The 42,568-nt window shown below is 60.0% G+C and carries 41 protein-coding genes (1 of these 41 running past the window's edge); 26 read left to right on the forward strand and 15 right to left on the reverse strand.

What is annotated here, in order from left to right; all coding sequences use genetic code 11:
- The 5 genes from KHO33_RS15175 to KHO33_RS15195 form a co-directional block, all read left to right on the forward strand.
- A protein-coding gene (locus KHO33_RS15175) for a flavin-containing monooxygenase (protein WP_200564951.1) crosses the window boundary here: on the forward strand, positions 1 to 537 show its 3' end. 822 nt of this gene lie to the left of the window's left edge; only the last 537 of its 1,359 coding nucleotides appear in the window; its start codon lies beyond the left edge, outside the window; the stop codon is at positions 535 to 537.
- Positions 538 to 590: 53 nt separating this feature from the next.
- Positions 591 to 1,028, forward strand: a complete 438-nt coding sequence (locus tag KHO33_RS15180; protein ID WP_054041383.1) for a RidA family protein — start codon at positions 591 to 593, stop codon at positions 1,026 to 1,028.
- Between the two features lie 10 nt (positions 1,029 to 1,038).
- Entirely contained in the window at positions 1,039 to 1,716 is a 678-nt protein-coding gene (locus tag KHO33_RS15185) for a DUF1028 domain-containing protein (RefSeq protein ID WP_054041385.1), read from the forward strand.
- Positions 1,709 to 2,890, forward strand: coding sequence for an acetylornithine deacetylase (argE, locus tag KHO33_RS15190; RefSeq protein ID WP_200564952.1), 1,182 nt, complete (start codon positions 1,709 to 1,711; stop codon positions 2,888 to 2,890). Before KHO33_RS15185 ends, argE begins: the two co-directional genes overlap by 8 nt.
- Before the next feature lie 192 nt (positions 2,891 to 3,082).
- Positions 3,083 to 4,510, forward strand: a complete 1,428-nt coding sequence (locus tag KHO33_RS15195; RefSeq protein ID WP_200564953.1) for a purine-cytosine permease family protein — start codon at positions 3,083 to 3,085, stop codon at positions 4,508 to 4,510.
- 113 nt (positions 4,511 to 4,623) lie between these two features.
- Here KHO33_RS15195 and KHO33_RS15200 read toward each other — a convergent pair whose 3' ends face one another.
- Positions 4,624 to 5,385: an SDR family oxidoreductase gene (locus KHO33_RS15200; protein WP_054041387.1), complete on the reverse strand. Its 762-nt coding sequence runs from the start codon at positions 5,383 to 5,385 to the stop codon at positions 4,624 to 4,626.
- A 53-nt stretch (positions 5,386 to 5,438) separates the two neighbouring features.
- The gene (locus tag KHO33_RS15205; protein ID WP_054041389.1) at positions 5,439 to 6,281 is read right to left on the reverse strand and encodes a DMT family transporter; all 843 of its coding nucleotides are present in this window, start codon (positions 6,279 to 6,281) and stop codon (positions 5,439 to 5,441) included.
- A 99-nt stretch (positions 6,282 to 6,380) separates the two neighbouring features.
- Here KHO33_RS15205 and gcvA point away from each other — a divergent pair, with 99 nt between their 5' ends.
- Positions 6,381 to 7,289, forward strand: a complete 909-nt coding sequence (gene gcvA, locus KHO33_RS15210) for a transcriptional regulator GcvA (protein ID WP_200564954.1) — start codon at positions 6,381 to 6,383, stop codon at positions 7,287 to 7,289.
- A gap of 52 nt (positions 7,290 to 7,341) precedes the next feature.
- On the opposite strand, the gene KHO33_RS15215 is transcribed toward gcvA, so the two are convergent.
- On the reverse strand, positions 7,342 to 8,172 hold the full coding sequence (locus tag KHO33_RS15215; RefSeq protein ID WP_200564955.1) for an SDR family oxidoreductase: 831 nt from the start codon (positions 8,170 to 8,172) through the stop codon (positions 7,342 to 7,344).
- A gap of 115 nt (positions 8,173 to 8,287) precedes the next feature.
- Between KHO33_RS15215 and KHO33_RS15220 the strand changes: the two genes are divergently transcribed.
- On the forward strand, positions 8,288 to 9,181 hold the full coding sequence (locus KHO33_RS15220) for a LysR family transcriptional regulator (RefSeq protein ID WP_200564956.1): 894 nt from the start codon (positions 8,288 to 8,290) through the stop codon (positions 9,179 to 9,181).
- Positions 9,182 to 9,281: 100 nt separating this feature from the next.
- On the opposite strand, the gene KHO33_RS15225 is transcribed toward KHO33_RS15220, so the two are convergent.
- The gene (locus KHO33_RS15225; RefSeq protein ID WP_234480545.1) at positions 9,282 to 11,459 is read right to left on the reverse strand and encodes a carbohydrate-binding protein; all 2,178 of its coding nucleotides are present in this window, start codon (positions 11,457 to 11,459) and stop codon (positions 9,282 to 9,284) included.
- 357 nt (positions 11,460 to 11,816) lie between these two features.
- Here KHO33_RS15225 and KHO33_RS15230 point away from each other — a divergent pair, with 357 nt between their 5' ends.
- Positions 11,817 to 13,061 carry an MFS transporter gene (locus KHO33_RS15230; RefSeq protein ID WP_200564957.1) on the forward strand — a complete coding sequence of 415 codons (1,245 nt, stop codon included), beginning with the start codon at positions 11,817 to 11,819 and terminating at the stop codon, positions 13,059 to 13,061.
- A gap of 26 nt (positions 13,062 to 13,087) precedes the next feature.
- Here KHO33_RS15230 and KHO33_RS15235 read toward each other — a convergent pair whose 3' ends face one another.
- From KHO33_RS15235 to KHO33_RS15245, 3 genes are all read right to left on the reverse strand, one after another.
- A complete protein-coding gene (locus KHO33_RS15235) occupies positions 13,088 to 13,978 on the reverse strand; it encodes an MBL fold metallo-hydrolase (protein WP_128576736.1) in 891 nt (296 codons plus the stop codon).
- Positions 13,979 to 14,123: 145 nt separating this feature from the next.
- Positions 14,124 to 16,235, reverse strand: a complete 2,112-nt coding sequence (locus tag KHO33_RS15240; RefSeq protein ID WP_200564958.1) for an acetate--CoA ligase family protein — start codon at positions 16,233 to 16,235, stop codon at positions 14,124 to 14,126.
- Positions 16,236 to 16,252: 17 nt separating this feature from the next.
- Positions 16,253 to 17,035, reverse strand: a complete 783-nt coding sequence (locus KHO33_RS15245) for an enoyl-CoA hydratase/isomerase family protein (protein ID WP_054041450.1) — start codon at positions 17,033 to 17,035, stop codon at positions 16,253 to 16,255.
- Between the two features lie 247 nt (positions 17,036 to 17,282).
- Here KHO33_RS15245 and KHO33_RS15250 point away from each other — a divergent pair, with 247 nt between their 5' ends.
- Positions 17,283 to 18,617 (forward strand): MFS transporter, encoded by a 1,335-nt coding sequence (locus KHO33_RS15250; RefSeq protein ID WP_128576740.1) that lies wholly within the window; start codon positions 17,283 to 17,285, stop codon positions 18,615 to 18,617.
- Between the two features lie 18 nt (positions 18,618 to 18,635).
- Here KHO33_RS15250 and KHO33_RS15255 read toward each other — a convergent pair whose 3' ends face one another.
- Entirely contained in the window at positions 18,636 to 19,427 is a 792-nt protein-coding gene (locus tag KHO33_RS15255; RefSeq protein ID WP_200564992.1) for an IclR family transcriptional regulator, read from the reverse strand.
- Positions 19,428 to 19,962: 535 nt separating this feature from the next.
- On the opposite strand from KHO33_RS15255, the gene KHO33_RS15260 reads away from it, so the two are divergent.
- The 5 genes from KHO33_RS15260 (at position 19,963) to KHO33_RS15280 (ending at position 24,992) form a co-directional block, all read left to right on the forward strand.
- Positions 19,963 to 20,850 (forward strand): LysR substrate-binding domain-containing protein, encoded by an 888-nt coding sequence (locus KHO33_RS15260; protein ID WP_054041405.1) that lies wholly within the window; start codon positions 19,963 to 19,965, stop codon positions 20,848 to 20,850.
- Between the two features lie 96 nt (positions 20,851 to 20,946).
- Positions 20,947 to 21,696 carry an SDR family NAD(P)-dependent oxidoreductase gene (locus KHO33_RS15265; RefSeq protein ID WP_054041408.1) on the forward strand — a complete coding sequence of 250 codons (750 nt, stop codon included), beginning with the start codon at positions 20,947 to 20,949 and terminating at the stop codon, positions 21,694 to 21,696.
- 80 nt (positions 21,697 to 21,776) lie between these two features.
- Positions 21,777 to 23,105 carry an MFS transporter gene (locus KHO33_RS15270; RefSeq protein ID WP_200564959.1) on the forward strand — a complete coding sequence of 443 codons (1,329 nt, stop codon included), beginning with the start codon at positions 21,777 to 21,779 and terminating at the stop codon, positions 23,103 to 23,105.
- 43 nt (positions 23,106 to 23,148) lie between these two features.
- Positions 23,149 to 23,991 carry a transketolase gene (locus KHO33_RS15275; protein ID WP_054041410.1) on the forward strand — a complete coding sequence of 281 codons (843 nt, stop codon included), beginning with the start codon at positions 23,149 to 23,151 and terminating at the stop codon, positions 23,989 to 23,991.
- Positions 23,988 to 24,992 carry a transketolase family protein gene (locus tag KHO33_RS15280; RefSeq protein ID WP_200564960.1) on the forward strand — a complete coding sequence of 335 codons (1,005 nt, stop codon included), beginning with the start codon at positions 23,988 to 23,990 and terminating at the stop codon, positions 24,990 to 24,992. The genes KHO33_RS15275 and KHO33_RS15280 overlap by 4 nt, the downstream gene beginning before the upstream one ends.
- 280 nt (positions 24,993 to 25,272) lie before the next feature.
- On the opposite strand, the gene KHO33_RS15285 is transcribed toward KHO33_RS15280, so the two are convergent.
- Together KHO33_RS15285 and KHO33_RS15290 are read right to left on the reverse strand one after the other, a co-directional pair.
- A complete protein-coding gene (locus KHO33_RS15285) occupies positions 25,273 to 25,941 on the reverse strand; it encodes a glutathione S-transferase family protein (protein WP_236074677.1) in 669 nt (222 codons plus the stop codon).
- A gap of 223 nt (positions 25,942 to 26,164) precedes the next feature.
- Positions 26,165 to 26,656 (reverse strand): Lrp/AsnC family transcriptional regulator, encoded by a 492-nt coding sequence (locus tag KHO33_RS15290; protein WP_054041414.1) that lies wholly within the window; start codon positions 26,654 to 26,656, stop codon positions 26,165 to 26,167.
- A 157-nt stretch (positions 26,657 to 26,813) separates the two neighbouring features.
- On the opposite strand from KHO33_RS15290, the gene glmS reads away from it, so the two are divergent.
- The gene (glmS, locus tag KHO33_RS15295) at positions 26,814 to 28,643 is read left to right on the forward strand and encodes a glutamine--fructose-6-phosphate transaminase (isomerizing) (protein WP_200564961.1); all 1,830 of its coding nucleotides are present in this window, start codon (positions 26,814 to 26,816) and stop codon (positions 28,641 to 28,643) included.
- A gap of 109 nt (positions 28,644 to 28,752) precedes the next feature.
- Here the strand turns inward: glmS and KHO33_RS15300 are convergent, their stop codons facing one another.
- Complete coding sequence (locus KHO33_RS15300; RefSeq protein WP_128576737.1) at positions 28,753 to 29,391, reverse strand: nucleotidyltransferase domain-containing protein; 639 nt, start codon at positions 29,389 to 29,391, stop codon at positions 28,753 to 28,755.
- 376 nt (positions 29,392 to 29,767) lie between these two features.
- Between KHO33_RS15300 and KHO33_RS15305 the strand changes: the two genes are divergently transcribed.
- The 4 genes from KHO33_RS15305 to KHO33_RS15320 all read left to right on the forward strand — a co-directional run bounded on the left by KHO33_RS15305 (position 29,768) and on the right by KHO33_RS15320 (position 33,792).
- Entirely contained in the window at positions 29,768 to 31,663 is a 1,896-nt protein-coding gene (locus KHO33_RS15305; RefSeq protein ID WP_200564962.1) for a DUF3857 domain-containing protein, read from the forward strand.
- A gap of 77 nt (positions 31,664 to 31,740) precedes the next feature.
- Positions 31,741 to 32,787, forward strand: coding sequence for a dienelactone hydrolase family protein (locus tag KHO33_RS15310; protein ID WP_200564963.1), 1,047 nt, complete (start codon positions 31,741 to 31,743; stop codon positions 32,785 to 32,787).
- A 20-nt stretch (positions 32,788 to 32,807) separates the two neighbouring features.
- Positions 32,808 to 33,053 carry a hypothetical protein gene (locus tag KHO33_RS15315; RefSeq protein WP_200564964.1) on the forward strand — a complete coding sequence of 82 codons (246 nt, stop codon included), beginning with the start codon at positions 32,808 to 32,810 and terminating at the stop codon, positions 33,051 to 33,053.
- Positions 33,054 to 33,153: 100 nt separating this feature from the next.
- Positions 33,154 to 33,792, forward strand: a complete 639-nt coding sequence (locus tag KHO33_RS15320; RefSeq protein ID WP_200564965.1) for a dihydrofolate reductase family protein — start codon at positions 33,154 to 33,156, stop codon at positions 33,790 to 33,792.
- A 115-nt stretch (positions 33,793 to 33,907) separates the two neighbouring features.
- Here the strand turns inward: KHO33_RS15320 and KHO33_RS15325 are convergent, their stop codons facing one another.
- On the reverse strand, positions 33,908 to 34,432 hold the full coding sequence (locus KHO33_RS15325) for a winged helix-turn-helix transcriptional regulator (protein WP_267914873.1): 525 nt from the start codon (positions 34,430 to 34,432) through the stop codon (positions 33,908 to 33,910).
- A gap of 23 nt (positions 34,433 to 34,455) precedes the next feature.
- Here KHO33_RS15325 and KHO33_RS15330 point away from each other — a divergent pair, with 23 nt between their 5' ends.
- The 3 genes from KHO33_RS15330 to KHO33_RS15340 all read left to right on the forward strand — a co-directional run bounded on the left by KHO33_RS15330 (position 34,456) and on the right by KHO33_RS15340 (position 35,806).
- On the forward strand, positions 34,456 to 34,626 hold the full coding sequence (locus KHO33_RS15330; protein ID WP_200564967.1) for a hypothetical protein: 171 nt from the start codon (positions 34,456 to 34,458) through the stop codon (positions 34,624 to 34,626).
- Between the two features lie 64 nt (positions 34,627 to 34,690).
- Complete coding sequence (locus KHO33_RS15335) at positions 34,691 to 34,840, forward strand: hypothetical protein (protein ID WP_200564968.1); 150 nt, start codon at positions 34,691 to 34,693, stop codon at positions 34,838 to 34,840.
- Positions 34,841 to 34,888: 48 nt separating this feature from the next.
- Positions 34,889 to 35,806, forward strand: a complete 918-nt coding sequence (locus tag KHO33_RS15340) for a hypothetical protein (RefSeq protein ID WP_200564969.1) — start codon at positions 34,889 to 34,891, stop codon at positions 35,804 to 35,806.
- 187 nt (positions 35,807 to 35,993) lie between these two features.
- Here the strand turns inward: KHO33_RS15340 and argC are convergent, their stop codons facing one another.
- Positions 35,994 to 36,923, reverse strand: a complete 930-nt coding sequence (gene argC / locus KHO33_RS15345; protein WP_200564970.1) for an N-acetyl-gamma-glutamyl-phosphate reductase — start codon at positions 36,921 to 36,923, stop codon at positions 35,994 to 35,996.
- Between the two features lie 129 nt (positions 36,924 to 37,052).
- Between argC and KHO33_RS15350 the strand changes: the two genes are divergently transcribed.
- Entirely contained in the window at positions 37,053 to 37,937 is an 885-nt protein-coding gene (locus tag KHO33_RS15350; RefSeq protein ID WP_054041433.1) for a LysR family transcriptional regulator, read from the forward strand.
- Positions 37,938 to 38,275: 338 nt separating this feature from the next.
- Here the strand turns inward: KHO33_RS15350 and KHO33_RS15355 are convergent, their stop codons facing one another.
- Positions 38,276 to 39,337 carry a methyltransferase gene (locus tag KHO33_RS15355; RefSeq protein ID WP_200564971.1) on the reverse strand — a complete coding sequence of 354 codons (1,062 nt, stop codon included), beginning with the start codon at positions 39,335 to 39,337 and terminating at the stop codon, positions 38,276 to 38,278.
- A gap of 415 nt (positions 39,338 to 39,752) precedes the next feature.
- Here KHO33_RS15355 and KHO33_RS15360 point away from each other — a divergent pair, with 415 nt between their 5' ends.
- Both KHO33_RS15360 and KHO33_RS15365 read left to right on the forward strand, forming a co-directional pair.
- Positions 39,753 to 40,610: a DMT family transporter gene (locus tag KHO33_RS15360; protein WP_236062684.1), complete on the forward strand. Its 858-nt coding sequence runs from the start codon at positions 39,753 to 39,755 to the stop codon at positions 40,608 to 40,610.
- A gap of 121 nt (positions 40,611 to 40,731) precedes the next feature.
- Positions 40,732 to 41,802 (forward strand): DUF2059 domain-containing protein, encoded by a 1,071-nt coding sequence (locus KHO33_RS15365; RefSeq protein WP_211629217.1) that lies wholly within the window; start codon positions 40,732 to 40,734, stop codon positions 41,800 to 41,802.
- A 47-nt stretch (positions 41,803 to 41,849) separates the two neighbouring features.
- Here KHO33_RS15365 and KHO33_RS15370 read toward each other — a convergent pair whose 3' ends face one another.
- Complete coding sequence (locus KHO33_RS15370; RefSeq protein ID WP_236074678.1) at positions 41,850 to 42,176, reverse strand: LysR substrate-binding domain-containing protein; 327 nt, start codon at positions 42,174 to 42,176, stop codon at positions 41,850 to 41,852.
- Between KHO33_RS15370 and KHO33_RS15375 the strand changes: the two genes are divergently transcribed.
- Positions 42,166 to 42,495, forward strand: a complete 330-nt coding sequence (locus tag KHO33_RS15375; protein WP_234480547.1) for an SDR family NAD(P)-dependent oxidoreductase — start codon at positions 42,166 to 42,168, stop codon at positions 42,493 to 42,495. The genes KHO33_RS15370 and KHO33_RS15375 overlap by 11 nt on opposite strands.
- Positions 42,496 to 42,568 lie beyond the last annotated feature (73 nt).

The following is a 42,568-nucleotide window of genomic DNA, read 5'->3' on the forward strand; positions in this document are numbered from 1 at the left end:
GAAGCCGATCTCGCGGAGAACATCGCGCGCGGCGACGAAAACTATCTGTCGCTGCTGGACGCGGCCGACGCGTACGCCGAGCGTAACGGTCTCGATCTTCCCGAAGAGCCTGAAGCCCGCGTCATTCCCGCGGATCCGGAATGCGTGACGCACCCGTTGCACGATCTCGATCTGGCGAAAGCCGGCGTGACATCGATTGTCTGGGCGACCGGATACGCAGTCGATTTCAGCTGGTTGAACGTCAACGCCTTCGATGAAAAGGGTAAGCCGAAACATCAGCGCGGCGTATCGAAGGAGCGTGGCATCTATTTCATCGGCCTGCCCTGGCTATCGCGCCGAGGGTCCGCATTCATCTGGGGCGTGTGGCACGACGCGAAGCACATTGCCGATCACATCGTCACGCAGCGTAAATACCTGGCTTACTACGATGACTCGCAAGGCCAGACACCGAGCCGCGGCGAGGAAAGGGTTGAAAGCGTTGACAACACCTCCGCCGGTTCACCCATCCACAAAGTCAGCGAGATGGGAGTGAATTGATGCATACGCCTCTTTAATCCGCGATCCATTTCTTCCTACATTAAGGTGCATTGATGAGCCAACCTACGCATACCCGTATCCGCATGTTCAACACGAAGGATACGTATCCGAACCAGACGCTCGACAACGATCTTTGTCAGGCCGTGCGCGCCGGCAACACGGTCTATGTGCGTGGTCAGGTGGGCACGGACTTCGAAGGCCGCCTGATCGGCATCGGCGACCCGCGTGCCCAGGCCGAGCAGGCGATGAAGAACGTCAAGCAGTTGCTCGAAGAAGCCGGCAGCGACCTGTCTCACATCGTCAAAACCACAACGTTCCTGACTGACATCCGCTACCGCGAGCCGGTCTATCAGGAAGTCGGCAAGTGGTTAAAGGGCGTGTTTCCTATTTCGACCGGCCTGGTGGTGGTCGCGCTGGGTCAGCCGCAGTGGTTGATGGAAATCGACGTTATCGCGGTCATTCCGGATGGATGGACGCCGCCGACGGCCTAAGGAGCGGGACATGACATTCTCAATCGTCGGACGTTGTCCAGAATCCGGGCAGCTTGGCATCGCGATCAGTTCGTCCAGCATCGCGGTGGGCGCTCGATGTCCATGGTTGCGCGCAGGCGTGGGCGCCGTGGCGACGCAGAACGTCACGCTGCCCGCGCTCGGCCCGCAGATTCTCGATCTTCTGGAGAACGGGCAACTCGATCCCGCCGCCACGTTGGACCGTGTGCTCGGCGCGAGCGAGTGGAGCGAATACCGCCAGGTGACGGTGATCGATGGCCAGGGGCGAACGGCGTTCTTCAGCGGCAAGGAAGCGCTCGGCACGTATCACGCTGTCGCCGGCAAGCAGTGCGTAGCCGCAGGCAACATGCTCGCCGGCATCGAAGTAGTCGAGGCGATGCTTCCGGCGTTCGAGCAGGCATCCGGCACGCTGGCCGATCGCCTGCTCGCGGCCATGCATGCCGCGATGGCTGCCGGCGGCGAAGCGGGGCCCGTGCATTCGGCGGCGCTCAAGATCGTGGGCGACGTGAGTTGGCCGATCGTCGATTTGCGAGTCGATTGGATCGATGACGACCCCATCGGCCATCTCGACGGTCTATGGCAGGCGTATCGGCCGCAGATGCAGGACTACTTGACCCGGGCCTTGAATCCGACCGCCGCGCCCAGCTACGGAGTGCCCGGCAATGAATGACAGATCCAGCCGGGCGCTGCTCGAACGGCTGATCGGCTTCGCCACGGTCAGCCGAGACTCCAATCTGGACATGATCGAATTCATTCGGGCTTACCTGGAAGAACTCGGTGTCGAAAGCGAGCTGTTCTACAACGCCGAGCGCACCAAGGCGAATTTGTTCGCGACCATCGGTCCGCGTGAGCACGGCGGCATCGTGCTGTCCGGCCACACCGACGTGGTGCCTGTCGATGGCCAGGCGTGGACCGTCGATCCATTCCGTCTCACCGAACGCAACGGGCGGCTGTATGGCCGCGGCACGGCCGACATGAAGGGTTTCATCGCTTCGGTGCTGGCGGCGGTGCCCGGGTTTCTCGAGCGCGAGCTGAAGCAGCCGGTGCACCTCGCTTTTTCGTACGACGAAGAAGTCGGCTGCCTCGGCGTGCGGCCGATGCTGGCGGAACTGGAGCGGCGTGCGCACAAGCCGGCCCTGTGCCTGATCGGCGAGCCGACCGAGCTTAAGCCGGTGCTGGGCCACAAGGGCAAATTGGCGATGCGCTGTCAGGTGAAAGGCGCGCCTTGCCATTCCGCCTATGCGCCGTATGGCGTCAACGCCATTCAATACGCGGCGCGGATGATCGGCCGTCTGGAAGAGATTGGCGAACAGTTGGCGCAGCCCGAGCATCACGACGAGCGATTCGATCCGCCCTTCTCGACCGTGCAGACGGGTGTGATCAAAGGCGGCCGTGCGCTCAACATCGTGCCGGCCGAATGCGAATTCGACTTTGAAGTGCGCGCGTTGCCTGGCTTCGACGCAAACCAGGTAGCGGATGAGTTGCTGACCTACGCTGAGGCTGAACTGCTGCCGAAGATGCGCGCAGTGCAGTCAGATACCGACATCCGCCTTCAGCCGCTCTCCGCTTATCCGGGATTGGCCACCTCGCCTGACAGCGAAGCGGCGCGTCTTTTGGCGTTGCTCAGCGGTTCCACTAAGTTCGGTACGGTCGCATTCGGCACCGAAGGCGGGTTGTTCGATCAGGCGGGCATTCCGACGGTGGTCTGCGGACCCGGCAGCATGGACCAGGGGCATAAGCCAGACGAATTCGTCACGGTCGAGCAATTGCACCAGTGCGATGCGATGCTGGCTCGGTTGGGAGATTACATTTCGGCCGCGTCGCAAGACGTATGCGTCAAATAGCGAGGCCACTGTCTCGCGCCAAAGTTAGATGATCTGCAAGACCACGTAACTCAAATACTTTCGAATGCCAGGCATGGCGATTCGGTGGACCGAACACGCCTGATTACGCAAGGCGCAGAGCATGCGACAGGAGTAAGCGCTTTGCATGGGACCAGAGTAACGCGCTAACTCCTGTCGACACTGGAGACAAACTTGAATACTTCCGAACGCGACGCTTCGCCGTTGATCGAAAAACACACCATCGGCTACGTGCCGCCAGAAGATCGCCATGGCAAGGTGCGCGACCTGTTCACGCTATGGTTCGGCGGCAACATCGCGCCATTGCCCATCGTTACTGGCGCACTCGGCGTGCAGATATTCCACCTGAACTTGCTGTGGGGCATCGTAGCGATCATCGTCGGCCAGGCCGTCGGCGGCGTGCTGATGGCGTTGCACTCGGCGCAGGGCCCGCAGATGGGCATCCCGCAGATGATTCAAAGCCGTGCGCAGTTCGGTTCATGGGGCGCGCTGCTCGTCACCGTGATCGCAGGGGTGATGTACGTGGGCTTCTTCGCGTCCAATATCGTGCTTGCAGGGAAGTCTCTGCATGGCATCGAACATGGCATTCCGGTTCCTGTCGGCATCGTGATCGGCGCGGTGGGATCGGGGCTGATCGGGGTCATCGGTTACCGGCTCATTCATATTTTGAATCGCATCGGCACCTGGGTGCTCGGAATCGGGATTTTCATCGGGTTCGGCTATATCCTCACGCATATCTCTACAGGCGATTTCCTGACGCGCGGTGGATTCAACTTCGCCGGCTGGCTCGCGACCGTTTCGCTGTCGGCGCTCTGGCAAATTGCGTTCGCCCCGTACGTGTCCGACTATTCGCGCTATCTGCCGCAAAACGTGCGCGTCGCATCGACGTTCTGGGCGACCTATCTCGGCTGCACGATCGGCTCGACGCTCGCGTTTGTCTTCGGCGCGGTAGCCGTGCTCGCGGTGCCGCCCGGCGCCGACGCGATGGACGCCGTCAAGCAGGCCACCGGACCGCTCGGGCTGCCGATGCTCGTCCTCTTCCTGCTGAGCGTGATCAGCCATAACGCACTGAATCTCTACGGCGCGGTGCTCGCGGCCATCACGTCGCTGCAGACATTCGCCTATCGCTGGATTCCCACGGCGAAGGCGCGTGCCGTATTGTCGGCTGCGATTCTCCTCGCCTCCTGCTACGGAGCGATCGGCGCTTCGACGAATTTCGTCGGCAATCTGGTCGATCTCGTGCTCGCGCTGCTGGTCGTGCTAGTGCCGTGGACCGCGATCAACCTGATCGACTTCTATGTGATCCACAAGGGGAAATACGACATCCAGTCGATCTTCCAGGTGGACGGCGGCATCTACGGCCGCTTCAATCCGCAGGCACTGATTGCCTATGGGATCGGCATCGTCGTGCAGATTCCGTTCATGAGCACGCCGATGTATACGGGTCCCGTGCCGAAGTATCTCGACGGCGCGGATCTCTCGTGGGTGATCGGGTTGCTTCTGACATCGCCGCTGTATTACTGGCTCGCGTCGCGGGACACCGACTATCGGCGCAGACAGTCCGGCGCCTGTGTCACACAGGGTCCCGCGAGACAGTCATGAGCATATTGCGCATTCACGACGATCATGCCGATTTTCTCGCCGGAATCGATCTCATGCTTCGCGGGATCGAGTCAGCGGGCCGTCGCTGATCTGCCATAGCCGTACCCTGCTGCTCACTTGCCGCCAGTAACATCGAGGAACGTGCCGGTGATGAAGGAAGCCTCGGCGCCTGCTAGCCATAGGATCGCCCGTGCAACCTCTTCAGGTTGACCGCCTCTTCCCATGGGGATCGAGTCTTTAACGCGATCCACCCGTCCCGGCTCGCCGCCGCTAGCATGCATCTCAGTGTAAATGTGCCCAGGGCGAATGCAGTTGACGCGTATCCCATCCCGCGCGACTTCTTTGGCGAAGCCGATAGTGAATGTCTCAAGCGCACCCTTCGACGCCGCGTAGTCAACATATTCGTTCGGACTGCCAAGCCGGGCCGATGCCGATGAGATGTTGATCACGGCGCCGCCCCGCCCGTTGTGGCGATACGACATCCGCTTCACCGCCTGCTGCGCACAGAGGATAGGGCCTATCGAGTTGACCGCGAAGATACGCTGCATCCGCTCAAATTCAAGATCCTCCAGCCGGGACTGCTGCGCAATGATCGCGGCGTTGTTCACCAGCACGTCGATCCGGGCAAACTTCCGGTCGATCGCGGCGAATAGCTCAGCGACCTGCTCTGGATCTGCGCTGTCTGCGCGCACGGCTAAGGCCCGGCACCCGAGAGCTTCCACATCAGCCGCCACCGCAAGGGCGGCAGACTCGTTGGAGACGAAACTGATCGCTACATCGTAACCTTGTGCGGCGGCAAGCCGCGCAGTCGCCGCGCCTACGCCGCGACCTCCACCCGTTATCAGAATCAACGGGGCCTGCGAAACAGCATTCATTTAGTGATCCTCCGCGTGGTGGTGCCGATACAAAAGAGCGCAAACGCGCAATGTCAAAGCCCCAAACAAACCGCCCCACCCGCGACGATCACGCACGCGAGCCAGCGTTTTCCACTCACCGTTTCCCGCAGAAACCCACGCCCGATCAGCACCGCGAACACCACGCTGGTCTCGCGCAAGGCCGATACCGCACCCATCGCGCCCGACTGCAACGCCCATATCACGATGCCGTACGCCGCGATCGACACGAGGCCGCCGAAGAGCGATGAGCCAATTGCCATTGGCGCCGTCTTTACCGGTGCCCATAGCGCCACACTCCCACGCGTTACGACGAACAGAACCGGCATCAGCCAATAGAACAGGAACATCCACGCGGTGTAGGCGAGTGCCTCGCCACCGGATAAACGCACGCCGATGCCGTCGATCACGGTATAGATGGCGATCGTCACGCCGGTCGTCAGCGCGGCCAGCAAACCTGCACGCGACACGCGTCCCCTCTCCAGTGCGATTGCGACGATGCCACCCGATATCATCACGATCCCGAGCACATGCAACGGACCGATCGCCTCATGCGCAAAGAGCGCCGCGCCGAGCGTGACGAGCAGGGGCGAGGAGCCGCGCGCAATCGGATACGCCTGCGCCAGATCGTTGCTGCGATACGCCCGTACGAGCGTCACGTTGTAGACGACATGCACGAGTCCCGATGCGACGATGTATGGCCAGGCCGCATCGGACGGTAACGGCGTGAACAGAATCACGACCGTAGAGGCTGCCGCGATGGCGATGCTCATCCATGTCATGGACAGGAACCGGTCGTCGTTGCCGTGCAGCATCGCGTTCCAGCTCGCGTGAAGCAGAGCGGCGAGAAGAACGAAGCCGCCGGTATAACTGAGCATTCGAATTCCGGAAAGAGACGGTATTTAGAAGAATATCTATCTTGTGGCGGGCCATCAAACCAGATAAATTGTCCATTCGCGTTAGATAAACTATTTCGAATGAAACGGACGTTGCCTCCACTCAATGCATTGCGTGCCTTCGAGGCCGCAGGCCGACTCGGCAGCTTCAAGGAAGCCGCTGCGGAACTGCACGTCACTCACGGTGCGGTGAGTCAGCAGGTGCGGCTGCTCGAGGAGTGGCTCGGCGCAGCCTTATTCGAACGGCACAACCGGCGCGTGGTGCTGACCCCGGCGGCCGAGGCGTACCTGGCGGAAGTCGGTCCTTTGTTCGAGCAGCTCTCGCAGGCAACCGCCCGATATGGTTTGCTCGAAGCGGTCTCGCGAACACTGTCCGTGAACGCGCCCGCGACCTTCACGTTGCGCTGGCTGGTGCCGAGACTGGCGCAATTCCGCGCCGAGCATCCCGACGTGGACGTCAAGGTGGAGACGTCGAACGAGTCGCTGGAGAGCCTGGAAGAGATCTATGACGTCGTTGTCCGGGGTGGTCCGGACACGTTTTATGGCTACTCGATGCAGCTTTTCCTGTCCGAGGAGAGACTCCCGGTCTGCAGTCCGGCACTCTTGCAACGACTGCCGCTTCGGACGCCAGACGACCTACGTGAGCATACGTTGCTGCACACGTCGAGTCTGCCGCGACTCTGGCCGGACTGGCTGGCAAGGGCACAGATTTCCGCACTCCGCCCGGCTGCCACCCTCACCTTCGATCACTTCTACCTGACGTTGCAGGCTGCCATCGATGGCATAGGCATCGCGATGGGACCGACTGCGCTTGTCTCAGACGACCTTGCTACCGGCCGGCTTGTCGCGCCGTTCGCTGGCCCTCGTCTACCGTCGCGGAGCTATTGCACTTACGTTCCGGATGGGAGGTCTGCAGATGACGTGATCGTGCTGTTCCGCTCATGGCTCGAGCGCGAGGGGATGCGTTCACGAACGGAGACGGCCCCTTAGATGTGAACTCAGTGAGCGCTATCGGAGTGGAGCGATTGAAGCGCTCCGACGCTTAGCTTATCGAGTCGACTGAAAACGCGATGTCCTTCTGCGCTTCGAGCACCCTTAGACGCTCAGCCAATGCAGCCCTGATCGAATCGTAGGCACCGCCGCCAAGCGTCAGGCGTAACGGCGGATGTGCCGAGTCCGCCGCGACGATCATTGCGGTGACCGTCTTGCCGGCATCGCCCCGAATTGCAAAGCTGTTGGATGCGATTGCCCGCCTGACGTCGCCCGCCGGGGTATCGTCGTACTCGGGCATCGGCACCGCGTGATCGAGACCGGCACCGAACTGCGTGCTCGTCGGCCCCGGCTCCACGATCACGAAGTCGATACCGAATGGCCCCACCTCCTTTGCCACTGACTCGACGAAACCTTCGATGCCCCATTTCGTAGCGTGATAGAGGCTGAAATTCGGGTAAGCGATCTGTCCACCTTCGGATGAGACCTGAACGATCCGGCCGCCGCCCTGGCGGCGCAGGTGAGGCAGCGCCGCACGGATGACCTGAATCGATCCTGTGAGATTGGTGGCGATCTGCCGCTCAATCTGTTCATCAGTCACTTCCTCGGCCGCGCCGAATAACCCGTAGCCCGCGTTGTTCACGACCACATCGATGCGGCCCATCGCTTCGAATGCGGCGGAGATATTCGCGTGCACCTCGCGGGTGTCGGTAACATCGAGCGTCAGCACATGCAACCGGTCGTCGTACTGTTGTTTCAGCTCATCGAGCGCCCCCTCGTGCCGCAGCGTCGCGACGACCCGATCGCCGCGTTGCAGCAGGCGCTCGGCGAGTAGCCGTCCGAGGCCTGACGACGTGCCGGTGATAAACCAGGTCTTCATCATGGTGTGTCTCTCCATAGAGTGGATGGAATGGCATTGCCTGATCACCAGTCTAGGCACCCGTCATTGGTCAGAGAAGTCTCTATAGTACGTATGACCCCGTGAAAATTCGCCACCAATGACCAAGCCGACACTCGCCGATCTCACCGCGTTTTCCGCTGTCGCAACGCATCGGAGTTTCCGCCGTGCTGCCGATGCACTCGGCGTTTCGCGCTCCTCGCTAAGTCACGCCATGCTCGCCCTGGAGCGTGAACTGGGCGTACGCCTGCTCAACCGCACGACGCGCAGCGTGTCGCCGACAGAAGCCGGCGAAGCATTGCTCGCTCGACTTGCACCCGTGCTCCGCGATCTCGACGAGGCGCTGGATGCCGTCGCCGATGCGCGCGGCAATCCGAGCGGCACGCTCAGGATCAACGCCAATGAGGGTGCAGCGCGACTGTTATTGAAAACGGTGGTGCCGCGTTTTCTGAAGCGCTTTCCCGGCATGGCGCTCGATCTGGTTGCAGAGGGACGGCTCGTGGATATCGTCGAGCAAGGTTTCGATGCCGGCGTACGGCTTGGCGAGTCGATTCCGCGCGATATGGTGGCGGTGCGCATCAGCGATGATCTTCGCTTCGTTGTCGTTGCAGCACCTTCGTATCTCGCAGGTCGAACACCACTCATCACGCCCGACGACCTTCGTAGCCACGACTGCATTCGCCAACGTCTGCCGAGCGGCAAACGCTACCGCTGGGAGTTTCGCAAACACGCGCAGGAGGTGGCGATCGATGTTCCAGGCGTGCTTACGCTGGACCATAGCGGTCTGATGGTCGAGGCCGCGTCCGATGGTTTGGGCCTCGCGTATGTACCGGAGTCCACGGCCCGCGACTGGCTGGACGACGGCCGGCTGGTTACCGTGCTGGAAGACTGGTGCCCGTTCATCCCGGGGCTCTGCCTGTACTATCCCGGGCATCGCCACGTGCCTGCTGGTTTGCGGGCGTTCATAGACGTGCTGAGAGAGGTCAATCACTAGCGCATGTGGATGTCCGTTGTCGAGGAGCCTAGCCGACCGCCCAGGTCGCATGCCGTCTGCGCCGCCGCTGGAGACGGCGGCGCAGGTCCTTCAACTGAAGCTACTGCGCTGCCGGCGCGCTAACGCCATCGATGTCCGGCGCCCAACCCGATGGGTTCGAGAAAATCAGCGCGTTCGTGTTGCCCGCCTTGAACGTGCCCGTTACAGCGAGCGTCGAGACGGTGCCCCAGCCACCGCTCGGCGGAAACGACACCGTGACAGGCGTTGATCCGTTAAAGCTGATGTCCGCGGAGCGCGGCGCCGAGTCGCCGTTCGCATAACCCACCAGCACAGTGTAGGTACCGTCCGCGGGGACACTAATGTCGTTGATCGTCAACGTCCCGCCGTTGCCGATATAGCCGACGTCCGAGCCGCCCGAACAAGCGCTGCATGTCGAAATACGCGCGCCACCGGCGAGCACGCTGGTCGACGCTTCTGCCTCGTAAGCGGCCTTGAACGGCGGTAGCGTCACCGGGCCGGCGACGACAGTGACTGTGCCGATCTCGGGCGCAGGCGCAGTGCTGTCCGCGCTCGACAATGTCAGCGAGTTAGCCCCGCCGGCTTGCAACGGCACATAGACCGTGACCGTGCCAATGCGCCCTTCACCGCCGGTCGGCGGAAATGCCACGGTGGTCGCCTGGTCGCCGTCTGTCGAGAGTTGCGCGGTCAGCGTTTCGCGAGAGCGGTTCGCATAGGCAATCGCAACGTATCCGCCGGTACCGGTCGACGCGACGTTGCCGAAGGTTACCGTGCCAAGTCCCCGAACGATCTTGCCACCGTCGCAATCCGAGCAGTGCGTATACGATGCGCCACCGCCAAGTGAGGTCGGCTGGTAGGTCGTCGCGGCGACGTCCTGTCCGCTTACCAGGAGCATCACAGCGCCGCCCGCCGGTACCGTGGGGGCCGTATACGAAGTGACAAACGAACCGAGTTGCTTGCCGGCCCACAGATCACGCACACTCGCGCGCGCGTTCGGCACCAGGCCGAGTTGCTGCCACGTGACCGTCATCGGCGCGTCCGTCGCGCCGTTGTTGAACAACACTACAGCACGCTGTCCCTGGCCGGCCAGAAGCTTCGCCCACACCTGCTGTGCGCCGGACTGCGCTACCTTTACGCCTTGTGTGCCAAGCAGGTCCTGGTCGACCGCAATGACGCCGGTATTGGTCATCAACTGCGTGGCATCTGTGGTCAGCGGCTTCGACAGGTCGTTGCCAAGAATAAGCGGTGCGCCGGCGATCGCCCACAAGCTCATGTGCGCCTGATCGTGAACCGCCGTCATGCCCATGCCGACCACCATCATGTCGGGGTCGTTGTAGAAGCCGGTGTGCTGGGCCTCGGGGTGATAGTTGCCAAAAAAGTTGCCGGTCACGCTGCCGAAGTTCGGCGCGCCGCTGTTCGGCCCGTAGATGTCGCCCGTCGTTCTCCACATCCGACCCACCCCGGCGGCCCACGCCCACGGTCCCTCGTTGAAGTCGGGGTACGTGCTGTTATTGGCGATGGTGCCCCAGTCGCAGATGCTGAGCGTCACGCGGTGGCCGGTCTGCACGTACGCTTTGTCGATCGCATCGGCAATGGCCGTATAGGCTTGCTGCGGATCATAGCCGGCTGCGCTGCCCCCGCAGAAGTCGACCTTCACGAAGTCGAATCCCCACTGCGCGAATTGCAGGAAGTCGTGATCGTAATGCGCGAAGTCGCTACCGACGAAATGCGTGCCGTTGGTTCGCGTCCCGCAACCCTGCGGACCGGCGTCGATGTAGATGCCCGCTTTCAGTCCCTTGCTGTGGATATATTGCGCGATGGCCTGCATGCCGCCCGGCCATTGGGTGTTATCGATGACGAAGTTGCCGTTGGCATCCCTCGTCCCTGAGGTCCACCAGCCTTCATCGGTGTTCACGTACTCGTATTGCGCGCCGGATTTTATCTGCGCATTCAGTGCGGAAAGGCCATCGGCTTCGGCCTTGATCGTGTTGTAATTCACGTTCTCCGCAAGGCTGTTCCATGACGACCACCCCATAGGCGGCGGCACTACAGCAATTTGACGAGAGAGGCGGCGGCTTTGCTGCGCCGCGGATTCGCTTTGCGCGGCAGAGACCGCTACGGTCTGTTGGCTCTTCAACGAAGCGGCGGCGCCACTACCGTCCGACGCATCGCCGCCACAACCCGACAAACCCAGCGACACACTCACAGTTAATGCGGTTAACAGCGAAATGACACAACGTCTGTACACGAGCAGGTTCATGTCTGTCTCCTAGTTGAACGCTTGACTCTTGCGGCAGGGCTGTTTTGGGAGTGACTATATTCAGGTCTGCTCTGGAACTCCAAAAACTTTTTTGTCATCCCATCACGTGGGAATGTTTAGGGATACAGAGATTTATGCGTAAAAGATAAAATCGGCTGACCGCTATTGACGAGAACGCAGACTGCACAAGCGTTTGCAATTTCAAGCCTTAGCCCGTTGTTTCTGCAATGCGGAAAAAGTAACGAGTTCGGCCTGACCATAGCAATTGGGAAGCGGTCGCGATAATCTCCAGCATGCGCGCCGCACGGACCGTCGCTGCCAAAGAGGTTCAGAAACATAACCGGGAGACGTTTCACAATGTCTGACCAACGCGGTAGTCAAACTGTCACGATGTCTGACCGAACCGGTAGTCAATCTGCATTGCGTCAAGTTGCAGCTTCGAAGCTTTTTCTCGGCGCAACGATTGCGATGTTTCTGTCGGGTCTCGGCGCATCGGCGGCTGCGCCACAGATCGTGCTGTTCCTCGCGAAGGAACTCGGCGCCTCGCTGCCGTTAGCCGGATTCTATTATTTGACCAGCCTTGCAGCGCCAGTCGCGGGGTATTTCGTCGGCCGCTACTCCGATCGCACAGGGAATCGTCTCGGTCTTTTTCGCCTGTGCGCTGTGGCGGGTTTTGTGGGCTGGGCGGGGCTCGCCCTCTCTACTTCGGTCTGGATGCCCTTCGTCATCGCCATCGTCTTGCTGGCCGTTTCCGGTGCTACCGCCTCGCAAATTTTTGCGGCAGTGCATGATGAACTCAGCGACAAGCCCGGCGATACAAATGAAAGTGTCGTTGCCATCATCCGTATGGCGCTGACCGGCGGATGGATCATCGGGCCTGTGCTGGGAGCGTGGGTGGCGGCTGCCTATGGCCTGCGCCCCATGCTTTGGATGACCGCCATCTGCATGCTTTTACAGATCGCACCGCTCGGAACGCTGAACCCAACCGCCAGGATCAAGCCGGAGTCGCCGAGTGAGCCCGCGCATCACGCCAGCCTACGTGCCATGCTTCCACTGCTGACGTTCACAGGACTCTTCGTGCTGGTCTACGCAGGGGAGCCAGTGAAATACGGATTCCTACTGATCTACATGGAGGAACACTTAAAGCTGAGTCCGGCCGTACGGGGAGCGGTCATCGGGATACAGCCATTTATCGAGCTGCTCATCATGCCCTTCAGCATCGGCATGGGCCGCAAGCTTGGCAACGTGTGGTTGATGTGTATCGCGGCCGCCATGGGAGTGTGTGCCAATCTTTGCTTTGCGCTCTGGCCGTCCGCAGCGGGCATGTTCGCCGGACAGATCCTCATGGGTGGTGTCTGGGGCATATTTATGGTCCTGGGCATCATCGTCGCTCAACGCCTGCTTCCCAACGCGGTAGCGACGGCCTCGGCAATTTTCATGAGTTCGACGGCTCTCGCCTCGGCGCTAGGAGGCGTCGCGGGCGGTTTCGGAGTGGCATTCCTAGGCCTTCCCAATGTCTTTCTGCTGCCAGCGCTCTTCGCGGGTATAGCCGTTATTGGGCTGGCATTGATGGCACGCACGGAAAGGTTCAGGGTGTATTGATCCTGGCTCAACTTACCGGGAAAGTCTCAGTCCGCTTTTACCGAATCGAGAAACGCTCGCAGTTCGCGCTGCATAGTCGGTGCATCCAGAATGACACTTCCGCCATGTCCGGCGAACACGCCACTGAAGCTTTCGTGAACGAGTCGCTCGAGCGAGCGAAGTTGGGTGGACCAGTCGTACCAGCAGGCATCTCGAAAGGCATGCAGAGCGTGTCTGTGGAAATCCCAACACAGTGAGTCTCCAGAGAAAAGGGCGTGGTTGACGAGGAACATGACGCTTCCCCGTGTATGCCCCGCCACCGGAATGACCCGAACGCCCGGCAACATCTCATGCGCCAGATCACCCGTGATTACGTCAGTGACGAACGGCGCCCCATCGGCGTCGTTTGCATGAATCCAGACGCGGGCGCCAAAGCGCTTCGCATAGAGGCCCGCGTCCGCGACATCGTCGCGATGGGTCAGCAAGATATGATCCAATCCTCCGGTTTCCGCGATCCAGCGCTCGAGATGGCCGGACCAGCGCGGCCCGTCGATCATCAGACGCAGGCCGCCTGCAAGCGTGATGTAGCTGTGAGCGCCGTATGAAGAGCGGGCGTTATACCCGAGCCGCCACACACCGGGAGCCAAGGCTTGCGGGAACAGGCCTGTCGGCATCTTCAAACCTTTTGGCGGCCGAACGGCAGCCGCCGGACAGATAAGGACGCCTCGCCACGCATCTTCTGTTTCCTGTTCACCGGCAGGTTGGTGAGCAAACGCCGAAGCGCCGTTTCGCTCGATGAACAGATTGGGCGCGGCCGTTCGAACCGCGCCGCAGTTGAAGCAAGCTGCGCTTACGTGCCAATGATCGTCGACATCACCTTTGTCCTCCGCCATAGCGCGCTCCCGGTTGATGTTGGGCAGACGGTTCAAAGATAGCATCTTTGCGCGATTGAGAATTGAGCTGCGTTTAGTTGGCCTCGCGACGACCGCCGATGGGGACGCCCCGTCTCTCAGTGCGACCCCGTGGCCGTCGTTTTAGATGCGCGCTCGTGGCGAGTGAATGCGTCAACGACTGCCAGCATCGTCATTCTTCGTGAGGCTCCGATGCGAGTACAGCAACGCCGTCAGCCGCCCGTACGCCTTGGCCCGCAGGCAGCGCGAAGATCGGATTGATTTCTGCTTCGACAATACGCCCGCCAAGTTGCACCGCCATTCGCGCAAAGCCGACGATTGCGGTCACGAGGGCATCAATATCAGCGCGCGGCCGTCCACGATACCCGTCGAGCAGCGGCCACGTTTTCAGTTCATGAATCATCTCGAGTGCGTCATCGCGCGACAGCGGCGCTTCGCTGGAGAGGAGTCGCATCGTCGTGTCCTTGAACAATTCCGCGGTGACGCCGCCCATGCCGAGCAGCAATGCTGTGCCCAACGGGTCTCGATGAAGGCCGAGAATCAGTTCCGTTCCACCGGTCACCATTTCCTGAACGAGAAACTCATTCGCAGATACGCCAGTCGCGGTTTCAACGTCGTCCCGCATACGGTTCAGGCGAGCCCCGATGCTGTCAGCTGTGACCCCAACCGCTACGCCGCCGACATCGCTCTTGTGGGTGATCGTGTTCGACAGCAGTTTGAGCACGACCTTGTCACCCAGCTCGCGAGCGGCGCTTTCGGCTTCATTCGCGTTCGTGACGACACGCTCGCGTACCGCTGTCACACCAAAGCGGGCAAAAAAATCTTTCGCCTGCGCTTCGTTTAGCGATCCGGCGGGTAGATCGCTCACGTTGACTTCTGCTTCGGAGTGTTGTTCGTCCAAACTCACGGTGCGTTGCCTGTACTCGCCGTACTGCCACATCGCCGCAAGTGCGCTCGTCACGCTTTCGGGCGATGGGAATGCCGGCACTCCCTGTTCGTTAAGCAACCGCGTGATCTCCGGTGCGTGAGGGCTTACAAATGCCATCACGGGTTTGTCACTCCCGGGCAGCGAATCGTGGATCGCGCCGGCCATCAGGTCAGGCATCGCGAGGCCCGACGATCCAACGATAACCACGACCGCGTCGTAAGTCGGACTGTCGAGCAGCGTGCCGATCGCACTGCGCAGGAGAGCCGGCTGCAGACCCGCGAGCGTCACGTCGATCGGATTGCGGTCGAGCACTGCATGATCGCCGGTCTGGAGCGCACGCAGCTTTGCAGCAGTCGCTTCATCAGGAGGCGGGGTTTCAAAGTTCGCCACGCCGAGGCTATCGGCGACGAGCGTACCCGCGCCGCCGGTCGAGGTCAGAACCGCCACCCGTCGCCCGGAGAGCTTGCGGCGCGTAGCGAGCGCATGAGGAATGTCGAGCAAATCGGCAAACGTCTGGGCGCGAATCACGCCGACCTGGCTAAAAAGCGCGTCGTACATGCGGTCGGAGCCGGCCAGCGCGCCCGTATGCGAGACCGCCGAGCGTGCGCCGGATTCTGAGCGGCCGATCTTGAACACCACGACCGGCTTGCCCGCTGCCGCCGCCCGTAACGCCGCGCGCCGGAATCGGTCCGGATGACGCAGCCCTTCCATGTAGAGCGCGATAACGGAAGTCGAATCATCGTCCACCAGATAATCGACAAAGTCTGCCATGTCGAGATCTGCTTCATTGCTCGTCGACACCAGCTTTGACAGGCCAATACCGCGTGCTGCCGCCCGCGACAAGAGCGAGCCAAGAATTCCCCCGCTTTGTGACACCACGCCGATCCCACCCACTGTGAAAGCGTCGGTCTCCAGCGCACCGCTTGCTGACAGCGTGATGCGATCGGTGAGATTGACGAGCCCGATCGTATTCGGGCCGAGCAGGCGCATGGACCCTGCTGCCTCGATCAATTGCGCCTGACGTCTGGCACCTTCCTCGCCGATCTCTGCATAGCCACTCGCCAGCACGATTGCAGCACTCGTTCCGCGGCTCGCCAAATCCCGCACCGCAACGTGGGCGCGCTCGGCCCCAAGCAGCACGATGCCGACATCGGGCGCGTGCGGCAAGGACGCTACATCGGGATAACAGGGCAGGCCATCGATCGATTCGTAACGCGGGTTAACAGGGTAGATGTCGCCGCCGAAGCCATGCTTCCTGAGGTAAGCCACCGGGCGGCCTGAAGTCTTGGCTGCGTCCGCCGATGCGCCGATTACCGCTACGCTCGCCGGATGCATCAATTTTGAAATTGCGTTCATGTCGATCTCCTTCGTGCTCACCTGGTTTTGTTCAGGAATGCGAGCACCGAGTCACGATGTTCACGGCTTGTGTAGCAGACGGCCTGTGCCTGGCTGCCTTGTGCAAACACCTGATGCGCGGACAGTTCGTAGCTCTGGTTGAGAATGCTCTTGCCCAGCGCGAGCGCTGTGGCCGAACCCTGACTCAATTCAGCAGCCCAGGCGTGGGCGTCGGTGATGAGCGAATCCGGCTCGCTCAGGCGATCCGCGATGCCGATTTCCAGCGCTTCCTTTGCATCCACCTTGCGCCCGCTGAAAATCAGTTCCTTCGCCCGCGCGAGGCCGACCCGTCGCGGCAAAAAGTACATGCCACCGCCGTCGGGAATCAGCCCGCGTTTGATGTAGCTCCACGTGAAGCTCGCATCCTGCGACGCGAGGACAAAGTCGCAGGAGAGCGCCATATCAGCACCGAGGCCGGCCGCTGCGCCGTTGACTGCGGCGATGGTAGGTTTGGGCATCGAGTAAAGTAGATCGACTGTGTAGTGCACGAGTTGCTGACGGGACCAACCATTGAACGCAACCTCGCCGGCGGGCGCTTCCATACGTTGCGCCATGCCGCTTACATCACCCCCAGCGCAAAATCCCTTGCCGTTACCAGTCAACACCACGGCGCGTACGTCACGGTCGCGCGACACGGCCTCCAGCGCCGCGATCAGTTCGGCACGCATTTCGTTGGTGATGGCGTTACGCTTTTCAGGACGATTCAGCGCGATCGTGGCGACCTGTGAGTCGATGGTGACTTGAATGGTGGATGTGCTCATGCGCGTCTCGATGATTGAATTGGAGTCGACCGACTGATCAAACTGCCAATGCAGCTTAGCCCCACTGGCCACTCACGACACCCCATCAATTCCATTCTGTGGAACGGAGCGAGTTTTATCCCTAGGGTTGAGCAATTCCACTGGATGGAATTGACTGATTGTCATCGAGCTTTCGGCGCCGATAATGGATTCCAACGCAGGACACTTGCCATGACGATCCTGCGGTCCATACAAGCCCGGAGACATGATGCACGCAGCCCGTTCCAATCCGATCGACGTAAGCGCCGTCGCGCAACCGCAGACAGAGGCTGTCTACCGGAAAGTCACCTGGCGGCTGCTGCCGTTCCTCTTTATTTGTTACGTCTTCGCGTATCTGGATCGCGCCAATATCGGCTTTGCGCACCTGCAGTTCTCGCGTGACATTGGTCTTTCCGACGCCGCATTCGGTCTGGGCGTAGGGCTCTTCTACGTGGGTTACATGCTTTTCGAGGTGCCGAGCAACCTGTGGCTCGCGCGAGTCGGCGTGAGAAAAACGCTCATGCGGATCATGGCGCTATGGGGCATCGTTTCGGCGGGCACCGCATTCGTGCAGACGCCGACGCAGTTCTACATCGCGCGCGTATTGCTGGGCGCAGCGGAAGCAGGATTCTTCCCGGGCGTGATCCTCTATTTCACCTACTGGTTTCCGGCCGCGCGGCGGGCCCGAGTCACGTCAATCTTTATGACGGCGATCTGCGTATCCGGCATTATCAGTGGACCCGTTTCGGGATGGATTCTCAATAGCATGTCGGGCTTACTCGGCTACAACGGCTGGCAATGGCTGTTCCTTCTCGAAGGATTTCCGTCAGTGATCGCCGGTGTCTTTGCCTATGTCTATCTGACGGACCGCCCCGAGCAGGCGACCTGGCTCTCGGACGACGAGAAGGCCCTCCTGCTTGCGGAGCTCAACCGGGACGCGCAAACGAAGGCCGCACGCGCTCATGGTTCGATCTGGGTCGCATTGAAGGAGCCAAAGTTCTATTTCCTGACGTTCGCCTATTTCAGCGTGCCGTGGGCGAGCATTGTTGTGCACATCTGGGCACCGAGCGTGATCCAGAAAAGCGGCGTATCGAACTACTGGCACATTGGGCTTCTTTCCGCGATTCCGTATGTGGTTGGCGCAGTCGCGATGTATCTGCTCGGCCGGAACTCGGATCGTATGTTGGAGAGGCGGTGGCATTTCATGGCAAGCGCATTGATGGCCGCGCTGGGCGTCGCGCTTTTGCCGGCGGCGGCGAATCACGCAGGCATTCTTGTGGCACTGCTCTGCGTCGCGACGGCTGGTTATCTGGGCATGCTGTCGCTGTTCTGGACGATCCCACCCGCGTATCTGTCGAGCACCGCCGCAGCAAGCGGCATCGGCCTCATTAGCAGCCTCGGCCAGTTTGGCGGGATTTCGGCACCTTCGGTCATCGGCTATGCATCGACGCACTTCGGCAGCAGCGCCGTGGGCCTCTATGCGGTTGCGTTCGTCTCCATACTCGGCGGTCTTGCAGTGGTGCTAGGTATTCCAGCGCGCGCGATCAGTGAACGCCGGGAATGAAAGGGAAGCGTGCAGTCTTCAGCCTTCCAGGCGCGCGCACGCGGCTGTAATCTCGTCGCGAAGACGCAGCAAGGGCGCCGCGAGTTCGCTTACAACGCTGTCGTTTGACGCCGCCGTGCGGACGCTGAAGTTGAGGACCAGCAAACGATGTCCAGGAATGGCGAGGGGCGTCGCGAGTGCGATCACTTCCGGCTGCCAGCTTGCAACGCAGAAGCCACTTCGGCGCACATCGTCTACAGCTTCAGTGATTTCCCGCTCGAGACGCTCCCAGCCGCTCCGTTTGCGCCGCTTGAACGCGTCCATCAGGGCGGTGAATTCCGCCTGTGGCAGCGCTGCGAGATGCGCGCGCCCGAGAGAAGTCAGTTCCATCGGCACGCGTTGTCCCGAGACGATCGTACGTAGTGAGGCTCGCTGGTTATAACGAATGGACTCAAGGTAGACCATCTCTTCCCGGTCGGCGCCCGCGATTCCGACATTGATGCGCTTTGCCTGGGCAGTGTCGCGGATTAGCGGTCCTGCAGCATTCAGTACCGTGGATCCGCTGCGCAACGCCTGCGCCAGACTGAGCACGGGCAGGCCCAGTCTGTACGCCCTGCGTGCCGCATCGTGCTCGAGATAGCCCGCCTCCACGAGCGTTCGCGTAAGGCGGCTCACCGTCGCCTTCGGCAGGCCGGTGCGTTCCGCGAGTTCTCCATTGCCGAGAAGTGTTGCACCGGGACCGAACGCGCGCAGCAGTTCGAGCCCGCGTTCGAGCGATCGATTCGATGGGGTAGCGTTCGATTGCGGTTGTTGATTCGTGTGGTTCGCCATAGACAGTGGGGTTGCCGTGCTTAATGCGAAAAGGTCGATTATCGATGCCGTATCAGACCGCATCTTAGCGCCGCGGGCCAGTCCGCGGATCATCTATTGTCAAATGCAGTTCATGCCGCTGACGCGCAGCCTATGCGCATTAAGAATGGCGAAGCAATGGACGTCAGCTTCCCGAATTGCTCCTCGACCACATCAAGCTGGAGGTGTGCGATAGAAGCCCAAAAACATACTTTCCGTTGATATAAATTAGTACAACGAGTAACGCGAATACGTCTCTATCGGGAATTACAGGTGGCTGGCGAGCCGGTGCTCGGAGAGCAATGCGTGATCAGGGTACTTCCCGACTACCGAATGCGTTCGGTAGTCGGGCCCGCCCTCATATTCGCACAACGTCTCACGCCCCTCTGAGCCCATTGCGTATCGGCCAAACCCCGGCTTGCCTTTACCTCCCGGATACGCGACATTTCTGGAACCACCAGTAGCGAAGCAGAACGCCCGGATCCAGGACGGTTCGTCACTTCTGCCCCCAGGAACAATGCGCATCCCTCCACTAAAAGCCATCGTCGCGTTCGAGAGTGTCGCCCGGACAAAGAGCGTCAATCGGGCGGCTGATGAATTAGGGTTAACGCCATCGGCGGTCAGCCATCAAATTGCCAACCTCGAATCCATGGTGGGAAGGCCCTTGTTCACGAGACTAGGACGCGGACTGGTACTGACGCCGACGGGTCAGCAGTATCTGGCCGACGTCACCGGATCGCTCGCCGACCTGAGCCGTGCGACGGAGCGCGCATCGAGCCAGTCTGGTGTAGAGATTCTTCGCATTCACTCGAGTCCCAGCTTTGGGTTGATGTGGCTGCTGCCGCGGCTGGCTTTGTTCCAGGAAGCGAACGGCGACATTCAGTTGAATCTCGCGTGCTCGTATGAGGATGTGTCGTTCACCTCAGGCTTCTATGACGTCGACGTAAGGCATGGCTACGCTCATTGGACCGACGGCGAGATCAAAACGCTACGCAACGAGTTCATCGCGCCTCTTGCTTCGGAGGAATACCTGCGAAGACACCCGGTGCGTACCCCCGAGGATCTGCTCGAGCGGCGCCTGATCTTCTCGGAAACGCCTCTCGTGCAATGGAAGCAATGGTTCGGCAAATTCGGCGTCGCCGTGTCGCGCAAGGCATACGATTTCGCGTTCGACCGCTCGTACATGTCGCTCGAAGCCGCTGCATTGGGACACGGCATCGCGCTCGAAAGCACGATGCTCGCGTCGGTCCATCTCAAACGCGGTTCGCTCGTACCGGTCTTCGATCGCACGTATGCGGTTGAGGTCGGAGCCCATCACCTCGTTTACCCTTCCCAGAACGCGGAATTGCCGCGCGTGGCCAAGTTTTTGGCCTGGGTCGAACAAGAGATCAGCCGCGACACCTGAAAATTCTTCAGCAATAGTTGAGCCGGACTGCATTGATCGAGATGGTTGAAGCGCTGAAACTGCGTCTACCAACTAACGTGATCGATGGAGACAAATATGTTGCTCGACAGCAAAGTGGTAATCGTAACCGGCGCAGCCTCGCCGCGTGGCATTGGCCGTGCAACCGCAAAAGCGCTTGCTGCTCAAGGCGCGCGAGTGGTGATTCTGGATCTTCGCAAGGAAGACGCAGAGCGTGCCGCGCGTGACCTCGGCGAAGACCATCTCGGCCTCGCCTGCGATGTGACCGACAAGGCCGCATGCATGGCTGCCGCCAAGGCGGTCATCGAGAAGTACGGTCGTGTCGACGGATTGATCAACAACGCGGGTATCACCCAGCCGTTGAAGACGATGGACATCGGAGCCGACAACTTCGATGCGGTCATCGACGTGAACCTGCGCGGTACGCTCTACATGTCGCAGGCGGTCATTCCGCAAATGAGAGAGCAAAAGAGCGGCAGCATCGTCTGCATGTCATCCGTTTCCGCGCAACGCGGCGGCGGCATCTTCGGCGGTCCTCACTACAGCGCCGCAAAAGCGGGCGTACTCGGTCTCGCTCGCGCCATGGCGCGTGAACTCGGGGCGGACAACATCCGCGTCAACTCGATCACACCGGGCCTGATCCAGACGGATATCACGGGCGACAAGCTCACTCCCGAGATGCGCGTCGACATCATCAAGGGCATTCCACTCGGTCGACTCGGCGATGCGGCCGACGTCGCGAACGCCTGTCTGTTCCTCTCGAGCGACCTGTCGGCCTACCTCACCGGCATCACGCTCGACGTCAACGGCGGAATGTTGATCCACTAAATACGACATCCGTCGCGCTTGCGGCGGATGGCTCAATGCACCCGGCGGTAAAACCCGGGGCGATATGGCAGGAGACAACCATGAAAACGAAGGCCACTGCACCGTCAATGACGGGCGATGTCACATCGCTCGCCGATCCGGCGAGCTTCGAATCAAAAACGTATGCGAAGGTGGGACGGCGCTTGATACCGTTCCTGATGCTGTGCTATCTGGGCGCTTATCTCGATCGGGTCAACGTGGGCTTCGCGAAGCTGCAGATGCTCAACGACCTGCGATTCAGCGAAACCGTGTATGGCTTCGGCGCCGGTATTTTCTTCCTCGGTTATTTTCTCTTCGAGGTACCGAGTAATCTCATGTTACACAAAGTGGGCGCACGAAACTGGCTCGCTCGCATCATGCTGACGTGGGCCGTGATCTCGGCCTGCTTCGTCTTCGTCAAGTCGCCCACCACCTTCTATGTTCTCCGCTTTCTATTGGGCGTGGCCGAGGCAGGGTTCGCGCCGGGCGTCATCCTGTATCTGACTTACTGGTTTCCTTCTGCGCGGCGCGCCAAGGCGCTCTCCCTCTTCTTCATGGCGATTCCACTTGCCGGCATTGTCGGTGGGCCGCTGTCCGGTTACATCCTGCATGCGTTCCAGGGCGTACACGGTCTCGCCGGCTGGAAGTGGCTGTTCATCCTCGAAGCGCTGCCGTCGTTGCTCCTTGGCGTCGCCATCCTGCTCTACCTCGACAACGGTATCGCTGCCGCCAAATGGCTCACTGATCCGGAGAAGGCGCTCCTTGCACGCAACGTGGCGAACGACAACGCCCATAAGGTCGCCCATGTGTCGATCAGATCTTTTATCGGCGATCGTCGTTTGTGGTTGATGGCTGCCATCTACTTCTGCGTCGTGCTCGGTCAGTATGGGCTGACGTTCTGGCTGCCGACGATCATCCGCAAGTCCGGCGTGGCCGACCCGCTGTGGGTGGGCGTCTTTACAGCCATCCCGTACCTGTGCGCCATCATTGCGCTGCCGCTGGTGGGCGCAAGCGCTGACCGCCACCGCGAGCGTCGTCTGCATCTTGCGATCCCGATGCTCGTCTCGGCGGCAGGCTTTGCAACGTTGCCGATGCTGGGCGGAGTCGGCGCGTCGCTGGTGTGTGTCAGCGTGGCCGCCGCCGGCATCCTCGCTTCGTCGTCGCAGTTCTGGTCGTTGCCGACCGCGCTCCTCGGCGGCATGTCCGCCGCAGCGGGTATCGCCGCGGTGAACTGTTTCGCCAATCTCGCAGGGTTCTTCTCGCCGGCCATCGTGGGCTGGTTAAACGACCTGACCGGTAAGTCGACAGCTGGGCTCATCTTTATCTCCGTCGCTATCGTCATCGGTGCCGGGCTTGTTTTCCTCGTGCCAGCCAAAACCGTCAATCGCTGACACCGTTTGCCGCAAAGACTCATTTTTTAATCAAGGAGACATCATGAACAGTCCCTCATCAGATGGGGTGACGCTCGCTGAGCGCGCCTATCGGATTCGCAGAAACGCCTTGCTGATGGGCGAAGTGCAGGGCCAGGGTTATATCGGCCAGGCACTCGATATCGCCGACGTACTCGCGGTTGCCTACTTCGGTGCGATGCGCTACCAGCCCGACAACCCCGACTGGGAAGGCCGCGACCGCTTCCTGCTGTCCAACGGACACTATGCGATCGCGCTTTACGCCGCGCTGTTCGAAGCCGGCTTCCTGCCACCGGAAGAACTCGAAACCTACGGCAGCGACGACAGCCGGCTGCCGATGTCCGGCATGGCGAGCTACACGCCCGGCATGGAGATGTCCGGCGGCTCGCTCGGCCACGGTCTCACGATCGCGGTGGGCCGCTGCCTGGGACTGAAGCGCAAGGGCTCAAACGCCTTCGTCTACACGCTCTTCTCCGACGGCGAACTCGATGAAGGCGCAATCTGGGAGGGCCTGATGTCGGCCGCTCACTGGAAGCTGGACAACCTGATCGCCATGGTCGACGTCAACAACCAGCAAGCCGACGGTCCCTCCTCGAAGATCATGGCCTTCGAGCCGCTCGTCGAGAAGCTCGAAGCATTTGGCTGGTTCACGCAGCGCGTGGACGGCAATGACATCGACGCAGTGAAGGCGGCCTTCGATGCTGCACGCGACCATCCGAAAGAGCAGCCCCGGATTATCGTTTGCGATACCCGCATGGGCTGCGGCGTGCCGTTCCTCGAAGAACGGGAAAAGAACCATTTCATCCGCGTCGATGCCCACGAGTGGCAACTGGCGCTCTCAGCACTCGAAGCAGGGAGACAAGCATGAGCGACACCACTATCACCAGGAAGCCGCGCCTGAAGACCTCGGCGATGATCGCTTCTATTGCCGGCGAAGGGCAAGTCACGCGTTCCGCGCCGTTCGGTCATGCATTGGCCCAACTGGCCCGGGAGAAGACGAATGTGGTTGGTATGACTGCCGACCTCGGCAAGTACACCGACCTGCATATCTTCGGGAAGGAGTTTCCAGACCGCTACTATCAGATGGGCATGGCCGAGCAGTTGCTGATGGGCGCGGCCGCCGGTATGGCGCATGAAGGCGCCCAGCCGTTCGTGACAACGTACGCCGTGTTCGCGACCCGCCGTGCGTATGACTTCATGCACCAGGCCATCGCCGAAGACAACCTCGACGTGAAGATCATCTGCGCGCTGCCGGGCCTCACGACCGGCTACGGACCGAGTCATCAGGCGGCCGAGGATCTTGCGCTCATGCGCGCGATGCCGAACATGACGGTCATCGATCCGTGCGACGCGCTCGATACCGAGCAGATGGTGCCCGCGATCGCCGCGCATAACGGTCCGGTGTATGCGCGCCTGCTGCGTGGCAACGTTCCGGCCGTGCTCGATGAATACGACTATCAGTTCGAACTGGGCAAGGCGAAGCTGCTTCGCGACGGCGCCGAGGTGCTGATCATCTCGTCTGGCATCATGACCATGCGCTCACTGGAGGTGGCGAAGTTGCTGGAAGCGGATAACGTGGGCGTTGGCGTATTGCACGTGCCGACCATCAAGCCGCTCGACACTGAGACGATCTTGCGCGAGGCCCGGCGCACGGGTCGCCTGGTGGTGGTCGCCGAGAATCACTCGGTGATCGGCGGCCTTGGCGAGGCGGTCGCGACCACGCTGCTCACGGCAGGTGTCACGCCGATGTATCGTCAAATCGCACTGCCCGATGAGTTTCTCGGTGCGGGCGCGCTACCGACCTTGCACGATCGCTGTGGCATTTCGACCAACGTCATGGCCAATACCATCAAGGGTTGGCTTGGGTGAGCCCACTGTGTTATCCAGACGCTGCTGTACAGCGGACATCGCTCCGCCTGCGTGTGAAACGAGTCGTCCGCCAGTTTGGGGGAAACGGTGCGTCAGTTCCATCGACGCACCGTTATTACCGAACGTCCGAGCTTTAGAACGGCCTTCCCCATAGCCGACGTTCAACTTCGCAGAGATCGATGTGCGGTGGAAATGCGTGTCCACGACGCAATAAACTCGAAGTATTCGCGCAGGCAGTTGCGAAGCCCGATGACGGCGTTGAGCCTGGAGCTGACCTTCATCAGACGGTCGGCGGCTGGCTAGCGACAAAAACTGCCAATTGAGCTGCGAAAGCACGTTTGTAGGCGGGCCGCGCTTCGCCGCGGGCGACATAGGCGGACAGGTTCGGATATTCGTCAAGCAGACCCGATGCTTTCAACCTGAGTAGCACCGACACCATCATCAGGTCGCCCGCGCTGAACGCACCATCGAGCCAGTCGGCGTTGCCAACGCGATCGGAAAGCTCGCCGAGCCGGTCACGGATGCGATCCTCGACGATAGGCAGGCGCTGTTCGTACCAGGTCTTGTCCTTCTCCTGGAATTTGGTGGTCTGGAGATCGAGGATCGGCGGCTCAACCGTGTTGAGCGCGGCAAACATCCATGTGATTGCGCGTGCCCGGGCATTCGCATCGTCAGGTAGCAGGCCTGCGTGGCGCTCTGCGATATTGAACACGATCGCCCCTGACTCGAACAGGACAAGCGTGCCCTCTTCATAGGTCGGGATTTGCCCAAAAGGATGAAGCGTCCGATGCACGGGTTCCTTCATTGCATCGAACGAAACAAGTCGAACCTCGTAAGCCTGGCCGACTTCTTCAAGCGCCCAGCGAACACGCATGTCACGCGCCAGTCCCCTGCCGCGATCGGGCGAGCGTTCAAAGGCGGTGATAACGGGGATCAGTGGACGGGGCACGGTGATTTCTCCTTGGCTGGATGTCTCGTTGAGTGCCGGATACGCAACTCCAGCGCTCACCTATTCGACGTTCGAGATTGGGCCAAATCGACATCGCCGAACTAATTTTATTAGGCTACCCGGTTGCGGACCTTCGTGGCCGGCCACAAAGAGACGTTCGATCACGGCTCCCAGATTGTTGACAGACCGCGTCGCGCCTAACCGGCTTCACTCTGAACCGGCTTCACTCTGAACCGACTCCGCGCGATCGTACGGGCGCATTCGCCTCGAACTTGGCGCAGTGCGTCGAGAAAAACGTGCGGACGTTGCGAATGTTCGATGAACTCGTGAACAGACGGCGAGCGAGTTCATCGTAAGCGGCCATGTCCATGACATCCGCGACCACAACGAAGTCCGGCCCTGGCGACACGCGATAACACTGCGTGACGGCCGGCTCCGCACAGATATACGACTCGAAACGCTGATGGTCTTCCGCGGTTTGCCGGTCGAGACTCACCTCGATGATCGCGGTCAGCGTCGGGCCGAGCTTCGAGTGATCGAGGATCGCAATCTCGCGCTTGATCACGCCGCAGTCCCGAAGCCGGTTCACGCGCCGCAGACACGTCGGCGGAGACGTATGCGCGCGTTCTGCGAGTTCGATATTCGACAGCGCGCAGTTTGTTTGCAAAATGCCAAGAATGCGCAGGTCAAGCTCGTCGAGTGTGATGCCAGGCACGCGAACCTCGCAGCGAACAGTAGATGAAATTAAATTTCACCACACTTCGGCGGCGATTCAAAATTCTATTTTCTGATAAATTATGAAATTTACTTTCATATGACCACCCTTACTATCGCAGCATCGGTTCCCAGCGAACCCTTTGCGGAGAAGCGTGATGTGTGGAATTGTCGGTGCGGTCGCCCAACGGAACATCCTGCCTGATCTCGTCAACGGCCTGAAGCGACTCGAATATCGCGGCTACGACTCGTGCGGCGTGGCGCTCTATCAGGACCGTGAGCTCGTACGCGCACGCAGCGTAGATCGTGTCGCCACCCTGCAGCGGGAGATATCCGACCGCGGCCTGTCCGGCTATACCGGGATTGCACACACGCGGTGGGCAACGCACGGCAAGCCCGTCACGACCAACGCACATCCGCATTTCTCGCCCAATGCCGAGTCACCGCGAATCGCCCTCTCTCACAACGGGATCATCGAGAACTATGAGGAGTTGCGCGCGACGCTTCAGGATCACGGTTATGTATTTTCGAGCCAGACCGATAGCGAAGTCATCGCGCATCTGATCGACTATCTGTACGCCGGCGATCTGTTCGACGCGGTACGTGAAGCAGTCGCACGGCTGCGCGGCAGCTACGCCATTGCGGTGATTTGCCGTGACGAGCCGCATCGGCTGGTGGGTGCGCGCGATGGCATGCCGCTCGTGATCGGCATCGGTGAAGGCGAGAACTTCCTCGCGTCCGATGCGATTGCGCTGTCGGGGGTGACGGACAAGATCGCGTACCTCGAAAACGGCGACGTCGTGGACGTCCAGCTTCATCGCCACTGGATCGTGGACGCTGCCGGGCGACGCATCGAACGTTCCGTTCACACAGTCGCCGCGCACAGCGGCGCGGCCGACCTCGGCCTGTACCGCTACTACATGCAGAAGGAAATTTTCGAGCAGCCGCGCGCGGTAGCGGATACCTTGCAGGACGTATCGTCAATCATGCCGGAACTCTTCGGCGACAACGCCTGGCGCGTGCTGAATTCGGTCGACGCGGTCGTATTGCTCGCGTGCGGCGGCAGTTTTCATGCAGCGTTGACGGCCAAATACTGGATCGAGAGCCTCGCGCAATTGCCCGTCAACGTCGAGATTGCAAGCGAGTACCGATACCGCGAAAGCGTCGCCAATCCGAACACGCTAGTGGTGGCAGTATCGCAAAGCGGCGAAACAGCGGATGTACTCGGCGCCATTCACGTCGCGAAACAGCGGGGCATGCTGAAGACGCTCGCAATCTGCAATGTGCCGACCAGTGCGCTGGTCCGCGAATGCGCATTGAATTTCATCACGCGCGCCGGCATCGAGATTGGCGTTGCATCGACCAAAGCATTCACGACGCAACTCGTCGCGCTCTTCATGCTGGCGCTGACGTTGGCGCAAGTGCGCGGCCGTCTGTCCGATGACGACGAAAGAACCCATCTGCGTGCGCTGCGCCATCTGCCTGATGCGATGAGCAAAGTGCTCGCGCTCGAGCCGCACATCATGGCGTGGTCCGAGATTCTGACTCGCAAGGAAAACATCCTGTTTCTCGGGCGCGGCATGCACTATCCGGTTGCACTCGAAGGCGCGTTGAAGATGAAAGAGATCTCATACATTCACGCTGAAGGATACGCGGCGGGTGAATTGAAGCACGGGCCGCTAGCACTGATCAGCGACCAGATGCCTGTGGTTGCCGTCGCTCCGAACGATCGCCTGCTCGAAAAGCTGAAATCGAATATGCATGAAGTGAATGCGCGTGGCGGCAAGCTTTTCGTTTTCGCCGATATCGATTGCGGGCTTTCGCCGAGTCCCGATATCGAGGTGATCCGGCTTACCGAATACTATGGCTTGCTCTCACCCATCCTGCACACGATCCCAATGCAACTGCTCGCCTTTCATGCGGCACTCGCGCGCGGCACGGATATCGACAAACCGCGAAATCTCGCGAAGTCCGTGACTGTTGAGTAACGGACACGCCAGCGTTGAGCACGCTCTCGATTTATTCGGCAAGAGCATTGGGCGCCCTCTTTGAAGGCTCAAGGAAGATCGTTTCGGGTCGACAAGGGTGGTGGGCAGTTCAATCGTTTTCTTCCGACGCCTCAATAGCTCTTCCTAGCCTGACCAGGTAACGCTTTGTTTTTTTAAAATCCCCGCGCCATAGCCACTTCAAGCAGCTGAAGAGTTCCCACGCCAGGAACCGGTCACCATAGCGAAAGACGGTCAGGTCGGGCTCAGTCGGCGCGGGCCTCGACGACGTTCTCGACTCAAGACAACGGTCCCGATTGACTATCTCGACAAAGGGCTGCTCCAAGGTGAGCTCGGTGTCGGGCGAGATGACGTGGAACTCGATAGAAGTCAAGTCGTTGAAGATAAGCTTCTGGAATGGACTGTCCGGATCATGCGCGCCATCAAACGCGATGAATACGTTCGTTGGGGCGATCTGCTGCTGTATCGTTTGGAACAATGAATGCCCGGCTCCTCCCGAGCAAAAGGCAACGAGGTCGATATCAGAGAGGCGATCTGCGGTCCCTTTTGCAAATGAACCGACGACCACCGCGCCGGTGCAAGCTGGCGAATCTCGGACCGCGGCCGCGATTCGCATGAGAAGCGTGATCTGGAATGTTGTGGAAGGGTCGTCTCTCCACGTTTTGAGAAAATCTTCGAAGCGCATCGGGCGGTCACGGATGGTTTGTGGGATGTCTACAGGATAGGGCAACAATTCGTTCGAGCGGCTGCTTTCAGCGAACCGCCAGGGCCGGTCAATGGCGCGTGCTGCCGATCGCTACCTTCCTAGACCCGTGCGTTGCATGCCGTTTGCATAAGACAGCGACCGGCCAGAAGCAAGCCTTTCAAATGCCCGTTGTCGATTACTGGAAATTTGACGATTGGTTGGCCTAACGTAAGGGCACGTTGCTAATCTTCGTTCTTCCTCCATCAAGACGGCTCGACGGAGACACAAGCGATGACTTCGAAAAGCATCCGCCGAGCAACGGAAGAGGACATATCGGTTCTTACACAGATCCGGAATGATGCGCATGCGAAGAAAGTGACTCACGGCGCACGATCCAGAAGATATCTCAGCGAGGTGGTCTATGAGTGGTCGATTTTCAAATGCCGTATCCCGATGGAATTTAACGAGGTATGCCGTACTAATAGTTGCCGGCCACTGCACAGTTACAGCTGCAGCGGACTTTCAACCAAATACAACGGTTCTTAGAGATGACAGCACGTACAACGTCAACGCGGACGGCACATTTACGCTAGATGAGATCGTCTCTTACCGCATCGAAACCGATCAGGGTGTCCAGCAGCGAAGCCAGTTGCCCTTGCATTACAGCACCTCGTTAGAGAGTCTCGACGTTCTGGATGCCTACACAACTACTCCGGATGGAAAGCGTATCGATGTAGCGCCGGACAAAATCCTGCTGCAACAAAGCTCCGAAAGCCCTGGAGCGCCCACCTTCGACGATGGCAAGGTAAAGATCATCGTATTTCCCGCAGTGGAAATCGGCTCAACGCTGACCATGCATATGCGTCGGACCCAAAAGAAAGCATTGTTCCCCGGGCAGTTCTCGAGCAGCGACAATTTCCTCGATGACAAAGCGTTCAAATCTGCAAGCGTTACGGTGCATGCCCCATCCACGCTAGAGCTCCATGTCGATGCGATCGGCATGCAAGGCGGCCGGATTTCCTCCGGCAACAGCAACCAGCAGACGTGGCAATGGTCGATCAAGGACACGCCGGCGCGCGCGCCGGAATTTGGAGCACCTGCCCTTGCGGATCACAGTCCGCGTGTCGTGATCTCTACGTTTCCCGGTTTTGAGGCGGTGGGGAGCACGTACCTTGAACGTGCTGCTCCCCAAGCAGCGGTCACACCCTCGCTCCAGGCACTTGCCGATCAAATCACCGCTGGCGTGACTGATAGGCGAACGCAGGCCGAGGCGCTGTATCGGTGGGTCAGCGCTAACATTCGTTACGTTGCTATTCATCTGGGGTTTGGCGGAGTCGTGCCGCACAGTGCGCAAGTCACTATGGACGCGCGTTATGGCGACTGCAAAGATCACGTAACGCTACTGCAGGCCTTGCTCGCCGCCAAAGGCATCACGAGCAGCCCGGTTCTGGTGAACGCCGGATCCCGCTACTGGCTGCCTGCTGCGGCGGACCCGCTCGCCGTGTTTGACCATGTCATTACCTACCTGCCTGAATTCAGGTTATACGTGGACTCGACCACAGGCGTAGCGCCGTTCGGCACGCTTCCCTTGGCGGAGCGAGGCAAGCCGGCGTTAGTCACCGATGACGGCACTGGTCATGCGGTACTTGTTTCGCTGCCCTTGAGTAGTCCAGAGACTGATCGCGTGACGATCGACACCCGAATCACGCTGGATAGCGATGGCAATGTCAAAGGTAACGCGGCAGTGAAAAACTCGGGCGTCTTCGACTGGTTGTCCAGATCGATATTTGGATCTCTGCCGCCCGGGACGGAGCCGCAGTTTGCAGCCAGATTATTGAGCTTCACCGGCCAGAATGGTGCGGGGAGTTTCATGCATGGCGGCGTTCGTGACTTGACGCAGCCCTTCGACTATTCGACGCAATTCGATCTTCCAGGGTACGCGCAACTACCTGGGCCGGGCGCGCTACGCATACCACGAGGCACCTCCGACATGACCGACATCGCCAGCGCATTCGATGTATTCGGGCCGGCAACACGCGAGCTTCCTCTTGTGTTTCCAGGACGCCATATCAGTGAATCGATCGAGCTCGATTTGCCAGACGGACTAAACGTGATGTCGCTACCTAAGCCCGTCAAAATAGCGTCTCCAATCGGAGCTTACGCGTCGACTTATTCGCAGTCGGGCCGGAGCATCACGGTAACGCGAAGCCTCGATATCACCACCGATGCTCCTGTCGTGGACGCAGCGCAGTACCTGGAGTTAAGAAAGATGGCAGCAGCGGTCAAGCGGGATCTAGCTGCCCAGATTCTCTATTGATCCTGACATGACGATCTTCGCCCTGTCGGTTGTTTCGCCCCCTTCTTTTTTTTGCGGCATCAAGGAGAGCGCTGGTGATGAAGAAAAGGATTGTTCGCAATGCGACTCGAAGTTTATTGCTCAGTATCGCCGCGAGCCTGATTTCGGCTTGCACTTCACCTGCTACGGTTAGCTCTTCGATCATGACATCCCTGGCTGAGGGCAGTAGTGGAATTGTAACCTTCGAATCGGTTACACCCGGGAATGCTAGGGAATTTCTCTCGCACTACACCACGAGCGACAAGGCTGTCATTACAGGGGATTTGACCATGCCCAGCAATGGGCCGCGGATCGTCCCCGCCGTGATCATCCTGCATGGCAGTAGCGGCGTGAATCCGGGTGAACGGGTTTGGGCCGAACGCATGAACGCGCTGGGTTATGCCAGCTTTGTCGTGGACAGTTTTACCGGTCGCGGCATCAAAAGCACTGAAAAAGATCAGACGCAGCTTTCCATGACCGCAGATATCGCCGACGCCTATGCGGCCTTGCGCCTGTTGGCAACGGATCCTCGAATCGACAAAGGCAGGATCGCAGTCATGGGATTTTCGCGCGGAGGCGTTGCAGCGCTTTATTCAACACTGGAGCCCTTCCGCCAGGCCGCGACGGATGGCAATCTGCGTTTTGCCGCCCATGTCACTTTCTATCCGTCCTGCGGCATCTCTTACGACTCGGCTCGTGTAGACGGTTCTCCTGTCTTGATGCTGGTCGGCGGGAAGGACAACTATACGCCTGCGCGCCCTTGTATTGCCTATGCTGACGCGTTACGTTCGAAAGGCGCGCAGGTAACGCTGAAAGAGTATCCCGATGCATATCACGGTTTCGACAGGCCGACGCCACTGCACTCAGTAAAGCTTGCGACCAGCGCGCGGGAATGCCATGGCTCCTATGATCTCGATAGCAGGAAGTTCACAATGGTCCGAGACGGTCAAACACTCTCTGGTGCCACCGCCGTGGCTGAGTCGAAGCGTTGCCTGACCAGGGGCATCACATTAGGAGGCGACCTGCAAGCACAGGAACAATCTCCCGCGGACGTCGCGGCCTTTCTCAAAGCCGCGTTCGAACGAGCACAAGGCCGTACTCCCTGAACCCAACCTCAGAGACGACCATGAAAATTGAAGTCACCGACGTGCGGAATGCACAGGATGAGGCTTATGTCGCATCACAACTCGGAGCCTATACCGCCGCGTTTGCCGTAAAAGACTTCAAGTCGTTGCATGTGTTTGCACGTGACGGAGATGGCAGCATCGTTGGCGGCTTGCTGGCCGATATGCTGCTTTATGCATTTCATTCAACGGACTTGGCAGAAGTCAAAAATGGCGCAGCTATCCAATCTGATTCAATATATCTCTAGTTCCAGTTGCAGAGTTAACCGGCGGTCGTCGAAGTTAGGGCGCAAAACTGTCGCCCTATTTCAAAGTTAGACCGACATCCGAACATGCGAGAGGAAAATCATGGGAACAGTATTCGTCAACATTGGACTTAGCCTCGATGGCTACATGGCACCGGAAGGAATGACCATGGAGAATTGGGATACGCCTGAGTATAAGAACTGGGGTGCCAAGTGGGGTGCGCTGATGGCCTGGATCTTCAATCAACAGTACTTCCGCGAGAACCTCAAGCTCGGACCAGGGGGAGAGACCGGCCCGGTCAATGACCTGCTTCGCAGCACCACGGAGCGCATCGGCGCCAACATTATGGGCAAGCGAATGTTCGAGCAAGGCGAGCGCGCCTGGCCAGAGGAGGCTCCGTTTCACAAACCGGTATACGTTCTTACCCATGAGAAACGCGAACCCTGGGTACGCCCGGGTGGGACGACCTTCTACTTCATCAATGAAGGGCCGGAGCGCGCCCTTGAGCTGGCTCGGGAATCCGCAGGCGGTCGTGATATTCGTATCGCGGGTGGCGCCGATGTGATCCAGCAGTACCTGACCATGGGTGTCGTCGACGAACTGGAAATCGCCTTGTCACCCGTTTTGTTCGGCAGTGGGCGGCGTCTCTTCGAGAACCTGCGCGAGCCCGGGCCACAGTTTCGCATTGACAGGGTTCTTGATGGTCCTGCTGCCACACACTTGCGCTATGTGCGTCAGTGAGTGAGGGCTGCCTGACAATCGGTTGCAGCGGACGGTCCGATTTTCCTCAAGCGCGCCAGACCTCCTAGCGCACCGGCTTTCCACGTCTGGAAAGCCGGCCCGTCCTCGTAGAAGGTCAATCCTTCAAGGAAGCAGAGTCAAGCTTCGCGGAGCGCGCTTTCCGCTTCCCGTTTTCGGCTTTCAAAGCCACGGGGGCATCCTTTTTTTGCGGTGTGCGCTTGGAAACCTGAATGCGCCGTCCTGTCGCAAAGGCTTCCGCACGAGCGGCACGTTCGGCAGCCCATGCTGGATTTACCCGAGTCTCGACCTGGCTGAAAGTAAAAGGTAGATCCTCTTCTTCAGGTTGCCAGTCGCTGCCAATTACCGCGCCGGTTCGCCGATGCTTCATCGTCACAGCGCCTTCGGCCTCCGGGTCCAGCCCGCAGTGCCGCATTCCCCACAAATGAAGGCTCAGCATCATTCCGTCAAGCTCACGCGCCTTGTCAGTGATCCAGTAGGCGTGCCGCCTGGGCCGCTCCTGATAGACCCGACGCTCGATGAGCCCGTTGTCCTCCATTGTTTTGAGGCGCTGGGTAAGCAGGTTGGGCGACATTCCGGTCTGTGCCTGAATGCCGTCGAAGCGGTCATTCCCCATTCTCAACTCGCGCAGGGATTGAGAACAGCGTGGAAGTCCGCTCCACGCCAGGCTATCTCGAGCTGCTCGAGAAGCGTGGCGTGCCCTTCGCCAAAGCGAGCGAGCTCGCGCAGCAAGCTCTAAGCGCTCACAACGCTGAGGAGACACCCCTGTTCGCCATGGACATCGAGCGTAAAGCGCTGGCGCAACGGTGGGAGTGAGATCGCGCCTGGATAATGGCTCGTCACGCTTGATAACCCGTCGATCAACACCATCGACGATCGTATGTACGAAGAGTTCTATGTCCTGGTCGAGGAGATTGAAGCTACTCCGTCGCTGAAGGTCGTCACTTTTGAGAGTGCCAACCCCGACTTCTTTATCGCCCACTACAGTACGGCGGCGCCCCCCGAGGGACACTTTTTCAAGTTTTCCTGAAATCTTCCGATATCGCACTAGCCAATAAGAAAACCGGGGACTGTCGCGATGTTTCAACGTCTCGCCCACTGGGTTGTATGGATCGTATTCGCTTTATCGGGTTGCAGCACGACAACGGGTTCATCATGGATTGTTCAGCGGCCGGCCGTCCCCGCTTCGGACATATCGATTCACTACATCCGCAGTCCCTTAACCGCGAAAAAACCTCGCGAGCAAAAGCGGACGGACCAGGTGCTCGCGCACGAAGAATACGACCTCATTGGAAGTCGAATCGCCAAGCTCGCCCCCAATTTGCTGGCTGCGAGGCATATGACTTTAAGCGAATTCACTGAAACAGTTGCTGATCAGCCAAACTCCCGCGACTCGGCGTCCGATACCCATCGCGGAAGTGCCGAACTGCGTATCACGATTTCACAGAGCACCACCACTACCACCCGCTTTACGGGTACAGAGGCGGAGGTCGTGTTTCAGTTCGACGCAGTTTTGTGCGACCCACAAAGTAGCGCGGTCTTCTGGCACGGAGCATACAGCTCAGACGCCATTCCCCTATCTCGCTGGGACGTAGCTTTCGACGACGAAGCGCTGTCGAAATTGCTCGGCCGCATTTTTGATGACATGGCGAAGAAGGGCGTCGTCAGCGGAACACCGGTTGACTCCCACGCAGACCCTATGCCCCTCGGCGTTGCGGGCTTCGGTGCCCCGGTTCGCGACGCGAGTGCCGTGCCCCTTATTGACGATCGCGGCCGAGACGGTTATCGCGACTGGTTGCGCCGTCCATCTCCACGAGCGTTTGTCATTGCGTCAAACGGGAGTTGGCGAGCGACTTGGGGCAAGACACCACCAGGTGAACCGGATGATGCCGCAGAGCGCGCGATGCTGCATTGCCATCGCTCGGGGTTAAAAGAATGCAAACTTTACGCGGTAGACAACGCGGTTGTCTGGGAATCTGACTCAGCGCACAAGTAGATCGAGCACACCGCCATGCGCCTGGAGGCGCAATAGACCGAGCGAAATGGCCCAGCTTACTTGTCCGTGTCCACCAATGTCTCAGCTGTGATGACGGTGCAGTATTCCGGGTCTAGATTGGCAAGCGACATCGCGTGCACGTCTTCCGCGCTTCTCAGGTTTCCGTTTTAGCTCAGGCCGTCTGCCACTATTGCTGCGCGAGCATCAGGTTCAGGTTCTGAACCGCAGCACCGGATGCGCCTTTGCCAAGATTATCGAAAACCGCGGACAGCAAGACGTGCCCGTGTTCCATGTTAGGAAATACGCTTAAGCGCATGTCGTTCGTACCGTTCAGCACTTGCGGATCCAGGTGCTCCAAGGCGCACGATTCGTGCAGCGGCAAGACATGTACGTGGGCCGCCTCGGCATAGTGGCGTGCGAGGCACGCGTGTAACGTGGCGCCATCCACGTCGGGTGCCAGCAGCCGCAACTCCAAGGGCACCGTCAGCACGATGCCCTGACGGAACGCACCATACGCAGGAACGAAGATGGGACGCTGCGCGAGTCCGGCGTGTTGCTGGATCTCCGGGGTGTGCTTATGCGCGAGTTCCAGACCATATAGCAGGTATGAAGGCGCGTTGCCGGCATCCTGCCCCTCATGCTCCTCCACGCCGGCACGCCCGCGTCCGGAGTAGCCGGACACTGCATGAATGCTGATGGGGTAGTTGCCTGGTATAAACCCAGCCTGCAACAGAGGACGCAACAAGCCAATTGCACCAGTCGGATAGCAACCGGGATTGGTGACCCGACGTGCGTTCGCAATGCGCTCAGCCTGTCCCTGTGTCATTTCCGGAAAGCCGTATGTCCAGTCCGGCTGTGTGCGGTGGGCGGAACTTGCGTCGATTACTCTGACGGCGGGATTAACAATGGCGTCCACTGCCTCGCGCGCGGCGGCATCAGGCAAACAGAGGATAGCGATGTCGCAGGCGTTGATGGCTTCCGCGCGACGCCGCGGATCTTTGCGTTCCGCAGCGGGAAGCGTAAGCAGTCTCAGATCGGTCCGGTTGCGCAGCCGTTCGTGGATTTGCAACCCGGTGGTGCCTTGGTCGCCGTCGATGAAAACAACGGGAGAGCTCATACGTGGATTACTCCGATGACTATAGGTTGTAACAGGTAGAACGAGCCCCTATGTTCCATGGAACGTTAGAATAGGGAAAGTTGAATTTCATAACCTAAGTATTCAGTTTTTCTGAATCTGGACGCCGACATGAGAGAGATCAGCCTGGACCGCTTGCGCACTCTGGTCGCCATTACCGACCGTGGCTCATTTGCCGACGCGGCGCGTGCGTTGCACCTGGCGCCGCCAACGGTCAGCCTCCACATCGCTGAACTCGAAGAGCGCATTGGGGCTCCGCTCCTGTCACGCAAGCGCGGACATGTCAGGCCGTCGGCGATAGGAGAGGTGCTGGTGGAGCGTGCGCGTCGACTGCTGGCCGATGCGGAGCAGGCGTTAGACGATATTCAACGCCAGGTGCAGGGGCTCGAAGGGCGCGCGCGGCTCGGTGCGTCGACTGGCGCGATCGCGCACCTGTTGCCGCAAGCGCTTGAGGTGCTGCGCCAGCACCATCCCGCTATCGACATTCAGATTGCAGTACTCACGTCGCACGAAACGCTATCCCGACTGGCGGACGGAACGCTGGATGTCGGGCTGGTCGCACTGCCTCAGCCCCCGGTGGCTGGACTCGTGATAAAGCCTTGGCGCCGCGACCCCGTGATGGCCTTTGTGCCGGCGCATTGGCGGAGTCCGGCCCGCGTCACGCCTGAGTGGCTCGCCGCCCAACCTCTCATTCTCAATGACGCGACCACGCGTCTCTCGCGTCTGACTGCTGAGTGGTTCGCGGCCGCGGGACACCATCCTGCGCCGCGCATTCAGCTCAACTACAACGACGCGATCAAGAGTCTGGTAGCGGCAGGTTACGGCGCAGCGCTGTTGCCCCATGAGGCCACTACGCCCCTACCCGACAAGCGCATTGTCATGCGTCCACTGCGCCCGGCATTGTGGCGTCGGCTCGGCATTGCACATCGTGCGGGGTACATCGAGCGTTCCACGCAGCACGTACTTGATGTGCTGTGGGATCTGCGATTGGCGTAGGCGTAGGCGTTGCCATTTGCCGCTTCGATTCGTTCTCGCTGGGACGGTAGTCTTATTGAACGCCACGACGAGCAAATGGCTGGGTTTTAGAAATTTGACTGAGTGGATTGGGTCGACCTGAGCCGCTCATCGTCCGGCAGAGTTCGGTGATCTACGGCCGCTGGCCGGCGCTCTCGGATGGACATTCAAACGTCGGCTTCCCGTCCGGCAAGCGGACCTTCGTTCGACAACTACACTCGCCGGCCGTTGCGGACGGTCACGGAATGCGCGCAATGGCTCGTTGACAGCGTGGCGTCGACGTCCGCAGCGGAGGATGCTGAGGGGCTGCCGCCCCGCTTCTATCTGATTCCTATCACCATCGAGTCCGGGCCGGCAAGAGGCTCGACACGTATCTGCGTGAAGCCGACTTCCTTCATCCATGTGCAGCACTGCGCGCCGGTATAGTCGAAGCCACCGGACGTCTCAATAAGCATGTTCAGGCTCATCAGAAGGCCGAAGGCATTCCGCCTGCGGTCATCGTCAATCACCGCATCGTAGACGATCAGGCAACCTCCAGGAGGCAGTGCCGCGTAGCACTTCGCCAGGAGTACCAGCTTCTGTTCAAGGTCCCAGTCATGGAGGATGTGTCCCATAACGAGCACGTCGGCCGAGGGGCAGGAATCCTTGAAAAAGTCGCCCGGATGAAAAATGAGCCGCTCCTGCAGGCCGTGCGACGTCACGTACTCGTCAAACACCGGGCCCACCACCGGCAGATCGAAGCCACCGCCGCGTAGGTGGGGATGGGCAAGCGCGACCTGCACGGGTAAGGCACCTTGTGCCGTGCCGATGTCGATGAAGGTGCTGTAATTCTGCCAGGGGAATTTTTGCGCAATCGCCTTGGCTGCACCCAGACTGACCCCGCTCATCGCTCGCAGGAAACTTCGCAGCGTGTGTTCGTCGTGATAAATCGAGTCGAAGAGGTTACCACCCTGTTTCGCCTCGTTCTGTGGCTGTCCGGTGCGAAGCGCTTCGGTCAGCGAGCCCCAGAATGGATATAGCCGGGCGTTGGCCATTTCCAGTAATCCACCCACATAGCTTGGCTTGGCCATGTCGAGAAACAGGTCAGAGTCCGGCGTATTGCGGTAGGTCCCGTTTTCACGTTCCAGCAAATTCAATGCGACCAGCGCGTCGAGGAAATCGAGAACCGATCTCGGATGCAGTCCGAGCGCTTCAGTGAGTTCCGCCGCATTGTGAGGACCGCTCGCCAGGCGCGTGAACACGCCGAGTTCGACAGCGGAAAGCAATGTCTTGGACGCCCAGAATCCCATGCCCAGTTGGAGTAATCGCTCAGGCGTGAGTTCGGGCTGGGACGCGCCGTTAGCGCCTGATTCCTGCCGACCCGCGTTTGGTGTGCTTTGCATAAACTACTCCCAGAGCGGACGTGTGGTGAAGGGCCAGGTGCCATGGTGGGTGAGCTGGTGTTGTTCAGCATAGCTAACGTACAAGGCGAAATCCACCCCCTGATGTATTGGTCAAAAGCGGATTTCTGTCGCCCCGGGGACCAGCGCGTTTTAAACAGATGTACGGCTTCGGGTGGATTGCGCTCCTTTGGGTCGGCATGAGCCGATTGCAAAAGGCCGCGTTCGGGCCAGAGACGACTGGTCACTGACGCCCATCAATGACCGCTGGTCGATCAGCGCGCATTTAGTGCCGCCTTTCTAAACACAATCAGTCGCTCCAATCGTCGATGTGGATCGCTCCGCCACCATCATCGCTCGTACTGGCAGCACAAATTGCCGGATACTGGCGGAAGATTCAGATTTTTTGGGGATTTCCGTGTCGCCCGTGCGTGTCACTGTGCTGACGCTGCTTGCAATGGTCGCGTTTGCAGCGAATTCGTTGCTATGCCGGCTAGCCCTCAAGGGCACCGGCATCGATGCAGCGAGTTTTACGTCGATCCGTATCGTGTCGGGCGCCCTCTCGCTCTCGCTGATAGTGCGGCTCCGGGGCTGCAAGGTGAGCGGCGCCGGAAACTGGCTGTCGGCGCTGGCGCTGTTCGCCTATGCTGCCGCCTTCTCGTTCGCATACCTGAGCCTGCCGGCGTCCACTGGAGCCCTACTTCTGTTCGGCGCTGTGCAAACGACCATGATCGGCTACGGCATCCGAAAGGGTGAACGCTTCGAAAGTCAGCAATGGATCGGATTGACATGCGCGTTGGCAGGCCTTGCCGGGCTGCTGCTTCCCGGTCTCTCCGCGCCACCTCCCGGAGGCGCTGTCCTTATGCTCGGCGCCGGCGTCGCTTGGGGCATCTATTCGCTGCGCGGCAAGGGCGCAGGAAATCCCACCGCGGTGACGGCCGGCAACTTCCTGCGAGCAGTTCCACTCGCCGCTGCGCTCAGCGCCGCCATGTCCGCCCACGCTTCGATTGATTGCGCCGGTTTCTGGTACGCAACGGGCTCGGGCGCAGTGGCCTCCGGCATTGGCTACGCCATCTGGTACACGGCGTTGCCCGGTCTGAAAGCCGGCAATGCGGCCACGGTGCAGTTGAGCGTGCCGGTCATCGCGACGCTCGGCGCAGTCGTATTTCTTGGAGAGAGCGTGACCATCCGAATCGTGTTGGCCTCGGCAGCAATCCTCGGAGGTATTGCCCTGGTTGTGGTGCGTCGGGGAACCCAGCACGGCAGGCGGGCGTAAGAGGGCGGTGGACGACGTAGATGTATCGGGACTGACGATCGCGCTTGCCTGCACGCGGGGCGCAGACCGACTCCAGGCGATGAGGCTGAGCGCTGATTTGCGTTCAATCCGGACACTCACGTTGTCATCCATCGCCGACTCGTACAACGTCGACGCGGTTGCCTACAACCCGACGCGTGACCAGTTTGTGATGGCCTATCGTTTCCTGCGTTCGCACGAGCAGTCCTCGGGCGCAGGCACATCGCTGACGTTCCTCGATAGATCAAGCGTCGACGGTCTCGTGAGCACGGCGGAGGCGGCCAATGCCGTCCCGGTATCCTCGAGTTCGAGCGGCACACAAAATGCCGGGCCGCCCGCGACCGACGCACAGGTTCAACAACTGCTCGCATTTCAGCAGTTGCAATTCCATAAAACACCCAACGTTGGCGCCAACGCCAACGTATCGGATTGCGTCGCTCGCAATACTCGCAATGTGGATCCGGGCAATCCGGCCTGGAACGCTGGCGATCCGCGCTGGGCTACGATCAGCGGCGTGATTGGCCGAGACTGCATCGCACAACACGAGCGACTCACCAATGAGATCGTGCCTGCAGTGAATTCCGCCATGCACGATGCGCTCGCGCGGGGCTATGCCACCCGTCTGTCCAAAGCTGATGCAGACGCATTGATCCGGTATTACAGATCCGACGAAGGTCGCCATTTTCTAGACTTTCAACTGCGTGTCTCGCGCGCGATTGGGCTCGGCGTGGGACAAGCCTTCGCCAGCCACGCGGCGAGTAGTGTCGATAAGCCCGCGGCGGATGTCATGAAGGCGCGCATGGCGCTGCTGCAACTTTCGCGGCTATTCGCGACGCAGATTGTCACTAGCGAAGATGATCGCGCCGCCGGACATGACACAAGCGGCGCTCCGGCGATCGCCATCATGGCGGTTGCCGTTGCCACGACTCAAGGCGACGCGTTGGATGAGATCCGACATGCCTATTCTGACGATTTGCCCGGGTTCGCAACGTTCGTCGCCTCACCTGAGGAGAAGCGGGAGTTGCGAGTGTTTGGTGACGCAGGCGCTTCGATGGTCAACGTGGCCAGCGGCCCAGCAAGAGCGATGGATCCGGCTTCGAATGGAAACCTGAAAAAATGGCGGGATCTCTATCATTCGTTGCCTGCCAGCGGGGGAGCGATATCTCGACAATAGATGAGTTCTATTCGACTCCATTGGATCTTCGCGACGAACGCTCTGCCTTACTTTGCGCGCCGCCGCGCAGATACACCCGGCTTTGACCTGCCGCGAGCGTTCTGCCGCTCATCACCCTGTCCCAACGTCTCCTGCAGAAAAGCGATGAAACTCTCCAGCTTCGGTGGCATATGCGCATTAGGCAAATGCACCACATGGATGGGCCAGGTCGGCGCCGGCCAGTCGGGAAAAAGTCGAACGAGCCGACCTGCGTCCAGATCTTCCTGCAGCATCATCTGAGGCTGGAGAATAATCCCCAGTCCGGCGAGCGCGGCCTCACGAAGCGCGAGACCGCCAATGACATCAAGACGACCGCGCACCACGATGCGCTCCACGCCATTGCCGTCAGGCCGTGGAAAACGCCATGCCACGGCCCATGCCGCGCTCGCAGCCGGCGCCTCAGTGACGGTGGTCTCATCGCGCAGTCAGCGTGTCGCCGAGGCCGTCGCCGGGCTCGGTGACCGGGCCAATGGATACACGGTCGATCTGAGTAATGAATCCGCTGTGCGCGAACTGTTCCAACAACTCGGACCTTTCGACCATCTGGTGTACAGCGCGGGAGATTCGTTGCGAACCGGCGCGCTCGCCGACATGGACCTCGAGACGGTCCGTCAGATGCGTAATTCGTGGAAGCTGGACACGCGTTTCGCGTGAAGGTGGACAGCGGTTTCGCGCGAAGCTGGACGTTCGGAGCGCAGCGACGCGGGGGTTTCGATATTTACTCTGA

The organism is Paraburkholderia nemoris, assembly GCF_905221015.1.
Taxonomy (GTDB): Bacteria; Pseudomonadota; Gammaproteobacteria; order Burkholderiales; family Burkholderiaceae; genus Paraburkholderia; species Paraburkholderia nemoris.

Bases quoted from the DNA above. Each gene is read 5' to 3' on its own strand.
- KHO33_RS15250 (WP_128576740.1), top strand. From the start codon at position 17,283: ATGCACGCAGCCCGTTCCAATCCGATCGACGTAAGCGCCGTCGCGCAA.
- KHO33_RS15255 (WP_200564992.1), bottom strand. From the start codon at position 19,427: ATGGCGAACCACACGAATCAACAACCGCAATCGAACGCTACCCCATCG.
- KHO33_RS15350 (WP_054041433.1), top strand. From the start codon at position 37,053: ATGAGAGAGATCAGCCTGGACCGCTTGCGCACTCTGGTCGCCATTACC.
- KHO33_RS15315 (WP_200564964.1), top strand. From the start codon at position 32,808: ATGAAAATTGAAGTCACCGACGTGCGGAATGCACAGGATGAGGCTTAT.
- argE (WP_200564952.1), top strand. From the start codon at position 1,709: ATGAATGACAGATCCAGCCGGGCGCTGCTCGAACGGCTGATCGGCTTC.
- KHO33_RS15225 (WP_234480545.1), bottom strand. From the start codon at position 11,459: ATGAACCTGCTCGTGTACAGACGTTGTGTCATTTCGCTGTTAACCGCA.
- KHO33_RS15205 (WP_054041389.1), bottom strand. From the start codon at position 6,281: ATGCTCAGTTATACCGGCGGCTTCGTTCTTCTCGCCGCTCTGCTTCAC.
- KHO33_RS15200 (WP_054041387.1), bottom strand. From the start codon at position 5,385: ATGAATGCTGTTTCGCAGGCCCCGTTGATTCTGATAACGGGTGGAGGT.
- KHO33_RS15355 (WP_200564971.1), bottom strand. From the start codon at position 39,337: ATGCAAAGCACACCAAACGCGGGTCGGCAGGAATCAGGCGCTAACGGC.
- KHO33_RS15235 (WP_128576736.1), bottom strand. From the start codon at position 13,978: ATGCTATCTTTGAACCGTCTGCCCAACATCAACCGGGAGCGCGCTATG.
- KHO33_RS15185 (WP_054041385.1), top strand. From the start codon at position 1,039: ATGACATTCTCAATCGTCGGACGTTGTCCAGAATCCGGGCAGCTTGGC.
- KHO33_RS15280 (WP_200564960.1), top strand. From the start codon at position 23,988: ATGAGCGACACCACTATCACCAGGAAGCCGCGCCTGAAGACCTCGGCG.
- glmS (WP_200564961.1), top strand. From the start codon at position 26,814: ATGTGTGGAATTGTCGGTGCGGTCGCCCAACGGAACATCCTGCCTGAT.
- KHO33_RS15230 (WP_200564957.1), top strand. From the start codon at position 11,817: ATGTCTGACCAACGCGGTAGTCAAACTGTCACGATGTCTGACCGAACC.
- KHO33_RS15245 (WP_054041450.1), bottom strand. From the start codon at position 17,035: ATGAGCACATCCACCATTCAAGTCACCATCGACTCACAGGTCGCCACG.
- KHO33_RS15220 (WP_200564956.1), top strand. From the start codon at position 8,288: ATGACCAAGCCGACACTCGCCGATCTCACCGCGTTTTCCGCTGTCGCA.
- KHO33_RS15340 (WP_200564969.1), top strand. From the start codon at position 34,889: ATGTTTCAACGTCTCGCCCACTGGGTTGTATGGATCGTATTCGCTTTA.
- KHO33_RS15375 (WP_234480547.1), top strand. From the start codon at position 42,166: ATGCGCTCCACGCCATTGCCGTCAGGCCGTGGAAAACGCCATGCCACG.
- KHO33_RS15310 (WP_200564963.1), top strand. From the start codon at position 31,741: ATGAAGAAAAGGATTGTTCGCAATGCGACTCGAAGTTTATTGCTCAGT.
- KHO33_RS15215 (WP_200564955.1), bottom strand. From the start codon at position 8,172: ATGATGAAGACCTGGTTTATCACCGGCACGTCGTCAGGCCTCGGACGG.
- KHO33_RS15240 (WP_200564958.1), bottom strand. From the start codon at position 16,235: ATGAACGCAATTTCAAAATTGATGCATCCGGCGAGCGTAGCGGTAATC.
- argC (WP_200564970.1), bottom strand. From the start codon at position 36,923: ATGAGCTCTCCCGTTGTTTTCATCGACGGCGACCAAGGCACCACCGGG.
- KHO33_RS15265 (WP_054041408.1), top strand. From the start codon at position 20,947: ATGTTGCTCGACAGCAAAGTGGTAATCGTAACCGGCGCAGCCTCGCCG.
- gcvA (WP_200564954.1), top strand. From the start codon at position 6,381: ATGAAACGGACGTTGCCTCCACTCAATGCATTGCGTGCCTTCGAGGCC.
- KHO33_RS15335 (WP_200564968.1), top strand. From the start codon at position 34,691: ATGTACGAAGAGTTCTATGTCCTGGTCGAGGAGATTGAAGCTACTCCG.
- KHO33_RS15275 (WP_054041410.1), top strand. From the start codon at position 23,149: ATGAACAGTCCCTCATCAGATGGGGTGACGCTCGCTGAGCGCGCCTAT.
- KHO33_RS15180 (WP_054041383.1), top strand. From the start codon at position 591: ATGAGCCAACCTACGCATACCCGTATCCGCATGTTCAACACGAAGGAT.
- KHO33_RS15260 (WP_054041405.1), top strand. From the start codon at position 19,963: ATGCGCATCCCTCCACTAAAAGCCATCGTCGCGTTCGAGAGTGTCGCC.
- KHO33_RS15320 (WP_200564965.1), top strand. From the start codon at position 33,154: ATGGGAACAGTATTCGTCAACATTGGACTTAGCCTCGATGGCTACATG.
- KHO33_RS15270 (WP_200564959.1), top strand. From the start codon at position 21,777: ATGAAAACGAAGGCCACTGCACCGTCAATGACGGGCGATGTCACATCG.
- KHO33_RS15305 (WP_200564962.1), top strand. From the start codon at position 29,768: ATGAGTGGTCGATTTTCAAATGCCGTATCCCGATGGAATTTAACGAGG.